We start from the raw sequence: 56436 nt of genomic DNA, 5'->3' as shown, positions 1-56436 counted from the left end.
GCGGCACGCCCGCGGCGACGAGCGCGTCGAGCAGCTCACGTGCGCCCGGCTGCCACGGGATCCCCGCCGCCACGCCGGCCGCGACGCGCGCGTTGAGGAACCCGCTGATCTCCTCGTCGGGCAGCGCCACGCCGCGCGACCGCAGGGTCCGCGCGCACACCGCCATCGAGCTGCCCACCATCGCGAGCGCGTCCTCACGGGTCCACACGCCGCCGTGAGCCTCGACGAGCTCGGTCTCCGCGCTCATCCAGTACGGCTCGGTGTCGATGAGGGTGCCGTCCATGTCCCAGAGCACCGCCGCGGGCAGCGGAGGCGCTGCTGAGGGGGTTCGACTCGCTGTCGCGCTGCCAGGCTGGGAGGTCAAGACGGGGCTCCGATCGACGCCGCGCACCACGGTGGTGCGCACCGATCGAGGCTAGCTGCCGCGCGCGGGGACGACCGGCTGGTGTGGTCGAGCGCACAGGAGCCCGTCGGCGGGCGGACGGTGCGCAGCGCCGAGGGCGACGCCGCGCCCCGGTCGCCGCACCGGACGGGCCCGGGCGGCGCGACGGGAGGAAGCGCGGGCGGGCGGCCGGTCAGGCGGCGACGAGGTCGAACGCGTTGCCCTCCGGGTCGGCGAGCGTCACGGAGCGACGCCCGCCCGCGGTCAGTCCGCCGAGCCGGCGGGCGCCGAGCCCCTGGAGCCGGCGGACCTCGCCGTCCAGGTCGCCGGTCGTGAGCTGCAGGTGCACGGGCGTGCGCAGCTCGCGGCCGTCCGTCACCTGGCGGAAGACGAGGCGGGGCAGCCCGACCGCGGAGCCGTCGACCAGCTCCGCGTGGAGCGCGCTCGCCCCCGGGGCGACCTCGGCCCGGAGGACCGCGGCCCAGAACTCGGCGGTAGCCCGCGCGTCGAACGCGTCGTAGGCGAGCCCGTGGAAGGCCGGGCCCGACGCGGTGCGCGCCGGTTCGCGTGTCGCGGAGCCGGCGGACGCGGGGGCGTACGTCGCGCGGGCGGCGGTCGCCGCGTCGGCAGCGGTGGCCGCGCGTCCGACGGCGTTCGTGGGGCGCGCGGCGGCCGCAGTGCGGGCGTTCGCCGCAGTGCCGGCGTTCGTCGCAGTGCGGGCGTTCGCCGCAGTGCGGGCGTTCGCCGCAGTAGTACGGGCGGTCTCCGCAGTGCGGCCGGTCGTCGCAGTGCGGGCGGTCCTCGTCGGGCGAGTCGTCGTGGTGGTCATCGTGCCTCCGTCGTCGGGGTGGGCGCACCATGTGGACGTGCGGCAGCGGGCTGCGTACCCTGGAACGGAGGAACCTCCGTTTCCACTGACGACACTAACCGGAGGCTCCTCCGATTAGCAAGAGGAGAGCTGTGCCGACCACTCCCGCCGCGGACCGACCGCTGCGCGCCGACGCCCGACGCAACCGCGAGCGCCTGCTCGGGGTCGCCGCCGAGGTCCTGACCAAGGACGTCGACGTCCCGCTCGAGGCGATCGCCGAGCGCGCCGGTGTCGGCATCGGCACGCTGTACCGACACTTCCCCAACCGCGACGCGCTCATCGAGGCCGTCTACCGGCACGAGGTCGAGGAGCTGTGCGACGCGGCTCCGCTCCTGGTCGGCGGCGACGGACCGGCACTGGACGGCTTCCGCGCGTGGGTCGCCAGGTTCGTCGGCTACGCGGCCACCAAGCGCGGCCTGGGCGGTGCGCTGCGCAACGCGGTCGGCTCGGACTCCCCGCTCTTCGACCAGACGCGCACCCGCCTGATCGGGGCGCTCACCGTGCTGCTCGACGCGTGCCGCGCCGAGGGCTCGGTCCGCTCGGACGTCGACGCGAAGGACGTCATGCTCGCGATGAGCGGGGTGTGGCTCGTGCCCGACGGCCCCGAGTGGGACACGCAGGTCCGGCGCCTGCTCGACCTCGTCGTCGACGGGCTGCGCTACGGCACCTGACCGTCCTGCGGGCCGGCGCCGGCTCGCGCCCGCCGGCGGTACGCACGCGCCTTCATCACGTCGCCGCACTCCCCCATCGCGCACCAGCGTCCCGAGCGGTTGGGCGAGGAGTCGCAGTACGCCCAGCGGCAGTCGGGGTTGCCGCACAGCCTGAGGCGGGACCACGCGCCCGAGACATGAGCCTCCGTGCACCGCCGCCAGGACGTCGGCGCACGCCGCCGCCGTCGCACCCGCACCCGCACCCGGCGCGGAGGCGGGTCGCGCGGCGCCGTCGGGCCGAGGCCGTGGTCGCGTTCTGGACCCGGACCGCCGCTCGTTGAGCGCCCTCCGGGCCGTCTCACGCGCCCGGCCAGGAGCGCCGGCGGGCCGGACGCCACGCCCGGGCGTCGCGAGCCCTCGCCGCGCACGCACCCTACGCTGGGCAGATGACCGAGCAGGAGCAGCAGCGTCCCCACGACCTCCCGCCCCGCGAGACCATCCTGCTCGCGGCCTTCGAGGGCTGGAACGACGCCGGCTCGGCCGCGACCCAGGCGCTCGAGCACGTGCACGAGTCGTGGGGTGCCGTGCAGGTCGACGAGCTCGACCCCGAGGAGTACCACGACTTCCAGGTGAACCGCCCCGTGGTCGGCACCGGCGCGGACGGGCGCCGCGAGATCACGTGGCCCACGACTGCGGTGGCCGTGGCGACCGCGCCGCGCACGGGCCGGAAGGTCGTGCTGGTGCACGGCATCGAGCCGTCGATGCGCTGGCGGCGCTACTGCACCGAGCTGCTCGACATCGCCGCGGGCCTCGGGGTGAAGACGGTCGTGACGGTCGGCGCGCTGCTCGCGGACGTCCCGCACACGCGTCCGATCCCCGTGACGACGACGAGCGACGACGCGGACGTGCGCGAGCTGCTGGGCATCGAGCCGAACAGCTACGAGGGCCCGACGGGCATCGTGGGCGTGCTCCAGCAGGAGGCCGCGGCGCGGGGCATGCGCGCGCTGTCGCTCTGGGCCGCCGTGCCGCACTACGTCGCCCACCCGCCGAGCCCCAAGGCCAGCCTCGCGCTGCTCACGCGCCTCGAGCAGCTGCTCGGCGAGCCCGTCCCGCTCGGCGAGCTGCCCGACGACGCCGCGGCGTGGCAGCACGGCGTCGACGAGCTCGCGCACGAGGACACCGAGATCGCCGAGTACGTGCGCCAGCTCGAGGAGGCCAAGGACACCGCGGAGCTGCCCGAGGCGAGCGGCGAGGCGATCGCGCAGGAGTTCGAGCGCTACCTGCGCCGGCGCGACCGCGGCACGGGCGGCTAGCGTCCCGGCGACCGCGGCACGGGCGGCCAGCGCCCCGGCGGCAACGGCACGGGCGGGCCGCTAGAGCCGGATGCCGAGCAGCGCGTTGACCGCGCGCGCGATCACGCCCGGGGCGCCCTCGACCGCGTCGTCGGTGCTCCCCTGGGCGATCGACAGGTCGGCCCACGCGTCGACGTACCGCAGCGCCGCCGGTGCGTCGAGGTCGTCGGCCAGAGCCGCACGGACCGCCGTGAGCGTCGCGTCCGCGGCGGGACCGCCGTTGCCCGAGACGGCGGAGCGCCAGCGCTCGAGCCGGGCCTGTGCCTGCTCGAGCCCGGCGTCGGTCCACTCCCAGTCCTCGGCGTAGTGGTGCGCGAGGAGCGCGAGGCGCACGGCCATGGGGTCGACGCCCTGCGCGAGCAGCCGGGAGACGAGGACGAGGTTGCCGCGCGACTTGCTCATCTTCTCGCCGTCGAGCCCGACCATCCCGGCGTGCACGTGGGTGCGCGCGCCGTGCCCGGAGTCGAGCAGGCGCGCGTGCGAGGTGCTCATCTCGTGGTGCGGGAACCGCAGGTCCGAGCCGCCGCCCTGCACGTCGAAGGGCAGCCCGAGGCTGTCGCGTGCGATCACCGCGCACTCGATGTGCCAGCCGGGCCGTCCCGGGCCGAGCACGCCCCCGTCCCAGGCGGGCTCCCCGGGGCGCGCGGAGCGCCACAGCAGCGGGTCGAGCGGGTCGCGCTTGCCGGGCCGGTCGGGGTCTCCCCCGCGCTCGGCGAACAGGGCGAGCATCTCGGGCCGCGGGAGTCCGGCGACGCCCCCGAGCGACGGGTCGGCCGTGAGGTCCGCGTAGACGTCGCCCGCACCCTCGCCCGACGCGTCCGGGACGCCGGCCCGGTAGGCGGCGCCGGCCGCGAGCAGCGCCTCGACGGCACCGGCGACGGCCGGGATCGACTCGACGGCACCCGTGTAGGCGTCGGGCGGGACGACGCCGAGAGCGGTCATGTCGTCCGCGAAGAGGGTCGTCTGCTCGACGGCGAGGTCGCGCCAGTCGACGCCCGTCGCCGCGGCGCGCTCGAGCAGGGGGTCGTCGACGTCCGTGACGTTGGACGCGTACCGCACGCGCTGCCCGGCGTCGCGCCACGCCCGGACGAGCAGGTCGAACGCCACGTACGTGGCGGCGTGACCGAGGTGGGTCGCGTCGTACGGCGTGATGCCGCACACGTACAGCGTCGCCGACTCCCCCGGCGCCGCGACCACGAGCTCGCCGCTCGACGTGTCACGCACGCGGACGGGGCCGCCTCGGCCGGGGAGCTGCGGGATCTGCGGGGCCGGCCAGGTGAGCACCACGGAAGCCTAACCGGCAGCGCGCGGGCCCACGCCCGTCGTCCGTGCCCGCACGCGCCTGGCGGTACGTGGCCGTTGCCCGACCGGCACGTCGCCGTGCGCTTCCCGCGCGGCGGTGCTCGCGCGGGCGAGGCGGTGGGCGGCCGACGAGCAGCCCGGTCCCGCGCGGCGACGGACCCGGTGTGCCACCCGGGACGAGAATGCGGGTCGTGGACACACTGTGGGTGCGGACGGCGGAGGCCTGGGCGCGGTCGGACCGACCCGCGACCGGAGACGGCCCGGCGCCCGGGCGCGGACGCGCGGTGGACGACGTCGAGCCGGAGGCCGACGCCGGTGAGCGCTGGGTCCGCGCGGACCGGCTCGACGACCTGGCCGGGGCCGCCCGGCGCTGGGGCGCGCCGCCCGAGGTCGTCCACGCCGTCGAGGCGACGCACGGGCTGTGGACGAGGCGGGCGCACGTCGAGCACCTGCCGGGGGGCGGGCTCCTGCTCGCCGCGCCGACGCTCACGTACGACCCCGCGACGCTCGCGGTGACCTCCGGGCGGGTCGTGTGCCTGGTCACGGGGTCGCTCGCGGTCACGGCGGAGACCGCGGGCGGGCACACGCTCGACGCCGTGGCGGACCGGCTCTGCAGCGGCGCCACGGCACCCGCATCGGGCGCCTGGCAGGTGCTCGCGGCGCTGCTCGGGTCGCTCGCGGCGCGGGCGGCCGCGGTCGAGACAGCGCTGGGCGAGGCCGTCGCCGAGACCGAGGCGGTCGTGTTCGCACGGACGCGGTCGAACCCGCTCGAGCGCGTCTACGGGCTCAAGCGTGAGATCGCGGAGGCGCGGCGCGCCCTCGTCCCGTTCTCCGCCGAGCTCTCCGAGCTCGCACCGGACGCCGGCGACGCGGCTGACGCTGCGGGGTGGGCGTGGCTGCGCCGGCTCGAGACCGCCGTCGAGCGCGTCGACCGCCGCCTGGACGCGCACGACGCGCTGCTCGGGGACCTCCTGTCGGTCCACCTCGCGCAGGTCACGCTCCGCCAGAACGAGGACCAGCGCCGCATCTCGGCGTGGGCCGCGATCGGTGCGCTGCCCACGCTCGTCGCGTCGGTGTACGGCATGAACTTCCAGCACATGCCCGAGCTCGCGTGGACCTACGGCTACGGGCTCGTGCTCGCGGTGCTCGCGACGTCCTGCTCGGTGCTGTACTGGCGCTTCCGGCGGTCCGGCTGGCTCTGAGCCGACCAGGAGCGCCCACGACGGCTCAGCCCGCCGACCGCCCGACGTGTGCCGCGCGGGCAGCGGCTCACTCGACCGGCGCGCCCGCGGTCGGCTCGAGCACCCCGGTGAGCAGGAGGACCACGACGAGCGCTGCGAGCGCGAGCCGGTAGATCACGAACGGCCGGTAGCTGTACGTCGAGACGATCTTGAGGAACGCGATGATCACGACGTACCCGACCGCGAACGCGACGATCGTCGCGAGCACGGTGGGCCCCAGGCCGGGCGTCCCCGCGGTGCCGAACTCGTCGGCGCTCTTGGCGAGCTGGAACACCCCCGACCCGAACACCGCCGGGATCGCCAGGAGGAACGAGTACCGGGCGGCCGCCTCGCGCGTGTAGCCCATGAGCAGGCCGCCGGTGATCGTCCCGCCCGAGCGCGACACGCCCGGGACCAGCGCGAGCGCCTGGGCGAAGCCGAACAGGACGGCGTGCTTGGGCGTGAGGTCCTCCAGCCGTCGCTGCTTCGCCCCCCGGGCGTCCGCCCAGCCGAGCACGAGCGCGAAGCCGGCGAGCGTCAGCGCGATGAGCCACAGGTTGCGGAACGGCGTCTCGATGGCGTCCTGGAACGCGAGCCCGAGGACGACGATCGGGACGCTGCCGAGCGCGATGAACCACGCCATGCGCGCGTCGGTGTCCACCGGCCCGCCGACGGGGCTGCCCAGCCGCGACCGCAGGTCCGTACCGAGGTCGCCGCGCACCGCACGCCACCAGGCGAGCAGGATCCGCTTGATGTCGCGCCGGAAGTACAGGAGCACCGCGGTCTCGGTGCCGATCTGCGTGATCGCCGTGAACGCCGCACCGGGGTCACCCGCGCCGATGAGCTCGCCGACGATGCGCAGGTGCGCGCTCGACGAGACCGGCAAGAACTCGGTGAGCCCCTGCACCAGGCCGAGGACGATCGCTTCCCATGTACTCATGCCTGATGCCACGAGGCGCAACCTTAACGGTGCCGGACCCCTGTCCGATTACCCTTGCGCCTCATGGAACAGCGGCAGCTCGGACGGACCGGACTTCGCGTCTCGCACCTGGGTCTGGGCACGCTGACCTGGAGCCGCGACACGGACGAGCACGAGGCGAGCGAGCAGCTGCGTGACTTCGCCGACGCAGGCGGCACGCTCGTCGACACCTCGGCCTCCTACGCGGAGGGCGGGGCCGAGGAGCTCCTCGGGTCGCTGCTGGACCGCGTGGTGCCCCGTGACGACGTCGTGCTGTGCACCAAGGCCGGCGTGCGGCGCACACCGTCGGGCGGCGTGGTCGACGCGTCACGCGGCGGGCTGCTGCGCACGCTCGACGCGTCCCTGCGCCGCCTCGGGACCGACCACGTCGACCTCTGGCTCGTCCAGACGCCCGACCCGCGCACCCCGCTCACCGAGACGGTCTCCGCGCTGCGGATCGCCGTGACGAGCGGGCGTGCGCAGTACGTCGGGCTGTCGAACCACGCCGGCTGGCAGGTGGCACGCGCGGCGACGCTGCTGGGTGAGGACGTCGGCCTCGCCGCGGTCGAGGCGGAGTACTCGCTGCTGCAGCGCGGCATCGAGCGGGAGGTGCTCCCCGCGGCGGCCGAGATGGGCGTGGGGGTCCTCGCGTGGTCCCCGCTGGGGCGCGGCGTGCTGACCGGCAAGTACCGGCGCACGATCCCCGCCGACTCGCGGGCCGCGTCGCCGCACCTCGCGGGCTTCGTCGAGCCCTACCTCGGGGCCGAGTCGCTCGCGGTCGTCGAGGCCGTCGCGACCGCCGCAGCCGGGCTCGACCGCACGCCCCTGGACGTCGCGCTCGCGTGGTTGCGCGTGCGCACGCAGGTCACGTCGGCGATCGTCGGCGCACGGACGGCCGCGCAGCTGCGCGGGTCGCTCGCGGCGGAGGACGTCGTCCTGCCGCCGGAGATCCTGCACGCGCTCGACGAGGTCAGCGCCCCCGAGCTGGGGTATCCCGAGCGCCGTTGAGGCCCGTCCCGCACCGCGGTCGCCGAGCCGCGGTCCTCACCTGCGGCGGGTCCTCACCTGCGGCCGGTCGTCACCGCTCGTCAGCGGGCACGCTCCCGGCGAGGGGCTCGAGGTCGTCGAAGTCGTCGTCGTGCTCGTCGTCGTCGTCGTGCTCGTCCTCGTCGTCGTCGTGCTCGTCGTCGTCGTGCTCGTCGTCCTCCTCGGCGAGGTAGAACGGCGTGGCCTCCCCGTGCACGGTCCCGAGCGCGTCGTCGTAGACCTCGAACGCGTCAGCCAGGATGTCGTACGCGTCGTCGACGGCGGGGTCGTCCTCGCCCCGCCGGGCTGCGACTGCGTGGTAATGGGCCTCGAGGGCGGCGATCAGGCGATCGAGTGCGGCACGCGGGTCGACGGTCATGCCATGACGGTAGCGCCGCGCCGTGCACAATGGCACGGGAATGGTCCGGGCGCCCCGGGCGTTGGACCGGTCTCTCGCGAGAACGGCGGTGACGATGGCAGGGACGACAGGACGGTCCGTGCGCGGCGACTGGGTCGCGCAGGGCGGTCAGTACGAGTACCGGGTGCTGACGATCCCGCGGACGACGAGCCGCGGCGACGCCCGGCGCCTGCTCACGGACGAGGCCGAGTACGGGCGCTGGGAGCTGGCCCGCACGCTGCTGTTCGCCGGGGGCGAACGCAAGGTGTGGCTGCGACGCAAGATCATCCGCGTGCGCAGCACCCTGGACTACACGCTGGAGTGAGCCGTCACACGGTGCGCAGCAGGCGGTCGAGCACCCGGACGCCGAACCGCAGCGCGTCCGTCGTGACGCGCTCGTCGACGCCGTGGAACATGCCCGCGAAGTCGAGGTCGGCGGGCAGGCGGAGCGGCGCGAAGCCGTAGCCGGTGATGCCGAGCCGGGCGAGCGACTTGTTGTCGGTGCCGCCCGAGAGCGTGTAGGGCAGCACGCGCGCGCCCGGGTCCTCCGCGAGCAGCGCACCCACCATCGCGTCGACGAGGTCGCCCTCGAACGGCACCTCGAGCGCGATGTCGCGGTGGATGTGCTCGACGCGCACGTGCGGACCGGCCAGCCCACGGATCGTGGCGAGGAAGTCCTCCTCGGTGCCGGGCACGAAGCGGCCGTCGACGACGCCCTCCGCCCGCCCGGGCACCACGTTCGCCTTGTAGCCGGCGATGAGCTGCGTCGGGTTGGTCGTGTTGCGGACGGTCGCGCCGACGAAGCGCGACGCGGGGCCGAGCGCGCGGATCAGCCGGTCGACCGTGCCCTCGTCCTCGGGGTCGAACGGCAGGCCCGTCAGGTCGGAGACGCCCTCGAGCAGCGCGCGGACCGTCGGCGTGAGCGCGAGCGGCCACGGGTGGGCCCCGATGCGCGCGATCGCGCCGGCGAGGTGCGTGACGGCGTTGTCCGGGGTGACCTGGCTGCCGTGCCCCGCGCGACCGTCCGCGACGAGCCGCAGCCACCCGATCCCCTTCTCGGCGGTCTGCAGCAGGTACGCGCGGCGCCCGTCGACGTCGACCGAGAAGCCCCCGACCTCGCTGATCGCGTCGGTCGCGCCCTCGAACAGCTCGGGTCGGTTGTCGACGGACCAGCGCGCCCCCCAGACGCCGCCGGCCTCCTCGTCGGCGAAGAACGCGACGACGACGTCACGTGCCGGGCGCCGACCCTCGCGAGCCATCTGGCGCACGACCGCGAGGATCATCGCGTCCATGTCCTTCATGTCGACCGCGCCGCGCCCCCACACGAGGCCGTCGTGGACCTCGCCCGCGAAGGGGTCGATCTTCCAGTCCTTCGCCTGCGCCGGGACCACGTCGAGGTGCCCGTGCAGGACGAGCGCGGGCCGCGTGCGGTCCTCGCCCTCGAGGCGCACGACGACGTTGGCGCGCCCCGGGGCCGACTCGTAGTACTCGGGCGCGAGGCCCACCTCGGTCAGCAGCGCCATGACGTGCTCGGCGGCGGCGCGCTCCCCCGGGCCCGAGCCGTCGCCGTAGTTCGACGTGTCGAACCTGATCAGCTCCTGGCAGATCCGGACGACCTCGTCCTCCGCGGTCGGGTGCCCGCCGCCCGTGTGCTCGCCGCTGCCCGGCGCCACCCCCGCCACGAGGCGGTCGGAGGGCTCGGACGACGCGGCGGAGGCAACCGTGGACATGGGCACCACGGTACCCGCGCGGCGTCGGAGTCAGCGGCCGCGCGGGCCGGCGAGGACGTCACCCCGCCGGCCCGCGCGACGCGCCGGACGATCAGGCGCCGGCGCCGGGCGGGACGGCGTCCAGCAGGCCGCGCCGGGCGAGCAGCGGCTCGATCTGCGGGTCACGCCCGCGCAGGTCCCGGAACGCGTCGAGCGGGTCGCACGAGCCGCCGCGCGAGAGCAGCGCCGCGCGGAACCGGTCACCGTTCGCGCGCGAGAGCCCGCCGTTCTCCCGGAACCACTCGACGGTGTCCGCGTCGAGCACCTCCGACCAGATGTAGGCGTAGTACCCGGCCGAGTAGCCGCCGCCGAACACGTGGTTGAAGTACGTCGTGCGGTAGCGCGGCGGCACCGGCGCGAACGCCACGCCGGCCCGCTCGAGCGCGGCCTCCTCGAACGGCACGACGTCCTCGACGTCGGTCGGGACCTCGTCGGGCGCGAGGCGGTACCACGCCTGGTCGAGCAGCGCGGCCGCGAGGTACTCCGTCGTCGCGAAGCCCTCGCCGTCCTGCTGCGAGGCGAGCAGGGTGTCGACCCACTCCTGCGGCATCGGCTCGCCGGTCACGTGGTGCACCGCGTAGCCCCGCAGGACCGCCGGGTCGAAGATCCACATCTCGTTGACCTGCGACGGGTACTCCACGAAGTCGCGCGGCACCGCGGTGCCCGACTGCGACGGCCAGCGCACCGCCGAGAACAGCCCGTGCAGCGCGTGCCCGAACTCGTGGAACAGCGTCACGACCTCGTCGGACGTCAGCAGCGTCGGCTGGCCCGCGGGGGGCTTCGGGATGTTCAGGTTGTTGACGACGACGGGCTGCTCGCCGAGCAGCGTGGACTGGTCGACGAGGTTGTTCATCCACGCGCCGCCGCGCTTGGACTCGCGCGTCCAGAAGTCGCCCAGGAACAGCCCGAGCCCCGTCCCGTCCGCCTCGAGCACCTCGAACACGCGCACGTCCGGGTGGTAGCCGACGAGGTCGGTGCGCTCGGTGAACGTGAGGCCGTAGAGCTTCCTGGCGGCACGGAAGACGCCGTCGTGCAGCACGCGCTCGAGCTCGAGGTACGGGCGCAGCAGGGCGTCGTCGAGCGCGCGCCGCTCCTTGCGGACCTGCTCGGCGTAGTACGCCCAGTCCCACGCCTCGAGGGTCGCGCCGGGGACGTCCCGCTCGAGCGCGGCCTGCAGGTCGGCGGCCTCGGCGCGGGCGTTCGCGACCGCGGCCGGCGCCAGGCGGGCGAGCATCGCCTCGACGGCCTCGGCCGTCTTCGCGGTCGCGTCCTGCGCGACGTACGCCGCGTGGTGCGCGTACCCGAGGAGCCGGGCGCGCTCGGCACGCAGCCGCGCGAGGGCGAGCAGCGTCGTGCGCGTGTCGTGCTCGTCGCCCGTCGCGCCGCGGCCGACCGACGCGCGGTGCAGGCGCTCGCGCAGCCCGCGGTCGCGGATCATCGCGAGCGGCGCCTGCTGCGTCGGCAGCTGGAGCTCGAGGAGCCAGCCGGCGTCGTGACCGCGGCCGCGTGCCGCCTGGGCCGCGGCGGCGCGCGCGTCCTCGGGCAGCCCGTCGAGCTCGGCCTCGTCGGTCACCAGCACCGCCGCCGCGTTCGTGCCCGCGAGCAGGATCCGGCCGAACGCCGTCTCGAGCGAGGTGATCTCGCCGTTGAGCGCGCGCAGGCGCTCCTGCGCGGCGTCGTCGAGCTCGATGCCCGAGCGCACGAACGCGACCGCCGTGCGGTGCAGGAGCCAGGCGGTGTCGGGGTCGAGCGTGAGCCCGCCCGCCTCGACCTGCTCCTGGAGGGCGCGCACCCGCGCGTACAGGCGCCGGTCGAGGTAGATGGCGTCGTGGTGCTGGGCGAGGAGCGGGGCGACCTGCTCCTCGATCACCTCCAGGCCGGGCGTCGAGTCGGAGCTCGACTGGTTGAAGAACACCGTCGCGGACACGTGCAGCAGGCGGCCCGCGCGCTCGAGCGCCTCGAGCGTGTTCTCGACCGTCGGGGCCGCAGGGTCGGTCGCGATGCGCTCGACCTCGGCCCGGTGCTCGGCCATGCCGGCCAGCATCGCCGGCAGAAGGTGCTCCTCGCGGATCGCGCGGAAGTCGGGCAGCCCGTACGGGAGGGTCGACGCCGACGCGAAGGGGTTGGTCGGGTCGAGGGTGGTGTCCGTCATGCCGTCCATCATGACCGACGGGTGCGACGCGGGACGGCCGCGCCGGACCCGGTCACGGCCGCGGGTCGCCCGCGAGCAGAGTCGCGACCCACCCGTCCCGACGGCTGCCCCGCTGAAGCACGAAGCCGCGGACCGTGCCCTCGACCCGGAAGCCCGCACGCTCGGCCAACCGCAGCGACGCCGTGTTCCCGACGACCGCGCTCCAGGTGAGCCGCTCCAGCCCCAGGCCGTCCGGCCGCAGCGCGTGGTCGACGACGAGCCGCACCGCGCGCGACATCACGCCGCGGCCGCGCGCGTCCGGGCCGAGCCAGTAGCCGAGCTCGGCCGAGCCGGCCGGGGCGAGGGACAGGCCGATCATCCCGTCGAGGCGGTCCGTCCCCGCGTCCCGGACCGCCCAGGTCAGCTCGGAGCCCGCGGCCCACCCGGCCTCGACCACGTGCTCGACGAAGCCCTCGGCGTCCGCGCGCGTGTAGGGCGACGGGACGACCGTCCACTCCTGCACGTCCGGGTCCTGGCACAGCTCGGTGATGCGGTCGACGTCCGCGGCCCCCGGTGCGCGCAGCACCACCACGTCGTCGGTCAGCTCGACTCGGTCCATGCGGCACCCTGGCACGCGCGCGGCGCGCCGTGCACGGTCATTGCGTGCCCGGGCCTCCGGCGCGTCCGGACGGCACGCGGTAGCGCAGCTCGAGGAAGCCGTCGGGGAACTGCGTGACGCCCATCACCTCGAGCCGGCCCGTGAGCCGTCGCGGCAGCACCGGCGTCCCGCCGCCGAGCACGACCGGGGCGACGCCGAGCCAGATCTCGTCCAGCAGCCCGTGCGCGGCGAACTGCCCCACGAGGTCCCCACCCCCGACGAGCCACACGTGGCGGCCCCCGGCCGCCTCGACCATGCGCGCGTGGACGTCCTCGACGGGGTCGCGCGTCAGCTCGACGCCGGTGCCGGGCGTCACGGGCAGGTCGCGGTGCGTGAAGACCCAGGTGCGCTGGTCCGGGTACGGCCACGGCCCGCCCTGGTCGAGCATGAACTCGTACGTCGCGGCGCCCATCGCGACGGCGCCGGTGCCCGCGACGAACGCGTCGACGTGGGCCATGAGCCCCTCGGTGTCGTTGAACTGGAACAGCCAGTCGAGCGACCCCTCGGGGTCGGCGATGTAGCCGTCGATGCTCGCGGCGACGAGGTACCGGGTCAGCGTCATCCGGTCAGCGTGCACCCCGGGACCCACGCGGGGCTACGGCGGGCGTGGCGCTGTCCTGCCCGGTCCGCAGGCCGGGACGACGGCCGGGCGTCCGGCGGGCCGGGTCAGCCCGCCGGGGCCGCCTCGACCGGCTGCACCGGGTACCCGTGCGCCGCGCCGACCGCCGCGTTGTGCAGCGTCCCGGCGTGCGTCGTCAGGCCTCGGGCGAGCGCGGGGTCGGCCGCGAGGGCGTCGCGCCAGCCACGGTCCGCGAGCGCCGTGAGGTAGGGCAGCGTCGCGTTCGTCAGGGCGCGCGTCGACGTCACCGGGACGGCGCCGGGCATGTTCGCGACGCAGTAGAAGACGCTGCGGTGCACGGGGAACGTCGGGTCGGCGTGCGTCGTCGGGCGTGTCGACTCGAAGCATCCGCCCTGGTCAACCGCGATGTCCACGAGCACCGACCCCGGGCGCATCGTCGCGACCATCTCGTCGGTCACGAGCTTCGGTGCGCGCGCCCCCGGTACGAGCACGGCACCGACGACGAGGTCCGCGCGGGCCACCTCGCGCGCGATCGCGTAGGTGCTCGAGGCCAGCGTCCGGACGCGCCCGCCGAACTCGGCGTCGAGCTCGCGCAGGCGCGGCAGGGAGACGTCGAGGACCGTCACCTCGGCGTGCATGCCGAGCGCGATCTCGGCGGCGTGCCGGCCGGCGACCCCGCCCCCGATCACGACGACGCTCGCGGGCGCGACCCCGGGGACGCCGCCGAGCAGCGTGCCCGAGCCGCCCTCGTTCTTCATCAGGTGGTAGGCGCCCACCTGCGTGGCGAGCCGGCCGGCGACCTCGCTCATCGGCGCCAGCAGCGGGAGCGTGCCGTCGGCGAGCTGGACCGTCTCGTACGCGATCGAGGTCGTCCCGGCGGCGAGGAGGGCGTCGGTCGCGGGCCGGTCCGCGGCCAGGTGCAGGTACGTGAACAGCACGAGCCCGGCGCGCAGGAGCGGGTACTCGGAGGCGACGGGCTCCTTGACCTTGCACACGAGGTCCGCGCTACCCCAGACCTCCTCGGCGCTCGCGCCGGTCCGCGCACCGGCGGCGCGGAACTCGTCGTCGTCGATCGCGGAGCCGGTCCCGGCACCCGCCTGCACGACGACCTCGTGCCCGGCCCGGACGAGCTGGTCGACGCCCGCGGGCGTCACCGCCACCCGGTACTCGTGGTTCTTGACCTCGGTGGGGACACCAATTCTCATCGACGGCTCCTCGTGGGTGCGCTCGACGTGCGGGGTTCGGTGCTCCGGACGTTACGGGACCGGGCCGGTGCGCGCGCGGGTCGCGCGCAGACGGCCCCGGACCCGGGCTGAGCCTCGGGTCCGGGGCCGTCGCCGCCGGTCAGCATCTGTACGTCACCGTCCGTCGCGCCCGCTTGTCCTCTTCACGCGCGACCTGAACCGCCCCGGGCCTGCTTGGGGGCCGTCGGTGACGAGCCACCCGGACCACGTCCGTCCACCCCTCACGAGGGGAGCGTTCTCCGTGTCCGGGCCGATCCTTCGCGGCGGGATGCTGACACCGCCGCGCAGACCGGGAGATCCGATCATGACACCCTCAGCGCTCGCGCTCCAGGCTTTATTCCGTCGCCCGCCGGCTGCGTCCGCTGCCCTGGTGCCGGGCGGGTGCCGGGCGCGTGCCGGGCACGCGGGGATCCGGTGCGGGACCCCGGCGCGGCGGTGCGCCCCGGTCCCCCACGGTCCGTGCTCGTGCGCCCGGGCGTGCCGCGGGCGGGTGGTCCGCCGCGGACCGGGCCCGTTCCCGGTCCGTCGACGGAGCGTGCGTCAGTCGCGCGAGGTGCCGGCGGTGGCCGGGTCACCCAGCTCGCCCACGAGCGCGTCGTAGATCGGCGATGCGCTCGATCCGGTCGACGTGCTCACGGCCGCGGGCTGCTGCTGGCGGTCGGTTCGAGACATGAGAGCTCCTGGTGCCGATGACATGTGCCGCAACATCTTCGCGGCAAACGGGTGACGGTGCCACACGAGGCCCGCCACTCGTCCCTCACCGGTCCGTCACCGGTCGGGCGCAGGTCCTCCACACTCGCCCTGACTCGGCCGCGCCCGGCGTCAGCGCCGCGCCCCTGCGCGGCTCTCCCGGACCGCGCGGCCGACGTCCTCGAGGACCAGGTCCGCGTTGAGCGCGATGCCCGCGGCGCTGCCTCCCGCCGCCGCACCGACCACCTGCGCGGTGGGGTCGACCACGTTCCCCGCGGCCCAGACGCCGGCGACCCCCGTACGGCCGTCCGCGTCCACGGCGACGACCCCGTCGGGACCCGCCTCGAGCCCGAGCGACGCGAGCAGCCCGTCGCGCGGCACGAGACGCGGGGCGACCACGAGAGCGTCGCACGGCACGAGCGTGCTGGCGTCGAGCCGCACGCCGGTGAGCCGGTCGCCCTCGACGACGAGCCCGGTCGCGCGGCCGCCCCGGACCTCGACGCCGCGCGCCGCGAGCTGCTCGGCGAGGACGTCGTCGGGCTCCGGGGCGCTGTGGCGCAGCAGCACCACGTCGGCGCTCCACTGGCCGAGCAGCAGCGCCTCACGCGCTCCCGACGCGTCGGTCGCGAGCACCGCGAGGCGCCGGCCCCGCAGCTCGAAGCCGTGGCAGTACGGGCAGTGCACGACGTCGCGCCCCCACCGCTCGGCGAGCCCCGGCACGTCGGGCAGCTCGTCGGCGAGCCCGGTCGTCACGAGCAGCCGCCGACCGCGCAGCACCCGGCCGTCGTCGAGGCGCACGACGACGCCCTCGGCCGCGGCGCCTGCGGTCACCGCGCGACCCGTCACGACGTCACCGCCGTAGGAGCGCACCTCGCGCCGGCCCGCGTCGAGGAGGTCGAGCGGGGCGATCCCCTCGTGGCCGAGGACGCCGTGGGCGCCGTGCGCGGCGGCGTTGCGGGGCTCCCCGGCATCGACCACGGCGACGCGGCGCAGCGAGCGGGCGAGCACGAGCGCGGCGCTCAGACCGGCCGGGCCGCCCCCGACCACGACGACGTCGTACGCGGGACCGTCGAGCGGCGCGGGCTCCGCCGTGTCCATCCTGACCACCTCCGCACCCACCCTGGCGTCCCGGCGAGACGCCCGCAAAGGCAGCCCGGAGGGGCCGCCCGGTGCGCGGGTGGGGCCCGGGCGCGCGCTGGTCACCGACGACGAGGGCAGTCCCTCTCCCGGCCTCGCGGCGCTCGTCCGCTCGAGCAGGAGGCCGGCGACGACGTGACCGTCGCGGCGCCGGCCGCCGAGGCGGCGGGCTCGAGGACGCCCCTGGCCGGCGTGAGCAGGGCGGCCCGCACGGTCGGACGTCTCAGGCGCCGGACCGGGCCGCGGCGATGAGCGACGTGAGCGAGTCGCGCAGGTGCTCGAGCTCGTCGAGCCCCATCCCGAGCCGGTCGACGACGGCCGGCGGGATGCGCTCGGCCGCGGTGCGCAGCGCGGCGCCCTGGGCGGTCAGCGTGACCGCGAGCGCCCGCTCGTCGCGCGGGTCGCGTGCCCGCGTGACGAGGCCCCGGGCCTCGAGCCGCTTGAGCAGCGGGGAGAGCGTCGCCGGCTCGAGGCTGAGCCGGCGCGCGAGGTCGCCCGCGCGGACGGGGCTCGCCTCCCACAGCGCGAGCATGACGAGGTACTGGGGGTGCGTGAGCCCGAGCGGCTCGAGCAGCGGCTTGTAGGCCGCGGTGACCTCGCGGGCCGCGACGGCGAGCGCGAAGCAGACCTGCCGGTCGAGCGCGAGCAGGTCCGGCGTCGCCGGGGCGGAGGTCGTCACGGTGCAGGAGTCTAGCCGCGTTCGCGGTTATGCTGAGTGCACTGATGGTTTGTGCACTCAGCGAATTTCGGCCGCACGACCCCGACCGCCCTCCCCCGACCCAGGAGACCACCGTGACCGAGGCCAGCCCGCGCCGCTCCTGGGGGATGCGGTTCACCGAGCGCTACCTGCTGCGCTTCTTCGGGCCGCCGGAGCTCGGCGCCGACCGGCCGGGCCGCCGGGCCAACGCCGACGAGGCCGCACGCGAGGCCCGGCTCAACGCCGAGCTGTCCCGCGTCGTCGGGCCGGACGGCCGCGTGTACCTCGTGCAGCGCGACGAGCAGGGCTGACCGGGCACACCACCACGCGGTCCCGGAGGCCGTGCAGACGGTCGTCGGGGTCGCACCCGGCCCCACCTGACGGCCCCGGCCCGTCGCGCGCCACGAGGGTGCACGCTGTCCCCGTGACCCCTGCGCCCGTGCCCCCGCTGCCCGTCTCGGTCGACGCCCCCGGCCTGCACGGCCGCGTGATCCTGTCGCAGCGCTGGGAGGACCTGACGTTCGTGCACTGGCGGGTCGACCCGGCGCAGGTCGCCCCGCTGCTGCCGCACGGCACCACGCCCGACGTCCACGACGGCGCCGCGTGGGTCGGCCTCGTGCCCTTCCGGCTCGCCGGCGCCGCGCTCGGCCGGGGTCCCGGCGTCCCGTGGTTCGGGACGTTCGCGGAGACGAACGTGCGGCTCTACTCGGTCGACGCCGAGGGGCGCCGGGGCGTCGTGTTCCGCTCGCTCGACGCGGCGCGGCTCGCGGTCGTGGTCGGCGCCCGGCTCGCGTTCGGGCTGCCGTACGTCTGGGCCCGCATGCGGATCCGGGCCGACGGCGACCGGCTCACCTACACGACGTCGCGGCTGGCCCCCGGGCCGCGCGGCGCGGGCGGCCGCGTGGTGGTGACCCCCGGAGCGCGGATCGCCGAGCCCGACGCGCTCGCGCAGTTCCTCACCGCGCGCTGGGGCCTGCACACCCGGCACCTGGGTCGGCTGCTGTACGTGCCGAACGAGCACGGCCCCTGGCCGCTGCACACCGCGACGCTGCACGAGCTCGACGACTCGCTCGTCGCCGCCGGCGGCCTGGACGGCCTCGCCGGCCGGACGCCCGACTCGGTGCTGTGGTCGCCCGGCGTGCGGACCGTGTTCGGCCGCCCGTTCGCGGTGCCGGGCGGTGCGAGGACCGCGACGCGGTAGCCGCCCCGGTCGCACGGCACGGCACCGCGCCGACGACGCGCCGACAGGACCTTGTCCGCGTCCGCGTGGGCGCAGGACGATACGACCGTGGACGCCGCGGCAGTCATGGAGTGGGTCGAGCAGTACGAGCGCGCGTGGCGGGACGACGACCCGACCGCCGTCGAGCGGCTGTTCACGCCCGAGGCGCACTACCTGCGCTCGCCGTACGAGCCGCCGCTCGTCGGCTGGCAGGCGATCCGGGACTTCTGGTCCGACGACACCCCGTTCACGATGCGGGCCGAGCCGGTCGCGGTGACGTGGCCGGTCGCCGTGGTGCGCGCCGAGGTGCACTACGGCGGGGACGAGCCGCAGGAGTACCGCGACCTGTGGGTGCTGCGCTTCGCCGACGACGGCCGCGCGGAGCACTTCGAGGAGTGGGCGTACTGGCCGGGGCGGGGGTACACCGCCTCGGCGTCCGGCGCGGGCACCGATGCGGCGCCACCGGACGCGGGCACGCCCTCCTGACGGCGCGCGAGGCCGCCCGGGCGGAGCCCGCTCCAGGGAGCGAGGACGCCGCGCACGACGACCCGACGTGCCGCGAGCCGTGCGGCCACGTCGCGGCGGCGGGCACCCGGCGAGGGGTCCCGCCGCCGCGGAGCAGCGTGGTCGCGGCGCAGGTCAGCCGGCGACGACGACGCGCTCGTCGGGCACGCAGTGCGTCATCTCCAGCCCCGTGACGTCGCGCGGGCCGTTCTTGCCGAGGTTCGCGAGCCGGTCCAGCTCGGCGTCCGAGAGCGTCTGGCTCTGGAGCGGCGGCAGGTGCCGGACGTCGTCCGCGGTGATGCCGAGGCCCTCCCCGACGCGCGCGCCGAGCTCGTCGTCGCACAGCAGGAAGTGCCACACCATGCGCTCCTGGACCTCGCGCGCCGCCTCGCCGATGTTCGTCACGAGGTTGTGCACCAGGTCGTCCTTCTCCCACTGCTCCATGAGCTGGTAGCGCTGGCCCGCCTGCGTGTAGTCGTTCGTGCGCGGGATGCGCTTGCGGGTCAGGCGCCCGGTGATCTCCGGGCCCTGCTCGTCATGCGTCGGGTAGGTGCCCTCCCGCAGCCCGCCCGTGATCGACGGCTCGTAGTTCACGTGCGGGTTCGCGCCCACGGGGTCGACGCGGTACGCCATCTGCCCGCCCTGCTGGTTCGTGCGGACCTCGGCGTGGCGCGCCTGGTTCACGGGCAGCTGCAGGTAGTTCGGGCCGACGCGGTAGCGCTGCGTGTCGCTGTAGGAGAACGTGCGCCCGACCAGCATCTTGTCGTCGGAGAAGTCGAGCCCGTCGACGAGGACGCCGGTGCCGAACGCGATCTGCTCGTTCTCGGTGAAGTGGTCGCGCATGTTGCGGTCGAGCACCATGCGGCCCACGACCTTCGGGGGGAACTCGTTCTCGGGCCACACCTTGGTGTCGTCGAGCGGGTCGAAGTCGAGCTCGGGGTGCTCGTCGTCGGACATGAGCTGCACCCGCAGCTCCCACTCGGGGAAGTCGCCCCGCTCGATGGCCTCGTAGAGGTCCTTCGAGGCGTGCCCCAGGTCGTTCGCCTGGATCGCCGCGGCGTCGGCCGCCGTGAGGCTCTTGACCCCCTCGCTCGGCATCCAGTGGTACTTCACGAGGTGCGTCTCCCCCTGGGCGTTGACCCACTTGTAGGTGTTCACCCCGAAGCCCTGCATCGTGCGGTAGCTCGCCGGGATCCCGCGCGGGCTGAACAGGTTGACGAGCATGTGCATCGCCTCGGGCGTCTGCGACATGAAGTCGAAGATGCGGGCCGGCTCCTGGCGGAACGTCACCGGGTCCGGCTTGAGCGAGTGGATGACGTCGGGGAACTTGATCGCGTCCCGGATGAAGAACACGCCGAGGTTGTTGCCGACGAGGTCCCAGTTGCCGTCCTCCGTGTAGAACTTCACGGCGAAGCCGCGCGGGTCGCGCGCCGCCTCGGAGGAGTCGCGGCCCCCGATCACGGACGAGAACCGGATCGCGAGGTCGGTGCGCTTCCCCTCCTCCTGGAACAGCTTCGCGCGCGTGTAGCGGGAGATCGGCTCGTCGCCCCACCGGCCGGTCGCCTCGAAGTACCCGTACGCGACGAAGCCGCGCGCGTGCACGACCCGCTCGGGGATGCGCTCGCGGTCGAAGTGGCTGATCTTCTCCAGGAAGTGGTAGTTCTCGAGCGTCGCGGGCCCGCGGGCGCCGACGGTCCGCTGGTTCTGGTTGTCGTAGACGGGATGGCCCTGACGCGTCGTCAGGACGGGACGGTCGTCGTCGGGCGCGGAGTGCTGCGAGGCGACATCGGTCATGGTCGTGCTCCTTCGGGTCTCAGCTGGGCGGATCAGCTGCGGACCGGCTGGGGGCGGACTCAGCCGGCTCCCACGCACGCAGGGCACAGTCCCCGGACGTCAGCGCGGCCTCGTCGACGACGAGTCCGCTCCAGCACCCGGCGCGGGCGTGACCCGCGTGCGTGAGCGCGTCCCGGCGGTCGAGGACCGCCCGGACCGAGAGGGCACCAGGTGCCCGTGGACGTCGAGCACCGCACGTCGAGAACGGTTCACGGCGGTCGGCGTCACCGATCCAGCATCAGGCGCGGACGGGCGTCGCTCAACCGGAGCGGGTCGCCGGACCGGACGGGACCTCGGGCGCGTCGGGCAGGGGCCGGCTCACGTCTGGCCCTGGCGCCGGAGCGGTGACAGGCTCGCCCGATGACGCTCCTCGCCCGTCGGGTGCAGCGGACCTACCTCGCGCTCGTCGTCGGCAACACGCTCGCGACGGCGTTCATCTGGGGCATCAACACGCTGTTCCTGCTCGACGCGGGCCTGAGCAACGTCGAGGCGTTCGCGGCCAACGCCTTCTTCACCGCGGGCATGGTGCTGTTCGAGGTCCCGACGGGCGTGGTCGCGGACTCCCGCGGTCGACGCGCGTCCTACCTGCTCGGGACCGTCACGCTCGCCGCGTCGACCCTCCTGTACTGGGCGCTGTGGCAGGTCGAGGGACCGTTCTGGGCGTGGGCCGTCGTGTCGGTGCTCCTCGGGCTCGGGTTCACGTTCTTCTCGGGGGCGGTCGAGGCGTGGCTCGTGGACGCGCTGCGCGCCACCGGGTACGCCGGCGCGCTCGAGCCGGTGTTCGCACGCGGGCAGGTGGCGGGCGGCGCCGCGATGCTGGTCGGCGCCGTCGCGGGCGGCGTGATCGCCCAGGTCACGAACCTCGGCGTGCCGTTCCTGCTGCGGGCCGGCGTCCTGCTCGTCATGCTCGTCGTCGCGGCCGTCTTCATGCGTGACCTCGGCTTCACCCCCGCTGCCCACGCCCGGCCCGGGGACGCGGTGCGCGCGATCCTCACGCAGTCGCTCCACCACGGCCTCGGCAACCCGCCCGTGCGCTGGCTCATGCTCGCGGCCCCGTTCGTCTCGGGCGTCGGCGTGTACGCCTTCTACGCGATGCAGCCGTTCCTGCTCGAGCTCTACGGCGACCCTGACGCGTACGCCGTCGCCGGTCTCGCCGCCGCCGTCATCGCGGGCTCGCAGATCCTCGGCGGCGCGCTCGCGCCCCGGGTGCGCCACCTCGTGCGGCGGCGCACCACGGTGCTGATCGGCGGCACGGCGGCGGGCGCCGCGACGCTGGCGCTCCTCGGGCTGGTCGACGGCTTCGCGCTCGCGCTCGGGCTGCTCGTGCTGTGGGGCGTCGCCGCGGCGGCCGTCACGCCCGTCCGGCAGGCGTACCTCAACGACCTCGTCCCGTCCGAGCAGCGCGCGACGGTGCTGTCGTTCGACTCGCTCGTCGGCAGCGTCGGCGGTGTCGTGGTGCAGCCCGCGCTCGGGCGCGCGGCCGACGTGTGGGGGTACGGCACGAGCTACCTGATCGGGGCGGGGATCAACCTGCTCGCGCTGCCGTTCCTCGTGGCCTCACGCCGCCGGCGCAGCCCCGCGGACGTGGGCAGCCGCTGACCGGGTGGCGCAGGTCGAGGTCCGGCGCACAGCCGTCCGGTCAGTCGCCCGTCCCGTCGGGCACACCCGCGACGAGCTTGGTCCTCGACCGGCCCGTGGCGTCCTTGAGCACCACGTACTTGAGGTCGACGTGCGGCTCGAGCGCACCGAACTTGTCGTTGGGGGCGCCGATCACGAGCTGGAAGCCGAGCCCGCGCCACGCGCCGATCGCCCGCCCGGTGAACCGCGCGTCGGCCTTGATGAGCGCCTCGTCGAGGAAGACCGGGGCGTAGCGGGGGCGGTCCGCGCCGGCGTCGCCGAGCTGGTAGCGCAGCGCGGCGCCGACGATGAACGCGACGAGCTCCTGGGACTCGCCGCCGGACTTCTCGCCGATGTGGTCGTAGAGAGCGACGTGCCGTCCCTCGAGGTCGACCTTCTCGGCGCTGAGCCGCACGTGGCGGCGCACATCGACGAGGTCGGCGAAGTCGGGCGACGTGCGCCGGACCCGGTCGATGACCTTCGCCATCCGCACGTACCGGCGCTCGCGCTCCGCGTCGGTCGCCTCGGTCTGCAGCACCTCGCGCAGGTCGCGGAGCTCCTTGCGGAACCGCGCGACGACCGTCGACTGGGTGTCGCGCGCGTCGATGCGCAGCCGGTGCTCGTCGTCCGCGAAGGGCAGGTCGGCGAGGATGTCGTTGACCGGACGGATGCGCTCCTTGATCTCCCGCACCGACCGGCTCAGCGCGTTGTGCAGGTCGGTCAGGTCGTTGCCCGAGAGCCGCAGGAGACTCGTGCGCCACTCCCCCTCGAGCTCGTGCAGGCCGTGCGTCTCGAGCTCGGCGAGCAGGCGCGCGAAGTCGGCGTACGACGCGTCGGGGTCCGTGCCCAGGTCGGGGTCGGGCCAGCGCTCGACGAACGTCTCGAACGTCCGCCGCAGCGCGTCCCGCGCCGTCCCGAGGACCTGCTGCGCCGCCTGCCGGTCCGAGCGCAGCAGCTCGCTCGCGCGCGCCACGACGGCGTCGAACGCGGCGAGCGCCCCGGCCGGGGTCGCCATCTCGGCGGCCGTCCCGGTGCCGTCCTCCCCGCCGAGCAGCGCGTCGAGGTACGCGCGCGCGTCCGCCGCGACCGTGGTGCCGCTCGTCCGGGCTTCGTCGAGGGCGCGCTGCGCGGCGTCGACCTCGTCGGTCGTCGTCGACCAGCGCTCGCCGAGCTCGTGCGCGGCGCCCTTGGTCCGGCCCAGCTCCTCGGTGAGCGCGCGGATCGCCGCCTCGAGCTCGGTCGCGCGCCGCTGCAGCCGCGTCACCTCGGGGTTGCCCGAGGTGACGTCGTCGATGACCTGCGACCACCGGTCCACCTCCGCCTGCGCGGAGGCGACGTCGACCTGGTCCCAGGTCACGTCGCGGAGCGCCTCGAACGCGCGGCGCTCGACCTCGTGCCGGTCGAGGCGCCCTTCGGCGGCGACGACCTGCGCCTCGGCGAGCTCGAGCCGCTGCTGCGCGCGCGTGATCTGCTGGTCGAGGTGGCTCAGCAGGCGGGTGTTCGTGAAGCCGAGCACGTTGGCGCGGCCCTGCCCGCCGTGCGCACCCTGCCGCCCGTCGGAGACCTGGCCGGCGCGCGTGAGCGCCCTGGCGTGCTGCGCGAGCTCGCCGGGGGTGTCGACGCACACGTAGGCGAACCGGCTCGCGAGCTCGCTGCGCAGCCACCCGGTGAACGGCGTCGCGCGCAGGTCGAGGCGACCGGGCAGCGTGCGGGGGTCGAGCGCGACGTCGGTCTCCAGCCCGGTCGGCACGCCCTCGAACCGGATCCGGCGCGCGGTGGGCACCGCGTCGATCGCCGTGCGGAAGGCGCGCAGGTGCGCCGCGTCGAGGAGCAGGAGCGTCGCGAAGCCGCCGAGCGCGAGGGTGAAGGCGTCCCGCCACGGCTCGTGCTCGGTCCGCACCTCGACGAGCTCGGCGACGAAGGGCAGGTCGTCGACCGTGAGGCCCGCCGCCTCCGCGAGCGCCGCCCGGGCCTGGTGGAGGTCGCCCGGGATGTTGCCCTGCCGGCGTGCGACCCGCGCACGCTCGGCCGTCAGGCCGGCGAGCTCGTCCTTCGCGTCCTTCTTCTCGGCCATCGCGTCGCCGAACGCGCTCCGGGCGGTGGCCTTGGAGCCGCCGTCCGCGAGCGCGTCGCCCGCACGGCGCACCACCGCGTCGAGCTCCGCCTGCGTGGCCGGCGCGGCGCCGAGGGCGGGGGTCACGACGTCGTCGAGCCGGGCCCGGGCGCGCACGACCCCGTCGAGGCGCTGCCGGGCGCCGGTGAGCTCGCGCTGCGCGGTCGCGAGACGGTCGCCGCCCGACGACCAGAGCGTCTCCTTGACCCCGTCGAGCTCGGCGCGCGACGCCTCGACGCGCCCCGACGTCTCGGCGGCGAGGCGCTGGGCGTCCTGGTGGCGGCGCTGGAGGTCCTGCTCGACCGCGCGCAGCAGGCCGAGCCGGCGCTCGTGGCGCCACAGCGCGGCGGGCGAGGTGCCGTCGTCGAACGACCCGGCCTGCTCGATGACCCGCAGCCGCTCGACGGCGGCCTCGATGTCGGCGCGGTGCGCGCGGATCGGCTCGAGCGCCTTGACCTGCTGGCGCGCGGTGATCATCTGGTCGCGCGTCCCCGTCAGCTTGTCGAACTGCTCGACGACGGCGTCGGCGGTCGCGAACGTGTCGGGCTCCTCGAGCACCATCGCCTTGTACAGCGCGTCGACCGTGGTGATCTGCTGACCGGCCTGGATGCGCCCGAGCAGCGCGACGGCCTTGTTCCCGTCCCCGGTCGCACCGATCCCGAGCGTCGAGTGCAGCCGGGCGGTGAGCTCGCGGTCGGTGTCGAACGGTGTGAGGCCCGCGGCGGTCACCGCCGCGCGGCCCAGCCGGTCCGCGGCGGCCGGCTCGAGGTCCCGCAGGTCGAACGGCCCGTCGCACGTGGCACGCACCGCGACGACGTCGTCGAGCGCGCGCGCTGCGGCGGGGACGTACCAGGCGCGCACGGCGGTGAGCTCGCGGCCCGCCTGGTCGGCCCACGTCATCGCGATCGCGGACCACGTGTCGCGCCCGTCGCCGCGCAGCACGCTCTCGCGCGTGCCGTCCTCGGTGCGCGACTCGTCGACCTTGCCGCGCGCGTAGGACAGCACGTTGCGCTGGTCCTTGCCGCGGGGGCGCCCGACGACGCCGCCGTTCGACGCCCCGTTGAACGGCGTCGTGTGCGGCATCAGCAGCGCGATGTAGGCGTCCATGAGCGTCGACTTGCCGGACCCGGACCCGCCCGAGAGCAGCGTCGCGGTGGACGCGAGCCGCACGCGGTGGTGCCCGTCGTACCCGCCCCAGTTGACGAGCTGGAGGTCGCGCGCGACCCACTGCTGGCCCGTCGAGGTCACCGGGACGAGCCCGAAGAGCGTGTCGACCATCGTCATGCCGCGTCGTCCTCACCCGTGTGCGCCGCCTGCGCGCGCAGCCAGTCGCGCAGCTCGGCGAGCCGCTCGTTGCTCAGCACGACCTCGACCAGCGGGGTCACCCGGTAGCGCCCCTCCGACTCCTCCTCGATCAGCCCGTCCTTCGCGAGGCGGGTGACCGCGGCGCGGATCTCGCGCTGGCGGGTCGCGACGTTCGTGTCGTCGGGGTCGAAGTACGTCAGGGCCGTCTGCTCGAGCTCCTCGACGTCGACGCGCACCGACGTCTCCCCCGCGCCGCGCTCGCGCTGGAACACCGTGCGCAGGTGCACCAGGACGAGGGTCTCGGCGCGGCTGTACGCGTCGTCGCGCAGCAGCACGGGGACGTCGAGCTCGGCGGAACGGACCTGCTTCTTGTAGGCGACGCCGCGCTCGTGGTCGACGACGAGGTGCACGAACAGGTCGTGCAGCCGCGACTCGATGACCTGCTGGTGGTCGAGGAGCGTCCGCCACTGCGCACGGTTCTTCTCCGCGGTGAGGAAGCGGCGCTGCAGGAGCCGGACGAGCACCGTGCGCACGTCGGCGTCGAGCGTGCCGGAGTCCCCCGCGAACAGCTCGGCCGGGTCCTCCTCCATGGGGACCGGGGCGATGAAGCCGTTCTCCGCGCCGGGGTCGTCCGCCGCGGGCGTCGCGTCGACCGCGACCGGCGCCTCGCGCGCCTCGTCCGTCGGGTCAGCCATGGGTCTCCTCCTTCGTGGGGCCGGTGCCCGCCGTCGTCGTCACGCCCTCGAACGCGAACCGCCGCCGGCTCCCGTCGGGCCGGACCGCGTCGACGTACGCGACCTCGCCGGTCTCCGTCATGCCGTGCCGGTGCGCGAGCTCCAGCAGCCCGAGCAGGTCGACGGGCCGGCGCATCGCCGTGGGCGCGGCGGAGAACGCCGCCGCGACGTCGACCGTGCCGACGCCGTCCGCGAGCGCCGCGAGGTGCGCGTCGAGCTCGGCGTAGCGCGGGCCGCCCCAGGCGCGCACCTCGTCCTGCGAGACGTCCGCGTCGTCGTCGTCCCAGTCGTCCAGCGGCGCGGGCGCCTGCGGCGGGCGCAGGTCGCCGGCGGTCTGGCGCAGGTGGTCGACCTCGGCGACGGGCAGGCGACGCAGCGGCTCGACGGACTGCCCGCGTCGCGCGTCGGGCACCCACGCCTGCAGCCCGGTCATGACGTCACGCAGCAGCTCGTCGACCTGCCGGTCGCGCAGCGGGTCGTGGTTGCGGACCTGCGTCGTGATGACGTACGACGCCTCGCGCTGCGCCGTGAAGACCTGGTCGAGGCCCTGCTCGATCCGCCGGCCGATCTCGCGCAGCTCGGTGCGCTGCGGCGCGGGCAGCCGCCGGGCGAACCGGTGCCGCAGGACGACGTCGAGGTGCGTCGCCAGCTCGTCGAGGCGCTGCGGGTCGCCGATGAGGCGCAGCGCGCCCGCGAACGCGCGACCCTCCGACGTGGACTCCATGACGTGCTCGCCGCGCGCCAGGTACTCGCGCAGCACGTCGCCCGTCGGCCGCTCGTCCTGGCGCAGCGCGGTCACGACGTCGCGCTGCATCGCCTTGATCGACTCCGCGACGCGCGCGAAGTCCGCGGGGAGCTCCCGCACGAGGTGCAGGACGTTCTCGGCCTCCTCGAGCAGCTGCTCCTCGTCGACCTCGTCGACCGTTCCGGTCCGCTCGATGCGGGCGACCTCGGCGCGCAGGCGCCGGATCTCGGAGTCGAGCCGCGCGAGGCGCACGAGCACGTCCGGGTCGGCGTCCTGCGCGAGGCGCTCGACGGCGTCGAGCAGCGTCCGCACGCGCGACTGCGAGACCCGCGCCCGCGTGCCGCCCGCGCGCCCGGCGACCTCGAGCGCCCCGACGGCGTGCGCGGAGAGCCGGTAGACCTCGACGTCGTCCTCGAGCACGTGGCGCACGAGCCAGCCCGCGTCGGACCACTGCCGGCACAGCTCGCGCGCGGTGCCCACGGGCAGCTCGTCGCGGTGACCCGCGGCACGCAGCTGGTCGAGCGCGTCGCCGATCTCGGTGTGCGCGTCGGCCACGGGGACGCTCGGGCGCTCCGCGGTGAAGACGACCGAGAGCAGGGACACGACGAGGGGTGCGTGCCGCTTGTGCAGCAGGTCGAGCATCGGGTTCTGGAACGCCCGGACGGCTCCGAGGTAGGCCGCTTCGGCACGAGTGGTCATCGCCGGACAGCGTAGGCGGCGCCGGCCGGGGCCCGTGACGCGACCCGCGCGCGCCACGGGTGAGGGCGACCGGTGCCCAGCTCACCACCGCACGCGCAGGCCGACCGCGAGCGAGGGCTCCGTCGGGTCGTCGGCGTCGACGGTCGCGAGCAGGCGCACGCCGTCGACCGTGTGCTCGACGACACCGAGCCCCTCGACCTTCGCGACCGCACCGTGCACGTGCGGCAGGTCGACGCGGTCGCGCACGACGCCGCCGTCGAGCACCGCGAGGACCGACCCGACGACCGGACCGTCGTCGCGCGGGTCAGGCGTGTCCTCGGCGGCGGCGCTGACCAGCACCGCACCGTCGGCGAGGAGGACCGCGTCGGTCACCGCGAGCCCGACCCCGCGCGCGCTGCCGAGGTCGTAGCGCCGCTCGCCGGTCACGGGGACGTCGGCCGGCCGGGCGTCGCCGGCGAGCGCCCCGAGCAGCGCCCGCAGGTCGACGTCGACGCTCGCCGTGGGCACCCCGGCGTCGGGCAGGCCGCGCTGGAACCAGCGCAGCACGTCACCGACGACGCAGGCACCCTCGAGGTTGAGCAGGTCGGCGTCGATCCCGAGCCGGCGCGCCACGGCGGCGTAGAGCGGCGCGAGGTCCGCGACGACCGGCCCGCCGTCGCCGTCCGCGCCCGGTGGCCGCAGCAGGGACCCCCGCACGCGCGCGGGCGAGGACCCCGACCCGAGCAGCATGACGGCGCCCGCACCACGGCGCAGGCCGTCGGGGACGACGAACGCCGCCTCCAGGTCGGGCTTGAGCGCCTTGGTGCCGCGCGCCTCCTCGAACGTGTCGAGCCCGCGGACCGGCGGCAGCGCGCGCACCGGCGTCACGCCGCCCGGCCGCACCCACGCGGCGTGCGTCGCGTCGTCCTGCGCGACGAGCCAGCCTCCCCCGAACGCCACGACCGCGGACGCGGCCCGCACCGGCGTGCCGTCGTCGAACCGCAGCGCGGTCACGTGCTCGACCTCGACCTGCACCCGGCACCTCCTCGGGCGGCCGGGCGCGGGCGGCCCGGCTCACGACCACGCTAGGACGGGCTGGGACCGGGCACCCGTCGAGGGGCGTCGGACGGCCGACGCCTCACCACACCCGGCGGTGGGATCGCTCCGCGAACCGGTCCATCGCCGCGAGCACCTCGCCCGCCTGCCACACGCGGTCACGCGCGCCGCGACCGATCTGCTCGAGCACCCCGTCCTCGACGAGCCGGTCGATCGCGAGCTGGGCGTTGACGGTGCTGACGCCGAGCGTCTCGGCGGCGAGCCGCACGTCGACCACGGGTCTCGTCATGACGAGGTCGGCGAGCGCCCAGGCGGCCGCGCCACGACGTGCGCGGATCTGCTCAACCCAGGTCGCGCGCGCGGCGGTCACGTCGGAGATCAGCCTGCGCGCGTTCGCGAGCGCCGGGAAGACCGCCTCCGCCACCTCCGTCACGATGGGCTCGACGTCACCCGTCCGGTAGACGTTCAGGGCGCCGAAGTACCGGTCCGTGTCGGTCAGCAGCCCGGCGGAGACGGGGACGATCGCTTGCCGCGCGAGCCCGCCGTGCCGCAGCTGGGCGTGCAGGAGCGCCCGCCCGGTGCGGCCGTTGCCGTCGGGGAACGGGTGGATCGACTCGAACTGCGCGTGGGCGAGCGCGGCCTGCGCGAGCACGGGGACGTCGTCCCGGGCGATGAAGCGCACGAGGTCGTCGATGCCGGCGGGGACGCGCTCGTGCACCGGCGCGACGTACGCGGCGCCGTGCGGGCTGCGGCTGCCGCCCCCGATCCACACCTGCTCGGTGCGCCAGCGCCCGGCGGCCGACGGCAGGTGCCCGATCATCAGCGCGCGGTGCATCTGCAGGATGGCGTCGGCGTCCAGGTGCGAGGCGTCGCGCAGCGCCTGCGTCATGGCGGTCACGTTCGCCACGATCTCGTCGGCGTTCGGGCGTCCCCTGCGACCCAGCTCCGCGAGTGCGATCGCCTTCGGTGTGGATGTGAGGTTCTCGATCTGCGACGAGCTCGCCGCCTCGGTGCGCAGCAGGAGCGACGCGAACGACGTCGTCGCGCCGAGCGTCTCCCCGTCGAACCGGGCGATCTCCGCCGATGCCTCGGTGACCAGCGCCGCCGTGCGCGAGGAGAGGCGGACGTCCGCGTCGGCGATGTCCGGCGCGAGCGCCGCGAGGTAGGCGCCCTGGTGCTGGCTCCGGCCGGTCCGCGGGCCGTAGGACGCGTCGGCGGCGTGCCACTCGACGCTCTCGGTGCCGAAGGCGGGCCACCAGGACGGACCGTCGAGGCGGTCCGTGCTCGCGCGCGGATCCCGTGCCATCCACCAAGGTTAGCATCGGATGTGCAAACTTCCATTGCCAACGGCGAGGGCTATGCACGGATAGGAAGGTCCGCAGCCGTACGGCGTCCGCGAATCACGTCATGACGGTTCCATGGCCAGAGCCTCAGCCGCGACCGCCCCGTCGTCGGTTCGGCTTCCGCGCGCCAGATGCCTCACCTGCATGACGCTCGACGACTTCTTGCCGCGCGACATCTGCCTCGGCCAGTCGTCGCACGCATGAGCCGATCGAGACGTGGTTGAAGAGGCTGAGGAACCCAGCGACGGCCGACAACCCCACCCGGCACCAAGGCGAGATCCCTTCAGGTCCAGCCGCGAGGATCCCGACGCTGGCGACCGCCAGAGCCGCACCCGGCATCACGGCCGGCTCACTCGTCCGCGGCGACGACTCCGCCCGTCGGACCGCCCGGCGCGCATGAACCAGCTCCTCACGTCGTACCGCGTTCACGACTCCCCCTCGTCTCCCGACGCCACCACTCCGAGGACACCGCGGCCGCCATCATGCCGACCCCGAGCGCCAGGGACGCCACAAGCAGACGATCGAAGGTCCTCGCGATGCCGTGGGTGCGCCGCGCTGCGACGAGCGCGTCCTCGAGCGTTCTCGGTCGCACCTCGTCATGGCGCCGCTGCCGCATCAGCCGCGACACGAGCCACCCAGGATGCGCCGTGGCTACACCGGGACGATGTTCCTAGGCGGCGATGTGCCATCCGCTCGACCATGTGCGCGTGCGCGAGCCCGCGTGTCGACAGGAGATCCTCCCTGCGGGAACGAAGAAGGCTCCGACCGCGTTGCCGCTGGTCAGAGCCTTGTCCGTCGCTGTCTCAACGAGTGTCCGGAGGGGGACTTGAACCCCCACGCCCGTTAGGGCACTAGCACCTCAAGCTAGCGCGTCTGCCATTCCGCCACCCGGACAGGTGGACCGTGAGAGGACGTCGGGCACTCCCGGCGCTCCCTCAGGTGCGGCAGAAAACATAGCACGGTGCGGCGGTCGAGCATGCATCGCCCCCGAGGGGCACACTGGCCCCGACAGGCGTTTCAGCAGCGTACGGGCGCATCGGGTGAGATCCCCGGGCACCGGCGGACCGGGAGGTCGGCATGGCCGAGGAGAGCACGTCGAGCGACCGCTCGCCGGTCCCGAGCCGTCTCCTCGCGGGGGCGAGCCCGGCGGCGCGCAGGGTCGCCGGCGCACGGCGCAACCCGTCGGTGATCGGCCTCGAGCAGACGGCCCCGCACTGGCTGCGCGTCCTGGCGGGTGTCGGGTGGCGGCTGCTCGTCGTCGTCGCGGCGATCGCGCTCGTCTTCTACGCGACCTCGCGCGTGCAGCTGGTGTTCGTCGCGGTGTTCATCGCGCTGGTCATGACGGCGGTGCTGCGTCCCGCGGTCGACGTGCTCTCCCGGATCCTCCCCCGCGGGCTCGCGACCGCGCTGTCCCTGCTCGGCGGCGTCCTCGTGCTGCTCGGGATGCTCACGTACGTCGGGGTCTCGGTCGCCGGGCAGTGGGAGAGCCTGTCGACCCAGTTCGCCGAGGGCATCGACGACATCATCGACTTCCTCGAGAACGGCCCGCTGCCGTTCTCCGTCACGACGGAGCAGCTCAACGAGTGGATCGACAACGGCCGGGCGTGGGTCGTCGAGCACGGCGGGGAGCTGGCCGGGCAGGCCGCCGCGGGCGCGGGCGGCGTGGTCGAGGTGTTCGGCGCGCTCGCGCTGGCGACCTTCTGCTCGGTGTTCTTCCTGGCCCGCGGCCAGGAGATGTGGGTGTGGTTCCTCAACCAGCTCCCCGCACGCGTGCGGGAGACGTGGAAGGTCGCGGCAGGCGCCGGCTGGTACACGTTCTCCGGCTACACGCGCGGCACGATGATCATCGCGGTGTCCGACGGGATCCTCGCGTTCCTCCTGCTGTCCATCGTCGGCGTCCCGCTCGCGGCCCCGCTCGCGGTGCTCGTGCTCATCGGCGCCTTCATCCCGCTCATCGGGGCGCCGGCGGCGATGGTCATCGCGATGATCGTGGCGCTCGCCGCGAACGGGCCGATCCAGGCGGCGGTCGTCGGCATCGGGATCGCGCTCATCGGGCAGTTCGAGGGGCACATCCTGCAGCCGCTCGTCATGGGCAAGCAGGTCTCGCTGCATCCCGTCGTCGTCGCGCTCTCCGTGACCGCGGGGACGCTGACCGCGGGCATCCTCGGCGCGGTGATCTCCGTGCCGCTCGTGGCGGTGTGCTGGGCGATCTTCTCGCGGCTGCGGCGCGTCGACCCGCCGATGGAGGAGCCGGTGGCGGACGAGGACGACGCACTGCCCGACGACGCGGAGCGCATCGCCGGGCAGTGAGCCCGCGCCGGGCGGGCGGCGTGCACCGCAGCGCCGCCCGCCCGCCCGCCCGCCCGCCCGCCCGCACCTGAGCGTCCGGCTCAGGGCCGGATCTCGTACACCGCGTTGAACGGCGTGCGGGCCGCGACGCGGAACCGCGTGAACCCGGCCTGCCGGGCGACGTCCTCGACGGCGCGCGGCCCGGCCTGGGCGCCGAGCGCGTGGCCGCCGTGCTGCGCGAGCGCGTTCGGGACGCACAGGAACGTCGAGCCCGCGTAGTACAGGCGGCCGACCGTCGTGAACGTCTCCTCGACGTCGTCGCTCGCGAGCGGCTCGACGACCATCCAGGTGCCGTCCGGCGAGAGCGACCGGAGCACCTGGCGGGCCGCACCGACCGGGTCGCCCATGTCGTGCAGGCAGTCGAACATCGTGACCAGGTCGTAGCCGGCGCCGCCGAAGTCCTGCGCGCTCGCCACCTCGACGCCGACCCGGTCGGCCACACCCGCCTCCGCCACGCGCTTGCGGGCGAGGTCGACGGACGCCGCGTGGGGGTCCGACGCGGTGAAGGTCGACGCCGGGAACGCCTGCGCCATCAGCACGGTCGACGTCGCCAGGCCGCAGCCGACGTCGGCGACCCGGCCGCCCGCAGCGAGCCGGTCGACGACGCCGTCGAGCGCCGGGAGCCAGCCCGGGACGAGCGCCGCGACGTACCCGGCGCGGTAGAACGCGTCCGTCCCGACGTGCACGTCGGCGTCGTGCTCGCCCCACGCGACGCCCTCCCCGGTGCGGAACGCCTCGGCGAGGCGCGGCTCGGCCCGCAGGTACCCGAGCACCGCCACGGACGCAGCGGGCAGGTTCGGGCCGTCGGGGTCGGCGAGGCAGAACGCCTGCTCCGGCGTCAGCGAGAAGGTCGCGTCGGCCCGGTGGTACTCGACGTACCCGCCGGCGGCCTGGCCGCGCAGCCACTCGGCGAGGTAGCGCGGGTCGCAGCCGGTGCGCTCGGCGAGGTCGTCGGGCGTCGCGGGGCCCTCCGCGAGCGCCCGGTAGAGGCCGAGCCGGTGGCCGAGCGCAACCTGGCCCGCGGCGCCCGTGGCGGCGAGGTCGGCGGTGAACCGGCCGAGGAAGGCGAGGACGGCGTCCTGTTCCATGAGGTGTCTCCTTGCTGTGGTCGTGCTGCGGTGGTCCGGCCACCGGGCCGTCGTCGGCGTGGTCGCCGGCGTGGTCCCACCGTCGCGGGGTGCGCTGTCACGGGCCTCGCACGCGCGCGCACGCCGCTGTCACGACCCCCGCGCCCGCTCCGCACCGGGCACGGGGCGCGGCGTCACCGCAGGTCCCACGCGCGCCGCCCCGGGGGCCGGTCGACCCTCGGCGCGGCGAGCCGTTCCCCGGCAGCCCGCACGACGGCATGCTGGGCACGGGAGGTGCGGCATGCACGCGGTCGACGCGGTGCCCGAGGTGCGGGTCGACGTGCTGGGACCGCTGCGGCTCACCGTCGGCGGCACCGAGGTCGCCGTCGTCGGGATGCGGCGGCGCGCGGTCCTGGCGCTGCTCGCGCTCGCGGGGGGACGCACGGCCACCGTCGCGACGCTGGTCGACGCGCTGTGGCCCGACAGCGCCCCCGCCTCCGGTCGCCAGGCCCTCCAGTCGCACGTGTCGCGGCTGCGCGCCCACCTCGGTCCGGGCGCGGCGCGGCTCGCGACGGCGCCCGACGGGTACCGGCTCGACGTCCCGCCCGACGCCGTCGACCTGGCGCGCGTCCGGGCGCTCCTGCGCGACGCCCGGACGACGGCGGACCCGGAGCAGGCCCTGGCGCTCCTGCGTGAGGCCTCCTCGCTGTGGCGCGGGCCCGTGCTGGCGGACCTGACGGACGTGGCGCCCGTGCGCGACGCGGTCGTCGCGTGCGAGCGGCTCCGCCGGGAGACCACGGAAGCCGTCGTCGCTGCGGCGCTCGCCGCCGGGCGCCCGGGCGAGGTGCTCGAGCTCGCCGCCGCGGTGGCGGCGCAGGACCCGCTCGCGGAACCCTCGACGGTGCTGCACATGCGCGTGCTCGCGGCGACGGGACGCGCCCCTGACGCCCTGCGCGTCGGGCGGGCCTTCCGGCGCAGGCTCACCGAGCGCACCGGGCTCGACCCGACCCCTGCGCTCGCCGCGGTCGAGCGCGAGGTCGCGAGCGGCGGTGCCGGTGCCGGGACCACCACCGCCGCGCGGCCGGGCGTCCCGCACCGGGCGGATCCGCTGGTGGGCAGGACCGAGCAGGTGACGCTGCTGCGGGGTCTCCTCGGGCGTGAGCGGCTCGTGACGGTCGCGGGACCCGGCGGGGTCGGGAAGACGAGCGTCGCCCTCGAGGTCGTCCGGAGCGCGGACGACGCGGTGGTGCTCGCGCTCGCGCCCGTGGACGACCCCGGCGCCGTCCCGCACGCGCTCGCCTCGGTGCTCGGCCTGGCCGCGGTGCGGGGAGACGTGCTCACGGCCTGCGCCGCGCTCCTGGGCGACCGGCCCGCGCTGCTGCTCGTGGACAACGCCGAGCACCTGCTCGCAGCCGTGCGCGACGCCGTGGCGACGCTCCTGGGCTCGTGCCCGCGGCTGCGCGTGCTCGTCACGAGCCGTGAGCCGCTCGGCCTGGCCGCGGAGCGCACGGTGCGTCTCGCGCCGCTCGACGTGCCCGAGGCGGGGACCGACCCCGGGCGCGTGCGCGACTCCCCCGCCGTGACGCTGTTCCTCGCGCGCGCGGACCGGGTCCGCCCCGGCGTGGTGAGGACGCCGCAGGACCTCGTGGTGGTCGCCGAGGTCGTGCGGCGGCTCGACGGCATCCCGCTGGCCCTCGAGCTCGCCGCGGGGCGGCTGTCGACGCTCGGGCTGCGGGACCTGCGCGACCGGCTCGACCGCGCGCTGGAGCTGCTCGGCGACGGGCGCCCCACCGCCGACGCCCGGCACCGCACGCTGCGCGCGACGATCGCGTGGTCCGACGCCCTGTTGTCGCCCGACGAGCGCCTGCTGCTCCAGCACCTCGCGGCGTTCCCCGACGGGCTCGACCTCGCGGCCGCGGAGCGCCTGGCGGGGGCGGTCGGCGCGCACGGGGACCCGGCGACGCTGCTCGCGCGGCTCGTCGACGCGTCGGTGCTGCACGTCGACTTCGACGGCACGACCCGGTACCGGCTGCTCGAGACGGTCCGGGCATACGCGGCAGGGACGGCAGGCACGGGAGGCACCGCGGACGGTCACGCCGGGCCGGAGCACCTCCTGCGGTGGGCCCGGGAGCTCGTGGCGGACGTCGCGGCGGGGATGGAGACCGAGCGCGAGCCGGAGGCCGACGCGACGCTGCGTCGTGAGCTCGCCAACCTCCGCGCAGCCTGGCACGTTGCTCGCACGCGCGGGTCCGTCGACGACGCGGCGGAGCTCGTCATCGGGCTGTTCGCGGCCGTCGGCTACCGGGACCTGCTCGAGATCCGGGCGTGGGCGCTCGACCTCGCACAGGACCCGTCGCTCGTCGGGCACGCGCACGAGGCCGCGGTCCTGGGTGTGGCGGCGGAGGCGGCGTACCAGGGCGGCGACCCGGCACGGGCGGACGCGCTCGCCCGCGCCGGGCTCGCCCGCGCCCGGGACGACGAGGACCGGTGGTTCTGCCTCGTGCCGCTCGCGGTCGTCGCGCTCGCGCGCGGTGCGCACGCGCAGGCCGTGGAGCACGCGCTCGCCGCCGCGCCCCTGCGCCCCTCTCCGCGCGAGACCTACGGCATCGCCGCGCTCGCGAGCGCCTACGCGGGTGAGCTCGCGACGGCCCGCTCGCTCGCCGACCGTGGGCGCCCCGCCGCCACGTCGCCGACGCTGCGGGCCTGGGCCGCCTACGTGGACGGTGAGATCGCGCAGCTCGAGGGCGAGCTCGACTCCGCCGAGGGCCACTACGACGACGCGGTCGAGGCCGCCCGCGCGTCCGGCGCCGGCTTCCTGCTCGGCGTCGCCCGCGTCGGCCTGCTCTCGGTGCAGTCGGCCCGCGGGCGGGTGCGCGAGGCGCTCACCGGGTACCTGGAGGTGGTCGACCACTTCGCGGCCACGGGCAACTGGACGCACCTGTGGCCCGCACTGCGGGACCTCGCGGACGTCCTCGAGCGGCTCGGCGACCCCACGGCGGCCCGGTTGCTGCACGCTGCGGCCGACGCCGCCCCCGACGCGCCCGCGGACGAGCGGCGACCGCGAGGACCCGTCGTCGCGGCCGGACCGAGGGACCGTGCCGCCGTCCTGACGGTGGCACGGGAGGCGGTCGGACGCGCGCTCGACCGGCTGCCGGACCGCGCCTCGTCCGTCGCCCCGGCGGGCGCCGGCGGAACCGGGCCCCTTGCTCCCCCGGCCATCTCGCCCTGACCGCGCGTGCTTCCGTTATCGACATGGCTCGCTCGGCGTCGCGTCTCCGCAGCGCAGCCGCGCCGTCGGCCGCAGCCGCAACCGCAGCCCTCGAGCCACGTCCGGCCGTTCGGCGTTCGGCCGAGTGGATGGTCCCGGTCACGCTGCGCCTCCCGACCGCACGCGTGCCGCTACGGTGTCCGGCGTCGTCCCCGGAGGTGAGCCGTGCGTCGCACGCGTGGTCGACGTCGTGCCCGCGACGTCGTGAAGAAGGGTGTCGAGGGTGTCGCGGACGCCGTCGAGGCGGTCGAGGTCGTCGGGCTCGTGGTGCGGCTCCTGACCTTCCCGTTCCGCCTCCTGGCGCGGGCGTTCAGCTTCTTCGACTGAGCCGGCTCAGCGGGACGACGCGGCGTCCGCGTCCATGGCAGCGAAGCGGTCGAGCACGAGCGCCAGCGCACCCTCGAGCTCCGCGCGCACCTCCGGCGCGGGCATCCGCAGCGGCGCCGGGACGTCGCCGACCGGGAGGCCCAGCAGCTGACCCACGGCGTGCACCGCGCGCGGCCCGCCGGACCGCATGACGAGCTCGACGAGCGGCGCCAGGTGGGCGAGGAGCGCGAGCGTCCCCGCCTCGTCCCGCTGCGCCGCGAGCCGCGCGACGGCGGCGTACGGGCCGGGCAGGACGCCCGCGAGCGCCGAGTGCCAGCTGCGGGCGCCCGCGAGCAGCCCGTGCACGCCGAGCAGGTCCCCGCTGTAACCGACCTCGAGGCCGGCCGGGGCGCCGGCGAGGACCGCAGCCGCCCGGGTACGCACGGCGTCGGCGTCCGGCGCCCGGTCCTTGACCCCGCCCACCCCGGGCAGCGCGGCGGCCCGCAGGAGCGCCTCGACGCTGAAGTCGTACCTCGTGGTGACGGGGTTGTGGTAGATCCACACCGGCCGGTCGGCGGTCTCGGTCACGTCGCGCACGAGGCCGAGGACCTCGTCGTCGGTGAGCGGCAGGTACGCGGTCGTCGGCAGCAGGAGCGCGTCGGCCCCCGCGTCCTGCGCGTCGCGGGCCAGGCTCAGGACCTCGCGCGTCGCGAGGGCGCCGACACCGGCCAGGACGGGCACCCGCCCTGCGGCGGCCTCGACCGCCGCAGCGACGACCGCGCGTCGCGTCGCGGGCTCGAGGTAGGCGAACGAGCCGACGCTGCCGAGCACGCACACCCCGCTCGCGCCGGCCGCCACGACGCGTTCGACGAGCTGCCCGAGGACGTCGGGGGCCAGCGCACCGTCGGCGCTGCGCGGGGTGGGGACGTAGGCGACGAGCGGGCCGAGGAGCGACATCGGGGCAGCGTAGCGACGAGGTCGGTCCGCACCGGACCTGAATACGCCGGTCCCGGCGGACGTCCGCGCCGGGGCGGCGGGTGGTCTGCCAGGATCCGGGCATGGGAAAGCTGTTCGACGCCATCGACGAGTCGTTGCACCGCTGGATCGAGGCGCAGCCGATGTGGTTCGTCGCCACCGCCCCGCTCGCCGCGGACGGGCGCGTCAACGTCTCGCCCCGGGGCAGCGACTCGTTCTCCGTGCTGGGCCCGCACCGCGTCGGCTGGGTCGACCTCACCGGCAGCGGCGTGGAGACGATCGCGCACCTGCGGGAGAACGGCCGGATCTGCGTGATGTTCGCCGCGTTCGACGCGCGCCCCCGCATCGTGCGCCTGCACGGGCGCGGGCAGGTGCACCTGCCGGGCACCGCGGCGTTCGACGAGGTGACGGCCCTCCACCCGGACCACCCGAGCACGCGTGCGGTGATCACGGTCGACGTCGAGCGCATCAGCGACTCGTGCGGGTGGGGTGTGCCCGTGATGGAGGTCGTGACCGAGGAGCGCGAGCTGATGCGCCTGTTCGCCGAGAAGAAGGGCCCGGACGGGATGGACGAGTACCGCGCGGAGCGGAACGCCGCGAGCATCGACGGCCTGCTCGGCATCTGACGGGCGGCCCCGAGCGGGGGGCACCGTGCAGCGACGCCGCTCAGGCGCACCCGGGCGAGACGTGAGCCGACCCGTCTGCGCTCGGCAGGGTGGCCACGTCCGGCGAGCGGGCACCGGCGCCACGCGGAAGGATCGGCGGCATGCTTCGTCGCCACGGACCGCTGCTGCTGCTCGCCCTCCTCGGCGGAGCGGTGATCGCCGCCGTGGCGCACTGGGGCCTGGGCTGGGAGGCCGACAGGAGCCTCGTGCGCGGCGTCGTGATGGTGCCCGTCCTCCTGCTGGGGTCCTGGTTCGCCGGGCGGCGGCTCGCGGCCCGCACCGAGGATGCCGACGGCGCTGCGGGGCCGGGCGGCACGGCGCACCGGGCGACGGACCGGGCGACCTGATCCCGGGCGGGCGCGGACCGCTCGCTCAGGGCGGAGAGGCCCCGGAGCCGGTCGCGACGCGCGGTGCTCCGTTCCCGGCGCTGCGGTCCGGCCTCAGTGGAAGTCGCGCGACGAGGACCGCACCCGCAGCGACAGCGGCGCGAGGTGCTCGGCGAGGAGGTTCGTCGCACCGTCGGCCCGTTCGAGCCGGCCGCGCACGACGAGTGCCGGTGACGTGCGCGCGACCTTGCGGAACCGCTGCCAGAGGCCCGCGGAGCAGATGACGTTGAGCAGCCCCGTCTCGTCCTCGAGCGACAGGAACGTCACGCCCCCGGCCGTCCCGGGTCGCTGGCGGTGCGTGATGACGCCCGCGACCGCGACGCGGCGCCCGGTCTCGTGGCGGAACGCCTGCTCGACGCGCAGGACCCCCGCGGAGTCGAGCCCGTCGCGCACGAACTGCGTCGGGAACGAGTCGGTCGAGACCCCGGTCGCCCACACGTCCGCGACGGCGAGCTCGACGTCGCTCATCCCGGGCAGCGTCGGGGCGCTCACGCCGACGCTGACGCCGGGCAGAGTGTCCGGGCTCTCCTGCGCGAGCGCACCCGCGGCCCACAGCGCCTCGCGCCGCGTCGCCCCGAGGCTGCCGAGCGCGCCGCCCGTCGCGAGCGCCTCGAGCTGTGCGGTCGTCAGGCGCACGCGCCGCGCGAGGTCGCGCAGGTCCGCGAACGGCCCGTGCTCGCGCCGCTCCGCGACGAGCCGCTCCGCGACGTCCTCCCCCACGCCCCGCACCGACGCGAGCCCCATGCGCACGACGAGCGTGCGCCCGGCCGGCGTGCGCGCCCCGAGGGCGGCGGTGCCCGACGGCGTCGGGACGAGCGGCGGCTCCCCGCCCGGCGGTGGCGGGGCCGTGCGCTCGACGCACGCCTGGACGTCCGAGTGCTGCACGTCGGGCCGCAGCACCTCCACGCCGTGCCGGCGCGCGTCGGCGACGAGCGACTGCGGGGAGTAGAAGCCCATCGGCTGCGCGGCCAGCAGCCCCGCGTAGAACGCCGCGGGGTGGTGCACCTTGAGCCACGAGCTCGCGTACACGAGGAACGCGAACGAGTACGAGTGCGACTCGGGGAAGCCGAAGTCGGCGAACGCCTTGAGCTTGTCGTAGATCTGCTCCCGGGTGCCCGGCGGGATGCCGTTGGCCTCCATCCCGGCCATGAGCCGCGCCCGCATCGCCTCCATGCGCTCGATCGACCGCTTCGAGCCCATCGCCCGGCGCAGCTGGTCGGCCTCGGCGGGCGTGAAGTCGGCGACGTCGATCGCCATCTGCATGAGCTGCTCCTGGAACAGCGGGACGCCGAGGGTCTTGGACAGCGACTTCTCGAGCAGCGGGTGCAGGTACGTGACCTTCTCGCGGCCGTTGTAGCGGTTGATGTACGGGTGCACCGAGCCGCCCTGGATGGGCCCGGGGCGGATCAGCGCGACCTCGATGACGATGTCGTAGAACTTCCGGGGCTTGAGCCGCGGCAGGGTGCCCATCTGCGCGCGCGACTCCACCTGGAACACCCCGACGGTGTCCGCGGCGCACAGCAGGTCGTAGACGGCGGGGTCCTCGTGCGGGAGCCCGTGCAGCTCGACCTGCACGCCCTCGTGCTCGCGCACCTGGTCGAAGCCGATGCGCAGCGCGGTCAGCATCCCGAGGCCGAGCAGGTCGAACTTGACCAGCCCGGCGTCGGCGCAGTCGTCCTTGTCCCACTGCAGCACCGTGCGCCCGGGCATGCGCGCCCACTCGACGGGGCACACCTCGATGACCGGCCGGTCGCACATCACCATGCCGCCCGAGTGGATGCCGAGGTGGCGCGGGAGCCGCAGGAACCGCTCCGCGAGGTCGACGACGTGCTCGGGGATCTCGTCGAGGTCGCTCGCGGCGGGCGGCAGGTGGGCGGGGACGACGTCGTGGCGGTCCTTGGTCGGCTCCCCGACGGCGCGGTCGGTGTCGTGCACGCGGTGGTCGGGGACGACGGGGCGGGGCACCTGGCCGGGCACCTGACCGGAAGCAGCCGCCGGGCCGTGGTCGGGCGTCGCGGCCACCGGCGCCGCGCCCTGCCACCACGGGAGCCCGCGGTCCGGGCCCCGCAGGCTCCCCCACCGCTCGATGCTCTTGCTCCACGCGTCCTGCTGCCCGACGTCGTACCCGAGCGCACGGGCGGCGTCGCGCACCGCCGAGCGCGGGCGGTAGCCGATGACGTTGGCGACCTGCGCGGCGTGCGTGCGCCCGTGCGTCGCGTAGACGTACTGGATGACCTCCTCGCGGCGGCCCGACTCGATGTCGACGTCGATGTCGGGCGGACCGTCGCGCTCGGGGGCCAGGAAGCGCTCGAACAGCAGCCCGTGCCTGACCGCGTCGACGGCGGTGACGCGCAGCGCGTAGCAGACCGCCGAGTTCGCGGCCGAGCCGCGGCCCTGCGCGAGGATCCCGTTGCGGCGGCAGAAGTCGACGAGGTCGTACACGACGAGGAAGTAGCCCGGGAAGCCGAGGTCCTCGATGACGCGCAGCTCGTGCTCGAGCTGCGCGTAGGCACCCGGCACCGTCTCGGCCTCGGGCGGCCCGTAGAGCTCGCGCGCGCCGCGCCGGACGAGCTCGCGCAGCCACGTCGCCTCGGTGTGCCCCGCCGGCACCGGGTACGGCGGCAGGTTCGGGGCGACGAGCGACAGGTCGAACGCGCACTCGAGGCCGAGGTCCGCGGCCGTGCGCACGGCGTCCGGGTGGCGCCGGTGGCGCATGAGCATCTCGCGCGCCGAGCGCAGGTGCGCGGTCGGGGCGCCCGGCAGCCAGCCGTCGAGGTCCTCCATCGACGAGCGTGCGCGCACCGCGGCGAGCGCGGCGGCCAGGTCGGCGTCGTGCGGGGTCGCGTAGTGCACGTTCCCGGTCGCGACGAGCGGCAGGTCGCCCGCGGCGGCGAGGGCCGCGAGCGCGTCCGCGAGCTCGGAGTCGAACGGGTCGCCCGTGTCGGTGACCTCGACCGCGACGTTGTCGTGGCCGAACAGCGCGACGAGCCGGTCGACCTCGGCGCGCGCGGCGACGAAGCCCTCGGGCGTCACGGGCCCGGCTCCCGCGCGCCCGGTCAGCGCGCGCCGCACCGCGCCCTTGCGGCACCCGGTGAGCACGAGCCACTGCCCGGCGGCCTGCTCGGCGAGCCCCTCGAGCGTGTAGTGCGCGGCGCCCTTGGTCCCGGTCGCGAGGTGCGCGGTCGCGATCGCCCGGGACAGCGCGCGGTAGCCGTCGGCCCCGCGCGCGAGCACGGGCAGGTGCGTCGCGCGCGGGTCGGGGACGCCGGTCGGGGGGTCGAGCACGTCGGGTCCGGGGCGGGGACGCCCCGTGGTGCCGGGTCCCGCCCCGGGGGTCCCGCCGGGCACGGGCAGGTGCAGCTCGGCGCCGAACACCGTGGGGAGCCCGACGAGCCGGGCCGCCTGCGCGAACCGCACGACGCCGTAGAGCCCGTCGTGGTCCGTCAGCGCGAGCGCCGACAGGCCGAGGCGCGCGGCCTCGTACGCGAGCTCCTCGGGCTGGCTCGCGCCGTCGAGGAAGCTGAACGCGGAGTGCGCGTGCAGCTCGGCATAGCGCGCGGCCCGTCCCGTCCCCGTCATCGTGCGTCACTCCCCCGTGTCTTCCCGCTCGTCGCGTCCTGCCGGTGCCGCTCAGTCGTACGTCGCCTCGCACGTCCACACCCCGTCCGTGCACGCGAGCAGCACCGCGCGCCCGTCGTCGAGCGTCGCCTGCACGTGCGAGCGCACCCGGACCGCCCCGGTCCACCACCGGTCCGCGAGCGGCCACGGCCCGGCCCAGCCCGCGACGGCCCGCGGGTCCTCCCCGGGCCAGCGCACCGTCGCGGGCTCCCCGCTGAGGACCGCGCGCTCGTCGAGCCGCACCCGCGTGCCCGCCGAGTCGCGCACGTCGACGGGCTGCGGCTCGGTCAGCACGGTCGCCGGCGCGGGCTCGGGCAGCCGCCCGGGCCACGGGCGGTCCGCCGGGCGCGGGGCGGCGGTCTGGTCGCCCCACGGGCGCAGGTGCACCTGGTCGCGCAGGTCGCGCCCGCCCTGGAGGGCCGCCGTGAGCACGCCGTCGCCGCCGATGAGCCCCTGCACGCGGTCCAGCGCCCGGTGCGCGCGCAGGTCGCCGCCGGACGGTCCGCCCCACAGCCGGCCCTGCTCGGCGCCCGCGGGGGCGACGTCCTGCGCCGCGATCGTCAGGTGCACGAGGGCGGCCGGCGCCGGGTCGTCCGCGGTCAGGTCGCGCGCGCGCCGGCTCGGCCGTCCCGCGAGCGCCCCGGTCGTGAGCCAGCCCTCGAGCTGCCAGCGCACGCGGTCGGTGATGCGCGCGGCGGTGAGCCCGCCCAGCCCGCCGAGGTCGGTGCGCCACGTGCGCGCGAGCTCCTCGCCGGCGTCGGTGCGGGCCACGATCTGCAGCCGCCCGCACGTCACGGAGTGCTCGAGCAGCAGCGCGTGGAGCTCCTCGGCGAGCCGGCGCCCCGCGAACGTCGCGGCGTCGACGCGCTCGGCGGGCGGGTCGAGCTCGCACGCCACCTCGAGGTCCGTCTCGGGCCGACGACGCGCGGGCGGGCGGTCGTCGGCCCCGCGCGCGAGCGTGTGCGCCCAGACCCCGGTCCGCCCGAACCGCGCGTGCACGTCCGCCGACGGCAGGGTCGCGAGGTCCCCGAGCGTGCGCAGGCCGAGCCGCAGCAGCAGGTCGACGAACGCGGCGACCTCCTCGGCGGCGCCGTCCTGCACGGCGGCGTGCACGAGCTCACCGACGCCGAGCGGCCCGAGGAACGCACGCGACCCCCCGGGCGCGACGGTGCTCCCGCTGCGGGCGGCGAGCACCGCGGCGAGCAGACCGTCGGCGGTGCCCACGTGCGCCTCGTGCCCGGTGCGCTCGGCGACCGCCGTGACGAGCCGCTCCGCGAGCGCGTCCTCGGAGCCGTGGTAGCGGCTCGCGCCACCGGCGGGCAGCAGCAGGAGCCCCGCGCGGGCGACCTCGAGCCCGGCGACGACCGTCTCGGCGGCGGCCACGACCGGCTCGAACAGCCGCACGTCGCGGCCCTCGTCGACGGGGAGCAGCACGAGCTCGGGGCAGCAGCCCTGCGCCTGGCGCCGGCGCATGCCGCGGCGCACGCCCTGCGACCGGGCGAGCGCCGAGACCGCCGTGACGCGGCGCGCGTCGTGCACCGCGGCGGGCAGGTGCGGCGGGACCTGACCGGCCCGGACCGCGGCGAGCACGGGCCAGTCGGGCACCCACAGGACGGTCGTGCGGGTGCTCATCCGACAAGCCTCAGCGTCGCGGCGGGCTGGTCCTGCGCGCCCGGCTCCGCCTCGGGTGCCGGCGCGGCGACGGGGGCAGGGGCCAGCGAGGCGGCGGTGACGCTCGCGCGCGGCTCGACGAGGGCCGGCGTGGGGCGGCCCAGCGGGAGCGCGAGGTCGACGGTCGTGGGGACCGCTGCCGAGCCGCGCCCGGTCCGCACGACGCGCAGCTCGTGCGTGCGCAGCCGCCCGTCACCCGCCCCGACCCCGCTCCACCGGCCCTGCTCGGCGGTCAGGACGACGTTCGCACCGGGCCACGGCGCGCTCGTGAGCAGCACCGACCCGCGCTCGCGCGCCCGGGCGGCGAGCCGGCGCCGGTCGGCGTCGGTGAGCGCGGCCTCGGGGCCCACGAGGACGACGTCGACGCCGTCGAGCAGCGCGGCGACGACCGTGGGCGCGTCGAGGCCGGGTGCGGGGACGACCGCGAGCCGATCGAGCGCGACCCCGGCCTCGGCGGCGGCGAGCAGGCCCGCGGTCGGCTGCCCGACGAGCGCGGCCCACGCCCCGCCCGCGCAGGCCGAGGCGAGCAGCGCGAGGAGCAGCGACGTCGAGCCGAGCACCGTGACCGTCCCGCCGCGGCGCAGGCCGTCGGGCAGCAGCGCGGTCAGCTCGGCGGGGACCGGGAGCGCGGGGCGCTCGGTCGTCAGGAGCGAGGTGCGGCGGGCGACGGGGACGTGGGCACCGGTGCCGGGCACCGTGCTCGGCACGGCGTGCGGCAGCGCGTCGGGCACGGCGTGCGGCCGCGGGTCCGACGGGACACCGAGCAGCGCGTCCGGCCCTGTGCCCGGTGCGTCGTCGGGCACCGCGGCCGGCCCGTCGGCGGGCACCGCGAGGGGACCGTGCGGCGCACCCGCGGTGCCCGGCGTCCGCGCGGAGGTCCGCACGTCGTCGGGCACCGCGGCCACGCCGCCTCGGGTGACGGGGGCACCGGGCCCGGACGGCGCCGAGGCGCTCGTTCCCCCTGCCGGGCGTGATGCCCCCGTCACTCCCCCGCCACGACCGGGCCCCCACCCGGTCGTGCTGCCCCCCGCCCACCCGGCAGCCCCCTGCCCTGCACCTGCACCCCGGTCGGCACCGTCGGCCCCGCCCGTCGCGCCTCCCCCTCGCGGCACGACGTCGGCGACCGTCCCTGCGCCGCCTCCCCCGTCGACCCGGCTGACCCCGCGCACCACGCTGCGGGCACCCGTGCGCTGCTCGGCGTGAGCCAGCACGGCACGCGCCAGCGCGGCCTTCTCCTCACGCGTCCCCACGCCCGGCACGTTCCCTCCCCGTCTCGGTGCTCTGGGGCACAGCCGGCCCATCTCGCCCTGCGAGCCACCCCCAGGACGTTCGAACATGTGTTCGATACCGCTAGTACACGCTGGCGCGACGGGCGTGTCAATCCGGTCCCCCGGGAGACGGACAAACCTCACCCGGACGGCGATCTTGCGCCGGGGTCGGCATCATGAGTCGGGTCCGAGCACCGTCCCGACGCCCCAGGAGCACCCGTGGCCGTCTCGCTGACCCGTCCCGTCGCCCCCGACCCGTACGCGCTGCTGCCCCCCGTGCCGTCGTTCGAGCTGCGCAGCGACGACCTGGTGCACGGTGAGCCGCTGCCGGACGACCACGCCGCCCCGCCGCACGCGAACGTCTCGCCGCACCTCGCGTGGTCCGGCTTCCCGGAGGCGACGAGGTCGTTCGTCGTGAGCGTGTTCGACCCCGACGCGCCAGGCCCGGCGGGCTGGTGGCACTGGACCGTCGTCGACCTGCCCGCGTCCACGACGTCGCTCGCGCGCGGTGCGGGTGCCGCCGACGCCGGGCTGCTGCCCGCTCCCGCGTTCGCGCTGCGCGGCGACGACGGCGTCCCCGGCTACGTCGGCGCCGCGCCGCCGCCCGGCGACCAGGTGCACCGGTACTTCCACGTCGTGCACGCGCTGGGCGTCGAGAGCCTCGACGTGGGTCCCGACGCGATGCCTGGTGCGGTCGGCGCGATGGTCGTGTTCCACACGCTCGCGCGGGCGGTGCTCGTCGCGACCTGCCGTCGCTGAGCCCGAGCGGGCGGCGCGGTCCCGACCGGCGCGGCCCCGGGCGCGCCGCCCGACGGCGTCGGTCAGCCGAGCTGCCAGCCGATCAGGTTCCAGCGCGCGAAGAACCACGCGAGCGCGCCGAGACCGCCGAGCAGCACGACCTGGTGGACCCGCACGCCGAGCCCGGCACCGGAGCCGCGCCAGGCGGCGACGGTGAGCACGCCGGCGGCGAGGGCCGCCGTCAGCACCGCGACGCCGCCGCCGAGCAGCAGCCGAAAGCTCGTGGGGACGCCGTAGAGGAACTCGCTCGTGTCGCCTGCCACGACCACCGCGAGCGCGACCAGGAAGGCCGCCCCTCCCAGGCTCGCCCCGCACGTGAGCGCCCGCGCCGCACGCCACCGCCGCGAGACGTCCGCCGAGCGGCGCCGCCGCAGCCGCTGCCACGCGCCGCCCCCGAGGGCGACTCCCGCGGTCACCGACGTCAGCACCGACGCGGCCACGACCGCGAGGTTGACGGGCGCCGAATCGGCGGCGGGGAGCAGCACCCAGTCGGCGCCGTCCGTCGCGACGTAGTGCCGCCCGCCCGCGCCGTCGAGCCCCACGAGCGCACCCCCGTCGGGTGACCGGTAAAGGCCGTCGCCCCGCGGTGCCCACGTGGCCCCGGCGAACCGCAGCCCGCCGTCGCCCTGCGTGCGCAGCCGGGCCTGGTCGAGCAGCACGAGCAGCCGCTCGACGGTCGACTCGTTGTGCCGGGTGCGCGTGTAGAAGCCCTCACGCGGACGGTCCGCGAGGTCCGCGCCCCGGGCGTCGACCGGCGTGCTGTCCCCAGCGTGGGGCCCGGGTGCCACGACGGGGTCCGCGGCGGGGTCGTCGCTGCCCGCAGGCGGCACGACCAGCCCGGCGAACCGGTCGACCACCTCGCCGAGGGTCGCCGCACCCGCCGTGGCGTTGACCGAGACGAACATCCCCACGCCGCACCCAGGCACGAGCACGAGCGCCGACTGGAACCCCTCCCAGCTCCCGTCGTGCACGAGCGCGCGCCGCCCGTGCAGCGCCCGCTCCTGGAAGCCGTGGGCGGAACCGGGGAGCCGCGGGTCCGCGGTGAACGACTGCGTGTGCATCCGCGTGGTCGTGGCCGGGCCGAGCACCCGGGGACCGGAGCCGAGGTGCGCGAGCACGAACCTCGCCATGTCGGTCGCGGTCGTGCTCACCGACCCGTCGGGCACCAGGCGGTCGAACGTGAACGGAACGGGCGCGGGCGGTCGGGCGTCGGAGTCGTAGCTGCGGGCCAGGTCCGGGGCGAGCGCCGCGGGGACGGGCTCGACGGCGGTCGTGCGCGTCATGCCGAGCGGGTCCAGGACGTGACGCTGCAGGTACTGCGCGTAGGACTCTCCGCTCACCTGCTCGACGAGGTGGCCCGCGAGCGCGGCACCGTAGTTCGAGTAGGCGGCGACCTCCCCCGGCGGGTAGATGCGGGCGGGCATGTCGCGCGCGAGGGTCTGCGCGAGCGGGGGGACGTCAGCGGCGGCGTGCGCACCGATCCCGACGCCGCGCTCCTCGAAGCCGGCGGTGTGGTCGAGCAGGTCACGGACCGTCACGGGCTCCGCGTACGTCGGCGGGACCCGGAACGCCGTGAGGTACCGGTTGACGTCGGCGTCGAGGTCGAGACGGCCCGCCTCGACCTGCTGCATCACGGCGGTCGCGGTCAGGAGCTTCGTGACGGACGCGATGCGCACGAGCGAGCGGTCCGGGTCGAACGGTGCGCCGGTCGCGAGGTCGGCGACCCCGTACCCCGCCGCGTGCGCGACCGCCCCGTCCGCGACGACGGTCAGGACGGCGCCGGGCACCCCGTCGCGCTCGAGGAGGTCCGGCAGGTCGGCGAACGCGGCGCGGGCAGCCTCCGGGGAGACCGGCGTGCACGCCGCGCCGGACGCGGCGGCGGAGGTCGGCAGGGCGGGTCCGAGCACGAGCGCCGCGGCGGCGGCGAGGACGAGGGTCACGGGACGAGGTCGCATGCCGCCCAGCGTGCTGACCGGGCCGCTGGCCCCGCATCGGAGCGGCGGCGGTCCCACGGCCCGACGAAAGTCGCACGGTGCACCGCCCCGGACGCGACCTCCGGACGGTCCACCCGCCGGGTCCGCGTCCCTACGCTCGGGTCATGCCACCGGCCCGGACCCGCGCCCTCGACGCCGCGCTCGTGGCCGCGTCGCTCGTCGTGACCGCGATGGCGGCCCGCGGCGGGTGGTCCGCCGTGCCCGCGGGCGTGATCGTCGCGGCCGGGGTGCTCGGCAGCGCCGCGCTCGTCGTGCGCCGGGCCCACCCCGTCCTGGTGGCGACGCTCGGCGCCGCCGCGTACGCGCTCTCGGGTAACCCCGTGCCGCTGGCCGTGGGGCTCTGGTCGGGCGGCGCGTACGCCCCGCGCCGGGCGCTCGCGCTCGTGGCCGCGGCCGGCTGGTCGGGCCTGGCCGGCTGGTGGTGGCTCGACGAGGGGCGGCTCGACGCGCAGGACGCCGCGTGGGCCGCCCTGCTGACCGCCGCACTCGTCGGCGCAGGCGTGCACGCGGCGACGCGCCGGGAGCTGCGGGCGGCGCAGGAGGCGGAGTCGCGGCAGGCCGTCGTGGAGCGTCGGCTCCGCGAGGAGCAGGCCCGGGCCGCCGAGCGCGCCCGTATCGCCCGCGAGATGCACGACGTGCTCGCGCACAAGGTCACGCTCGTCGCGCTCCACGCGGGCGCGCTCGAGGTCGGCCCCGGAGCCGAGGACGCGGGGGTGCGCGACGCAGCCGCGCTGATCCGGGGCACGGCACGGGAGGCCCTGCAGGAGCTGCGGGACGTGCTGGGCGTGCTGCGCGCGCCGGACGAGCCGCCCGCCGACCCCGGCGGCCCGCTCGACCTCGCCGGGCTCGTCGAGGACGCGGAGCGCGCGGGCGAACGCGTCGAGCTCGACCTCGACACCGGCGCGGGTGCGCTGCCCGGGCGGACGGCCGCCGTCGTGCACCGCGTCGTGCAGGAGGCGCTCACGAACGCACGGCGGCATGCGCCCGGCGCACCGGTCGCCGTGCGCGTGCGCCGCACGCCAGGCGGCGTCACCGTGACGGTGAGCAACCCGGCCGGCGCACCCACCGGCCTGGACCTGCCGGGGTCGGGCTCGGGTCTCGTCGGGCTCGCGGAGCGCGTCCGGCTCACCGGGGGCACGTTCGCCGCAGGCCGTGAGCCGGACGGCGGGTGGCGCGTGGACGCCGTCGTGCCGTGCGCCGACGACACCGCTGAGGCCGGGCGGTGACCGCGGTCCTGCTCGTGGACGACGAGCAGCTCGTGCGCGCGGGCCTGCGCCTCATCCTCGAGACGGCCGGCGACCTCACGGTGGTCGGCGAGGCGCCCGACGGCCGGGCTGCTCTCGACGCGGTGCGCCGGCACCGGCCCGACGTCGTGCTCATGGACCTGCGCATGCCGCGGCTCGACGGGCTCGCGGCGACCGTGGCGCTGCACGCGACCACCGACCCGCCGGCCGTCGTGGTGCTCACGACGTTCGACACCGACGAGGACGTCTTCCGCGCGCTCGAGGCCGGCGCCGCCGGCTTCCTCCTCAAGGACACGCCCCCGCGCGACCTCATCGACGCGGTCCGCCGCGCCGCCGCGGGGGACGCGGTGCTCTCGCCGGTCGTGACGCGCCGGGTCGTCGAGCGCGTCGTGACGCACCAGCGCAGCGGCCGCCGGCGGGACGCCCTCGCGGCGCTCGAGGTGCTGACGGCACGCGAGCGGGAGGTCGTCGTCGAGATCGGTCGCGGCCGCTCGAACGCCGAGGTCGCGGCGCTGCTGCACGTCACGGAGGCCACCGTGAAGAGCCACGTGACGCACCTGTTCGAGAAGCTCGGCGTCACGAACCGCGTGCAGATCGCGATCACCGCGTTCCGGGCGGGCCTCGTGGACTGAGGGCCCCGTCCGTTCCCGTGGGCGGCCCGCGAGCGGTCGTTACCCTGACGCCATGCCCGTGCTGACCCTCGGAACCCTGACCTGGCGGCCGGTCGTCGACCACCCCGACCTCGTCGCCCCCAGCACCGCCGCCGCGATCACCGCCTGGGCCACGCAGGACGAACGCGTCGCCGAGCAGGTCGTCGTCGCGCAGATCGACCCCGACCTCGCGGACACCGCCGCCATGACGCAGGCGTACGACGTCCCGCTCGCCGTCTCGGCCAACTGCGTGCTCGTCGCCGGCCGCCGCGCGGGCGACGAGCGGGTCGCCGCAGCCGTCGTGCGGGCGACGACCCGCGCCGACGTCAACAACGCGGTCAAGCGCCTGCTCGACGTGCGCAAGGCGTCGTTCCTGCCGATGGACCGCGCGACCGCCGAGTCCGGGATGGAGTACGGCGGGATCACCCCGCTGGGCCTGCCCGAGGGCTACCGCGTGCTCGTCGACGCCCGGGTCGCCGCCGAGGACCCCGACGCGGGGCCGTACGTGGTCGTCGGCAGCGGCGTGCGCGGCTCCAAGATCGCCCTGCCGGGCGCCCTGCTCGGGAGCGCCCCGGGCGTCGAGGTCGTCGACGGCCTGGCGCTCGCGTGAGGCGTGCCGCCGACCGCGCGCGGGGGCTGTGGGAGGTGCTCGCCGGGTCGGTGACGGCGTTCCCGACCGACGGCGGGGTGGCCGTGGCCGTCGCCCCGGACTCGCTGCTGTGCCCGCCGGGCTGGGTCGGCGTCGTCGAGCTCGAGGGTTCCGCGCTCGTCACGGCCCCCGACGCCGCGACCGCGGAGCGGGTCCGGGTCCTCACCGGGCTCGCCCCGGGCTCGCGCACCGACACCGGCGTCGTCCGCGCGCACCTGCCCGTGGCGGACGCGCTCGGCCCCGCACGGCTCGCGTACCTCGACGCCGCGAGCCTCACGACCGTCGAGCTGCGGACGGCCCCGCCGCGGGACGACCGTACCGACGACGTGCGCCCCGACCTCCGGGACGTCGTCGCGCTCGACGCCGCGGGTCCCGAGCTCCGCGCGCTCCTGGACCGTGTGGCGCCGGACGACGCCGACGAGAGCGGTGTCGCCGAGCTCACCTCGCCGGCGTTCGCCCTGCGCCGCGCCGGGGTCGTCGTCGCCGCCGCGGGGTTCCGCGCGTGGCCGGGCGACGTCGCCCACCTCTCGGTGCTCAGCGCGCCCGAGGTCCGCGGCCTGGGGTACGGCCGGCTCGTGGCCCGCGCCGCGACGACGGCCGCGCTCGACGCCGGGCTCCTGCCGCAGTGGCGCGCCCGCGTCGAGCCCTCGCAGCGCATCGCCCGGTCGCTCGGCTACCGCGACCTCGGCTCGCAGCTGAGCGTGCGGCTGGGCTGAGCGGCCGACGTGGCGCGCGTCCGGGCGGGGCGTGCGGCGAGGAGGGTGCTCAGCCTGGTGGGGTGCTCAGCCTGGAGGGTGCTCAGCCTGGTGGCGCGCGCCCGGACTGCGCGTCCCCCGCCTACCCAGCACGCGAGCGCGCACCTCGGCCGACCGGCCCGAACGTGCGCGCCGAGCCCGGTCGGCGGGAGTCCCCGTCGCCGTAGCATCGGCAGATGGACGTCGGGGTGCTCGGCCCCCTCGAGGTGCGCACGGACGACGGGACCGTGGCGGTCGCCGGCGCCCGTCAGCGAGCGCTGCTCGCCGCCCTCGTCGCGCACCGCGGCCGGACCGTGGGCGTGGACCTGCTCGTCGACACCCTGTGGCCCGACGACCCGCCCCCGAGCGCCGCGCACACGCTGCACACCCACGTCTCGCGGCTGCGCCGCACGCTCGACGTGCCGGTGCGCGCGCACGACGGCGGCTACGTCCTCGACCTCGGGGACGGCCGGGTCGACTCCGCGCAGTTCGAGGCGTGGCTCGCCGAGTCGGAGCACGCCGACGCGGCGACGGCCGTGACGCTGACCGAGCGCGCGCTCGGGCTCTGGCGCGGCCCCGCGTTCGGCGGTGCCGCCGACCTCCCGGGTGTCCGCGGCGAGGCGCGCCGGCTCGAGGAACGGCGCACGGCGGCGCGCCGGGGGCTCGTGGACCACCTCGTGACGGCCGGGCGGGGCGTCGACGCCGTGCCGCTCGCCGAGGCGCTCGTGGCCGACGTCCCGACCGACGAGCGTGCGTGGGCCGGCCTCGTCCGGGCGCTCGTCGCCGCCGGGCGGCCCGCCGACGGCACGACCGCGTTCCACCGGGCCGTGGACGCGCTCGACGAGCTTGGCCTGGCGCCCTCCGCCGGGCTGCGGGCGGCCCACGACGAGGCGCTGGGCGTGCGGACCACGCCGCCGACGCCGACGGACTCCTCGCGGACCGCCGCCCGCGTCCACCCGACCGGCGGACCCCGCGGTCCCGCCGCCGCGACGGTGCCCGTGCCGCCGACGTCCCTGGTCGGCCGCGACCACGACCTCGCCGCGCTCCGGCTGCTGCTCGCGGACGCGCGGCTCGTCACCCTCGCCGGGCCGGGCGGCGTCGGCAAGACCCGGCTCGCGCTCGAGCTCGCCCGCCGGGTCGCCGACGGGTTCGGGTCCGGGGTGCGGGTCGTCGAGCTCGGCACGGTGCGCGACGCGGCCGCGCTCCCGTCCGCGGCGCTCGCGCCGCTCGGGCTCGGCGCCGAGGCCGGCCCGGCGACGACCGCCCTGCGCCGGCTCGGGGACCTCGACGTCCTGGTGCTCGTCGACAACGGTGAGCACCTGCTCGACGCCGCGGCCGCGCTCGTCGAGGGCGTGCTCGCGGGCTCGCGCGCCCGGGTCCTCGTGACCAGCCGCGAGCGCCTCAGGGTGCCGGGCGAGCACGTGCACGTCGTCGCACCGCTGACGACGACGGTGACGCCGTCAGGACCGGCGGCGCGGCGGCTGTTCCTCGACCGGGCCCGCGCGGCCGGTCCGGTCGACGCGACGTTCGACGTCGCGCTCGTGGACCGCGTCGTGCAGGCGCTCGACGGGCTGCCGCTCGCGATCGAGATGGCGGCGGCGCGCACCGCGAGCGTGAGCCTCGCGGAGCTCGCGTCGATGCTCGCGGACGACCCGCACGCGCCCGGGGCCGCGGTCGCGGACGGAGGTGCGGACGGCGGTGCGGGCGCGGCTCGCGCACCGGGCGACGGCGCGGCGACGCTGCGGCACCCGCACCGCGCCGGACCGGACCGTCACCGCTCCCTGGGCGCCGTCATCGCGTGGTCCGAGGCGCTGCTCGACCCGGCCGAGCGCGAGGCCCTCCACCGGTGGCCGGTCTTTGCCGGACCGGTCGAGGCGTCGGACGCCGCGGCGGTGGTCGGCGCCGGGCGCGAGACGGTCGAGGCGCTCGTGCGGCGCTCGCTGCTGCTGCCGCAGCCCGGCGACCCGCGACCCGGCGACCCGCAGCCCGGCGACGCGCGCCCCGGCGACCCGCGGCACCCGGCCCCCGGGACGCGGTACCGGATGCTGCACACCGTCCGGTCGGCGGTCCTCGCCGGACCGGACCGCCGCCCCCTCCCGCACGAGGCGCACGCCCGCCACGTCGCGGAGGTCGCCCGCGGGTGCGACGCCGCGCTCCGCGGACCGGGTGAGGCCGCCGCCGTCGCCCGGCTCAGGTCGGTCGTCGCCGAGCTGCGCGCGGCCCACGCGTGGGCCCGCGAGCACGCCCCGGACGTCGCGAGCGGGCTGTCGGCCTCGCTGCACGTGTTCGCGGTGGGGACCCTCGACGACGAGGTGCTCGGCTGGGCTCAGCGGCTCGTGCCGCACCTCGCCGCTGACGACCCCGCGGTCGCCGCCGCGCACGCCGGTGTCGCGGCGCGGCTGCTCCAGGCCGGCGAGCTCCCCGCCGCCGAGGCGCGCGCCGAGCAGGCCCTCGCCCTCGCGGTCGACGACCGCGTCCGGATGCAGGCGTACGAGGTCCTCTCGGACGCGGCGATCTACGACGGCCGGCTGGCGGGGTGCCGTGAGCAGGCGGCACGGCTGTGGGAGCTCGCGCTCGCCGCCGGGGACGGGCACTACGCGGCGATCGCCGCCGCGTCGACGAGCCTCGCGCTCGCCTACGAGGGCGACCGGCCGGCCGCCCACGCCACGCTCACGCGGCACCGGGCGCTGCTCGACGCCGTGGTGCCGGCGCTCTCGCCCACGGCGCTCGGGTGGTTCGCCTACGCGGAGGGGGAGGTCGACCTCGACGTGGACCCCGACCACGCCGCACGGTCCCTGGGCCGGGCGGTCGCGCTCGCCGACGCGGTGGGCAACCGGTACCTCGGCGGCGTCGCGCGCGTGTCCGCCACGAGCGTCCGGGGCCGCCACGGCGAGGCCCGGGAGGCGCTCGTCGCGTTCGAGGACGTCGTCGTGCGGTGGCTCGAGCGCGGCGACCGCACCCACCTGCTCACGACCCTGCGCAACCTCGTGGACCTGCTGCTCCGGCTCGACGCCCCGGACGCGGCGGCCGAGCTGCTCGGCGCGGTCGCCCGGGCGGACGTCTCCCCCACCTTCGGAGCCGAGGGCGAGCGGCTCGCACGCGCGCACGAGCAGCTCGTCGGTGCACTAGGCGACGCCCGGCTCTCGGACCGCCTGCGGACGGGCGCCGCGCGCGACGTCGAGTCCGCCGCCCGCGCGGCCCTCGACGCCGCGCGCCGGCTGCGCGGTGGGTGATTCCGGCGTGCCGGACGACCTCAGAGGTGCAGGCGGTAGAACCGGAACAGGTCGTGCTCGACGGGCAGCACCTCGACGCCGGAGAACCCCGCCCGCGTCGCGTACCGCGCGAGCACCGAGGGGCGCATGACCGTGCCGGTACCGGCTCCGCCGTCGGTGCTCAGCCCGTCGGGCAGGCAGCACACCAGGGAGAACCCGTAGAGCAGCCGCTCGACCGGACCGGCCGGGGCGCCGAACTCCTCCGCGGCGTTCTCGTCGACCACGAGCACGTACCCGTCGTCCGCCACCATGCGCCGCATCGCCGCGAGGACGGCGACGGGGTCCGCCATGTCGTGCACGCACTCGTACGCGGTCACGACGTCGTACCGGCCGACCGTCCCGTCACCGGCCGCCGCGGCGTCGACGTGCGTGAACGTCACGCGGTCGGTGACGCCCGCGGTCGACGCGTGCCGGCGCGCCGCGGCGACGGACGGTGCGTCGACGTCGTACCCGTCGACCCGCACGCCCGGGTACCCGAGGGCGAGCCCGATCGCGGACCACCCCTCGCCGCACCCGACGTCGGCGACGGTCGCGCCGCCCGTCAGGCGTCCGTGCAGCGCCGGCACCGCGGGCAGCAGCTCCTGGGCGAGCTGGTGCAGGAACATCGGCCGGTTCAGCGCCGCCTGCGCCTCGCGCGCGTCCGCGCCGAGCTCCTCCCAGCCGACGCCGCCGCCCGTGCGGTACACCTCGACGAGACGGTCCACGACGCGACCCGTGCCCGCGAGCAGCCGCGCCAGCGGGGCGACGTGCGCGAGGCTGTCGACGTCGGTGAGCACCTCGGCGGCGCCCGCGTGCAGGCGGAACCGGCGGTGCGACGCGTCGACGTGCCCGCCGTCGAGCGCCTCGAGGTACCCGTTCACCGCCTGCTGCTCGAGCCACTCGCGGGCGTACCGCTCGACGGTCCCGGTCAGGACCGCGAGCTCGGTCGACGTCAGCGGGCCGTCGTCGGCGAGCGCCCGATACCACCCGAGGCGCTCGCCGAGGTGGATCGCGGTGATCTCGAGGCTGCCGAGCGCGGCGGCCAGGACCCGGTCGGCGACCACCGCGGCGGGGGCGTCCGCGGGGACGGGGGCCATGAGGTCGGTCGAGGGGGCGATCGCGGAGGCGAGGGCGGGACCCGCGGCGTCGGCCGGCGCAGCGGAGGCGGCCGTCGGCCCGGGCGAGGTGGTCGTCGTGGTGGCAGTCATCGCGGTGGCAGTCATCGTGGTGCTCTCGTGACGGGCCCTCGTGCGGGGCCGTGCCCGTCGAGCGTCGCGGCCCGCGCTCGCACGCGGCTCGCAGGGGGCTCGCAGCCGGCTCGGGCGCCTGCGAGCC

Annotated in this window: 47 protein-coding genes and 1 tRNA gene (1 of these 48 only partly in view); 20 read left to right on the top strand and 28 right to left on the bottom strand. The window is 76.2% G+C overall.

The genetic code is table 11. The features are described from left to right. Nucleotides 1–295 carry the 5' end (the start) of an HAD family hydrolase gene (locus tag AB6N24_RS04830; protein ID WP_412868290.1) on the bottom strand. 380 nt of this gene lie to the left of the window's left edge, so the window shows 295 of its 675 coding nt (coding positions 1–295); its start codon is at nucleotides 293–295; its stop codon lies off the left edge, out of view. A 280-nt stretch (nucleotides 296–575) separates the two neighbouring features. Then, nucleotides 576–1211, bottom strand: coding sequence for a VOC family protein (locus tag AB6N24_RS04825; RefSeq protein ID WP_412868289.1), 636 nt, complete (start codon nucleotides 1209–1211; stop codon nucleotides 576–578). 131 nt (nucleotides 1212–1342) lie between these two features. Between AB6N24_RS04825 and AB6N24_RS04820 the strand changes: the two genes are divergently transcribed. Continuing rightward, complete coding sequence (locus AB6N24_RS04820; protein ID WP_412868288.1) at nucleotides 1343–1921, top strand: TetR/AcrR family transcriptional regulator; 579 nt, start codon at nucleotides 1343–1345, stop codon at nucleotides 1919–1921. On the opposite strand, the gene AB6N24_RS04815 is transcribed toward AB6N24_RS04820, so the two are convergent. Beyond that, on the bottom strand, nucleotides 1909–2151 hold the full coding sequence (locus tag AB6N24_RS04815; RefSeq protein WP_412868295.1) for a CGNR zinc finger domain-containing protein: 243 nt from the start codon (nucleotides 2149–2151) through the stop codon (nucleotides 1909–1911). The genes AB6N24_RS04820 and AB6N24_RS04815 overlap by 13 nt on opposite strands. A gap of 195 nt (nucleotides 2152–2346) precedes the next feature. Between AB6N24_RS04815 and AB6N24_RS04810 the strand changes: the two genes are divergently transcribed. Continuing rightward, on the top strand, nucleotides 2347–3213 hold the full coding sequence (locus tag AB6N24_RS04810; RefSeq protein ID WP_412868287.1) for a PAC2 family protein: 867 nt from the start codon (nucleotides 2347–2349) through the stop codon (nucleotides 3211–3213). 60 nt (nucleotides 3214–3273) lie between these two features. Here the strand turns inward: AB6N24_RS04810 and mshC are convergent, their stop codons facing one another. After that, nucleotides 3274–4536, bottom strand: a complete 1263-nt coding sequence (mshC, locus tag AB6N24_RS04805) for a cysteine--1-D-myo-inosityl 2-amino-2-deoxy-alpha-D-glucopyranoside ligase (RefSeq protein ID WP_412868286.1) — start codon at nucleotides 4534–4536, stop codon at nucleotides 3274–3276. A gap of 302 nt (nucleotides 4537–4838) precedes the next feature. Between mshC and AB6N24_RS04800 the strand changes: the two genes are divergently transcribed. Next, entirely contained in the window at nucleotides 4839–5756 is a 918-nt protein-coding gene (locus tag AB6N24_RS04800) for a CorA family divalent cation transporter (RefSeq protein ID WP_412868285.1), read from the top strand. Nucleotides 5757–5823: 67 nt separating this feature from the next. On the opposite strand, the gene AB6N24_RS04795 is transcribed toward AB6N24_RS04800, so the two are convergent. Next, nucleotides 5824–6714 (bottom strand): undecaprenyl-diphosphate phosphatase, encoded by an 891-nt coding sequence (locus AB6N24_RS04795; protein WP_412868284.1) that lies wholly within the window; start codon nucleotides 6712–6714, stop codon nucleotides 5824–5826. Between the two features lie 63 nt (nucleotides 6715–6777). Between AB6N24_RS04795 and AB6N24_RS04790 the strand changes: the two genes are divergently transcribed. After that, nucleotides 6778–7740, top strand: coding sequence for an aldo/keto reductase (locus AB6N24_RS04790; RefSeq protein WP_412868283.1), 963 nt, complete (start codon nucleotides 6778–6780; stop codon nucleotides 7738–7740). 70 nt (nucleotides 7741–7810) lie between these two features. Here AB6N24_RS04790 and AB6N24_RS04785 read toward each other — a convergent pair whose 3' ends face one another. Next, a complete protein-coding gene (locus tag AB6N24_RS04785) occupies nucleotides 7811–8137 on the bottom strand; it encodes a primosomal protein (RefSeq protein WP_412868282.1) in 327 nt (108 codons plus the stop codon). A gap of 94 nt (nucleotides 8138–8231) precedes the next feature. Between AB6N24_RS04785 and AB6N24_RS04780 the strand changes: the two genes are divergently transcribed. Further along, on the top strand, nucleotides 8232–8480 hold the full coding sequence (locus AB6N24_RS04780; protein ID WP_258726905.1) for a DUF5703 family protein: 249 nt from the start codon (nucleotides 8232–8234) through the stop codon (nucleotides 8478–8480). A gap of 4 nt (nucleotides 8481–8484) precedes the next feature. Here AB6N24_RS04780 and AB6N24_RS04775 read toward each other — a convergent pair whose 3' ends face one another. From AB6N24_RS04775 to AB6N24_RS04740, 8 genes are all read right to left on the bottom strand, one after another. Continuing rightward, complete coding sequence (locus AB6N24_RS04775; RefSeq protein WP_412868281.1) at nucleotides 8485–9885, bottom strand: M20/M25/M40 family metallo-hydrolase; 1401 nt, start codon at nucleotides 9883–9885, stop codon at nucleotides 8485–8487. Nucleotides 9886–9976: 91 nt separating this feature from the next. Continuing rightward, on the bottom strand, nucleotides 9977–12076 hold the full coding sequence (locus tag AB6N24_RS04770) for a M3 family metallopeptidase (protein ID WP_412868280.1): 2100 nt from the start codon (nucleotides 12074–12076) through the stop codon (nucleotides 9977–9979). A 52-nt stretch (nucleotides 12077–12128) separates the two neighbouring features. After that, the gene (locus tag AB6N24_RS04765; protein ID WP_412868279.1) at nucleotides 12129–12674 is read right to left on the bottom strand and encodes a GNAT family N-acetyltransferase; all 546 of its coding nucleotides are present in this window, start codon (nucleotides 12672–12674) and stop codon (nucleotides 12129–12131) included. Nucleotides 12675–12711: 37 nt separating this feature from the next. Beyond that, the gene (locus tag AB6N24_RS04760) at nucleotides 12712–13275 is read right to left on the bottom strand and encodes a dihydrofolate reductase family protein (RefSeq protein WP_412868278.1); all 564 of its coding nucleotides are present in this window, start codon (nucleotides 13273–13275) and stop codon (nucleotides 12712–12714) included. Between the two features lie 104 nt (nucleotides 13276–13379). Beyond that, nucleotides 13380–14498, bottom strand: a complete 1119-nt coding sequence (gene ald, locus AB6N24_RS04755; protein WP_412868277.1) for an alanine dehydrogenase — start codon at nucleotides 14496–14498, stop codon at nucleotides 13380–13382. Between the two features lie 579 nt (nucleotides 14499–15077). Beyond that, complete coding sequence (locus AB6N24_RS04750) at nucleotides 15078–15209, bottom strand: hypothetical protein (protein WP_258726899.1); 132 nt, start codon at nucleotides 15207–15209, stop codon at nucleotides 15078–15080. A 150-nt stretch (nucleotides 15210–15359) separates the two neighbouring features. Beyond that, entirely contained in the window at nucleotides 15360–16325 is a 966-nt protein-coding gene (locus AB6N24_RS04745; RefSeq protein ID WP_412868276.1) for an NAD(P)/FAD-dependent oxidoreductase, read from the bottom strand. 262 nt (nucleotides 16326–16587) lie between these two features. Further along, nucleotides 16588–17043 (bottom strand): MarR family winged helix-turn-helix transcriptional regulator, encoded by a 456-nt coding sequence (locus AB6N24_RS04740; protein ID WP_412868275.1) that lies wholly within the window; start codon nucleotides 17041–17043, stop codon nucleotides 16588–16590. A 113-nt stretch (nucleotides 17044–17156) separates the two neighbouring features. On the opposite strand from AB6N24_RS04740, the gene AB6N24_RS04735 reads away from it, so the two are divergent. The 3 genes from AB6N24_RS04735 to AB6N24_RS04725 all read left to right on the top strand — a co-directional run bounded on the left by AB6N24_RS04735 (nucleotide 17157) and on the right by AB6N24_RS04725 (nucleotide 18766). After that, nucleotides 17157–17372 (top strand): hypothetical protein, encoded by a 216-nt coding sequence (locus AB6N24_RS04735; protein ID WP_412868274.1) that lies wholly within the window; start codon nucleotides 17157–17159, stop codon nucleotides 17370–17372. Between the two features lie 113 nt (nucleotides 17373–17485). Beyond that, on the top strand, nucleotides 17486–18262 hold the full coding sequence (locus AB6N24_RS04730) for a YqjF family protein (protein ID WP_412868273.1): 777 nt from the start codon (nucleotides 17486–17488) through the stop codon (nucleotides 18260–18262). Nucleotides 18263–18349: 87 nt separating this feature from the next. Further along, the gene (locus AB6N24_RS04725; RefSeq protein WP_412868272.1) at nucleotides 18350–18766 is read left to right on the top strand and encodes a YybH family protein; all 417 of its coding nucleotides are present in this window, start codon (nucleotides 18350–18352) and stop codon (nucleotides 18764–18766) included. A gap of 153 nt (nucleotides 18767–18919) precedes the next feature. Here the strand turns inward: AB6N24_RS04725 and AB6N24_RS04720 are convergent, their stop codons facing one another. Beyond that, the gene (locus tag AB6N24_RS04720; RefSeq protein ID WP_412868271.1) at nucleotides 18920–20578 is read right to left on the bottom strand and encodes a catalase; all 1659 of its coding nucleotides are present in this window, start codon (nucleotides 20576–20578) and stop codon (nucleotides 18920–18922) included. A 399-nt stretch (nucleotides 20579–20977) separates the two neighbouring features. On the opposite strand from AB6N24_RS04720, the gene AB6N24_RS04715 reads away from it, so the two are divergent. Next, the gene (locus AB6N24_RS04715; RefSeq protein ID WP_412868270.1) at nucleotides 20978–22216 is read left to right on the top strand and encodes an MFS transporter; all 1239 of its coding nucleotides are present in this window, start codon (nucleotides 20978–20980) and stop codon (nucleotides 22214–22216) included. A 40-nt stretch (nucleotides 22217–22256) separates the two neighbouring features. Here AB6N24_RS04715 and AB6N24_RS04710 read toward each other — a convergent pair whose 3' ends face one another. The 6 genes from AB6N24_RS04710 to AB6N24_RS04685 form a co-directional block, all read right to left on the bottom strand. After that, nucleotides 22257–25631 carry an ATP-binding protein gene (locus AB6N24_RS04710; RefSeq protein ID WP_412868269.1) on the bottom strand — a complete coding sequence of 1125 codons (3375 nt, stop codon included), beginning with the start codon at nucleotides 25629–25631 and terminating at the stop codon, nucleotides 22257–22259. Next, the gene (locus AB6N24_RS04705) at nucleotides 25628–26347 is read right to left on the bottom strand and encodes a DUF4194 domain-containing protein (protein WP_412868268.1); all 720 of its coding nucleotides are present in this window, start codon (nucleotides 26345–26347) and stop codon (nucleotides 25628–25630) included. The genes AB6N24_RS04710 and AB6N24_RS04705 overlap by 4 nt, the downstream gene beginning before the upstream one ends. Beyond that, entirely contained in the window at nucleotides 26340–27830 is a 1491-nt protein-coding gene (locus AB6N24_RS04700) for a DUF3375 domain-containing protein (RefSeq protein ID WP_412868267.1), read from the bottom strand. Before AB6N24_RS04700 ends, AB6N24_RS04705 begins: the two co-directional genes overlap by 8 nt. 81 nt (nucleotides 27831–27911) lie before the next feature. Next, entirely contained in the window at nucleotides 27912–28844 is a 933-nt protein-coding gene (locus AB6N24_RS04695; protein WP_412868266.1) for a DUF6910 family protein, read from the bottom strand. Nucleotides 28845–28947: 103 nt separating this feature from the next. Continuing rightward, on the bottom strand, nucleotides 28948–30171 hold the full coding sequence (locus AB6N24_RS04690) for a Fic family protein (protein WP_412868265.1): 1224 nt from the start codon (nucleotides 30169–30171) through the stop codon (nucleotides 28948–28950). 848 nt (nucleotides 30172–31019) lie between these two features. Further along, nucleotides 31020–31102 (bottom strand) — tRNA-Leu (locus AB6N24_RS04685). 183 nt (nucleotides 31103–31285) lie between these two features. Between AB6N24_RS04685 and AB6N24_RS04680 the strand changes: the two genes are divergently transcribed. After that, a complete protein-coding gene (locus AB6N24_RS04680; protein WP_412868264.1) occupies nucleotides 31286–32518 on the top strand; it encodes an AI-2E family transporter in 1233 nt (410 codons plus the stop codon). A gap of 80 nt (nucleotides 32519–32598) precedes the next feature. Here the strand turns inward: AB6N24_RS04680 and AB6N24_RS04675 are convergent, their stop codons facing one another. Beyond that, nucleotides 32599–33645, bottom strand: coding sequence for a class I SAM-dependent methyltransferase (locus tag AB6N24_RS04675; protein ID WP_412868263.1), 1047 nt, complete (start codon nucleotides 33643–33645; stop codon nucleotides 32599–32601). 280 nt (nucleotides 33646–33925) lie between these two features. Here AB6N24_RS04675 and AB6N24_RS04670 point away from each other — a divergent pair, with 280 nt between their 5' ends. Together AB6N24_RS04670 and AB6N24_RS04665 are read left to right on the top strand one after the other, a co-directional pair. Then, nucleotides 33926–36853 (top strand): ATP-binding protein, encoded by a 2928-nt coding sequence (locus AB6N24_RS04670; RefSeq protein ID WP_412868262.1) that lies wholly within the window; start codon nucleotides 33926–33928, stop codon nucleotides 36851–36853. 204 nt (nucleotides 36854–37057) lie between these two features. After that, nucleotides 37058–37219, top strand: coding sequence for a hypothetical protein (locus AB6N24_RS04665; protein WP_412868261.1), 162 nt, complete (start codon nucleotides 37058–37060; stop codon nucleotides 37217–37219). Between the two features lie 6 nt (nucleotides 37220–37225). Here the strand turns inward: AB6N24_RS04665 and AB6N24_RS04660 are convergent, their stop codons facing one another. Next, nucleotides 37226–38155 carry a dihydrodipicolinate synthase family protein gene (locus tag AB6N24_RS04660; protein ID WP_412868260.1) on the bottom strand — a complete coding sequence of 310 codons (930 nt, stop codon included), beginning with the start codon at nucleotides 38153–38155 and terminating at the stop codon, nucleotides 37226–37228. A gap of 101 nt (nucleotides 38156–38256) precedes the next feature. Between AB6N24_RS04660 and AB6N24_RS04655 the strand changes: the two genes are divergently transcribed. Both AB6N24_RS04655 and AB6N24_RS04650 read left to right on the top strand, forming a co-directional pair. Further along, nucleotides 38257–38799, top strand: a complete 543-nt coding sequence (locus AB6N24_RS04655) for a pyridoxamine 5'-phosphate oxidase family protein (protein WP_412868259.1) — start codon at nucleotides 38257–38259, stop codon at nucleotides 38797–38799. 140 nt (nucleotides 38800–38939) lie between these two features. Further along, nucleotides 38940–39185, top strand: coding sequence for a hypothetical protein (locus AB6N24_RS04650; RefSeq protein WP_412868258.1), 246 nt, complete (start codon nucleotides 38940–38942; stop codon nucleotides 39183–39185). A 93-nt stretch (nucleotides 39186–39278) separates the two neighbouring features. Here AB6N24_RS04650 and AB6N24_RS04645 read toward each other — a convergent pair whose 3' ends face one another. From AB6N24_RS04645 to AB6N24_RS04635, 3 genes are read right to left on the bottom strand one after another with little or no spacing between them, the layout of a single operon-like run. Then, complete coding sequence (locus tag AB6N24_RS04645) at nucleotides 39279–42803, bottom strand: error-prone DNA polymerase (protein ID WP_412868257.1); 3525 nt, start codon at nucleotides 42801–42803, stop codon at nucleotides 39279–39281. A gap of 51 nt (nucleotides 42804–42854) precedes the next feature. Continuing rightward, nucleotides 42855–44474: a Y-family DNA polymerase gene (locus AB6N24_RS04640; RefSeq protein ID WP_412868256.1), complete on the bottom strand. Its 1620-nt coding sequence runs from the start codon at nucleotides 44472–44474 to the stop codon at nucleotides 42855–42857. Beyond that, entirely contained in the window at nucleotides 44471–45409 is a 939-nt protein-coding gene (locus AB6N24_RS04635) for a hypothetical protein (protein WP_412868255.1), read from the bottom strand. The genes AB6N24_RS04640 and AB6N24_RS04635 overlap by 4 nt, the downstream gene beginning before the upstream one ends. Nucleotides 45410–46000: 591 nt before the next feature. On the opposite strand from AB6N24_RS04635, the gene AB6N24_RS04630 reads away from it, so the two are divergent. Further along, nucleotides 46001–46540, top strand: coding sequence for a YbhB/YbcL family Raf kinase inhibitor-like protein (locus tag AB6N24_RS04630; RefSeq protein WP_412868254.1), 540 nt, complete (start codon nucleotides 46001–46003; stop codon nucleotides 46538–46540). Nucleotides 46541–46602: 62 nt separating this feature from the next. Here AB6N24_RS04630 and AB6N24_RS04625 read toward each other — a convergent pair whose 3' ends face one another. Then, on the bottom strand, nucleotides 46603–48534 hold the full coding sequence (locus tag AB6N24_RS04625; RefSeq protein ID WP_412868253.1) for a serine hydrolase domain-containing protein: 1932 nt from the start codon (nucleotides 48532–48534) through the stop codon (nucleotides 46603–46605). Between the two features lie 143 nt (nucleotides 48535–48677). Between AB6N24_RS04625 and AB6N24_RS04620 the strand changes: the two genes are divergently transcribed. The 5 genes from AB6N24_RS04620 to AB6N24_RS04600 all read left to right on the top strand — a co-directional run bounded on the left by AB6N24_RS04620 (nucleotide 48678) and on the right by AB6N24_RS04600 (nucleotide 55083). Then, nucleotides 48678–49799 carry a sensor histidine kinase gene (locus AB6N24_RS04620; RefSeq protein ID WP_412868252.1) on the top strand — a complete coding sequence of 374 codons (1122 nt, stop codon included), beginning with the start codon at nucleotides 48678–48680 and terminating at the stop codon, nucleotides 49797–49799. Further along, nucleotides 49796–50449: a response regulator gene (locus tag AB6N24_RS04615; protein ID WP_412868251.1), complete on the top strand. Its 654-nt coding sequence runs from the start codon at nucleotides 49796–49798 to the stop codon at nucleotides 50447–50449. The genes AB6N24_RS04620 and AB6N24_RS04615 overlap by 4 nt, the downstream gene beginning before the upstream one ends. A 52-nt stretch (nucleotides 50450–50501) precedes the next feature. Next, nucleotides 50502–51077, top strand: a complete 576-nt coding sequence (locus AB6N24_RS04610) for a YbaK/EbsC family protein (RefSeq protein WP_412868250.1) — start codon at nucleotides 50502–50504, stop codon at nucleotides 51075–51077. Continuing rightward, the gene (locus AB6N24_RS04605; protein ID WP_412868249.1) at nucleotides 51074–51832 is read left to right on the top strand and encodes a GNAT family N-acetyltransferase; all 759 of its coding nucleotides are present in this window, start codon (nucleotides 51074–51076) and stop codon (nucleotides 51830–51832) included. The genes AB6N24_RS04610 and AB6N24_RS04605 overlap by 4 nt, the downstream gene beginning before the upstream one ends. A gap of 215 nt (nucleotides 51833–52047) precedes the next feature. Further along, nucleotides 52048–55083, top strand: a complete 3036-nt coding sequence (locus AB6N24_RS04600; RefSeq protein WP_412868248.1) for an AfsR/SARP family transcriptional regulator — start codon at nucleotides 52048–52050, stop codon at nucleotides 55081–55083. A gap of 20 nt (nucleotides 55084–55103) precedes the next feature. Here the strand turns inward: AB6N24_RS04600 and AB6N24_RS04595 are convergent, their stop codons facing one another. Next, nucleotides 55104–56309 (bottom strand): class I SAM-dependent methyltransferase, encoded by a 1206-nt coding sequence (locus tag AB6N24_RS04595; RefSeq protein ID WP_412868247.1) that lies wholly within the window; start codon nucleotides 56307–56309, stop codon nucleotides 55104–55106. Nucleotides 56310–56436: the final 127 nt, after the last annotated feature.

It is taken from the genome of Cellulomonas jepli, from assembly GCF_047229345.1.
GTDB lineage: Bacteria > Actinomycetota > Actinomycetes > Actinomycetales > Cellulomonadaceae > Cellulomonas_A.
Note: the sequence above shows the minus strand (reverse complement) of the source record. Positions and strands in the feature narration are given on the sequence as shown.

Excerpts from the sequence above, each read along its gene's own strand:
- AB6N24_RS04710 (WP_412868269.1), bottom strand. The coding sequence starts at position 25,631 with ATGACGATGGTCGACACGCTCTTCGGGCTCGTCCCGGTGACCTCGACG.
- AB6N24_RS04600 (WP_412868248.1), top strand. The coding sequence starts at position 52,048 with ATGGACGTCGGGGTGCTCGGCCCCCTCGAGGTGCGCACGGACGACGGG.
- AB6N24_RS04795 (WP_412868284.1), bottom strand. The coding sequence starts at position 6,714 with ATGAGTACATGGGAAGCGATCGTCCTCGGCCTGGTGCAGGGGCTCACC.
- AB6N24_RS04670 (WP_412868262.1), top strand. The coding sequence starts at position 33,926 with ATGCACGCGGTCGACGCGGTGCCCGAGGTGCGGGTCGACGTGCTGGGA.
- AB6N24_RS04750 (WP_258726899.1), bottom strand. The coding sequence starts at position 15,209 with ATGTCTCGAACCGACCGCCAGCAGCAGCCCGCGGCCGTGAGCACGTCG.
- AB6N24_RS04770 (WP_412868280.1), bottom strand. The coding sequence starts at position 12,076 with ATGACGGACACCACCCTCGACCCGACCAACCCCTTCGCGTCGGCGTCG.
- AB6N24_RS04785 (WP_412868282.1), bottom strand. The coding sequence starts at position 8,137 with ATGACCGTCGACCCGCGTGCCGCACTCGATCGCCTGATCGCCGCCCTC.
- AB6N24_RS04745 (WP_412868276.1), bottom strand. The coding sequence starts at position 16,325 with ATGGACACGGCGGAGCCCGCGCCGCTCGACGGTCCCGCGTACGACGTC.
- AB6N24_RS04825 (WP_412868289.1), bottom strand. The coding sequence starts at position 1,211 with ATGACCACCACGACGACTCGCCCGACGAGGACCGCCCGCACTGCGACG.
- AB6N24_RS04690 (WP_412868265.1), bottom strand. The coding sequence starts at position 30,171 with ATGGCACGGGATCCGCGCGCGAGCACGGACCGCCTCGACGGTCCGTCC.
- AB6N24_RS04720 (WP_412868271.1), bottom strand. The coding sequence starts at position 20,578 with ATGACCGATGTCGCCTCGCAGCACTCCGCGCCCGACGACGACCGTCCC.
- AB6N24_RS04640 (WP_412868256.1), bottom strand. The coding sequence starts at position 44,474 with ATGAGCACCCGCACGACCGTCCTGTGGGTGCCCGACTGGCCCGTGCTC.
- AB6N24_RS04775 (WP_412868281.1), bottom strand. The coding sequence starts at position 9,885 with ATGTCCACGGTTGCCTCCGCCGCGTCGTCCGAGCCCTCCGACCGCCTC.
- AB6N24_RS04645 (WP_412868257.1), bottom strand. The coding sequence starts at position 42,803 with ATGACGGGGACGGGACGGGCCGCGCGCTATGCCGAGCTGCACGCGCAC.
- AB6N24_RS04625 (WP_412868253.1), bottom strand. The coding sequence starts at position 48,534 with ATGCGACCTCGTCCCGTGACCCTCGTCCTCGCCGCCGCCGCGGCGCTC.
- AB6N24_RS04660 (WP_412868260.1), bottom strand. The coding sequence starts at position 38,155 with ATGTCGCTCCTCGGCCCGCTCGTCGCCTACGTCCCCACCCCGCGCAGC.
- AB6N24_RS04780 (WP_258726905.1), top strand. The coding sequence starts at position 8,232 with ATGGCAGGGACGACAGGACGGTCCGTGCGCGGCGACTGGGTCGCGCAG.
- AB6N24_RS04760 (WP_412868278.1), bottom strand. The coding sequence starts at position 13,275 with ATGACGCTGACCCGGTACCTCGTCGCCGCGAGCATCGACGGCTACATC.
- AB6N24_RS04650 (WP_412868258.1), top strand. The coding sequence starts at position 38,940 with ATGCTTCGTCGCCACGGACCGCTGCTGCTGCTCGCCCTCCTCGGCGGA.
- ald (WP_412868277.1), bottom strand. The coding sequence starts at position 14,498 with ATGAGAATTGGTGTCCCCACCGAGGTCAAGAACCACGAGTACCGGGTG.
- AB6N24_RS04765 (WP_412868279.1), bottom strand. The coding sequence starts at position 12,674 with ATGGACCGAGTCGAGCTGACCGACGACGTGGTGGTGCTGCGCGCACCG.
- AB6N24_RS04655 (WP_412868259.1), top strand. The coding sequence starts at position 38,257 with ATGGGAAAGCTGTTCGACGCCATCGACGAGTCGTTGCACCGCTGGATC.
- AB6N24_RS04620 (WP_412868252.1), top strand. The coding sequence starts at position 48,678 with ATGCCACCGGCCCGGACCCGCGCCCTCGACGCCGCGCTCGTGGCCGCG.
- AB6N24_RS04705 (WP_412868268.1), bottom strand. The coding sequence starts at position 26,347 with ATGGCTGACCCGACGGACGAGGCGCGCGAGGCGCCGGTCGCGGTCGAC.
- AB6N24_RS04675 (WP_412868263.1), bottom strand. The coding sequence starts at position 33,645 with ATGGAACAGGACGCCGTCCTCGCCTTCCTCGGCCGGTTCACCGCCGAC.
- AB6N24_RS04610 (WP_412868250.1), top strand. The coding sequence starts at position 50,502 with ATGCCCGTGCTGACCCTCGGAACCCTGACCTGGCGGCCGGTCGTCGAC.
- AB6N24_RS04595 (WP_412868247.1), bottom strand. The coding sequence starts at position 56,309 with ATGACTGCCACCACGACGACCACCTCGCCCGGGCCGACGGCCGCCTCC.
- AB6N24_RS04810 (WP_412868287.1), top strand. The coding sequence starts at position 2,347 with ATGACCGAGCAGGAGCAGCAGCGTCCCCACGACCTCCCGCCCCGCGAG.
- AB6N24_RS04715 (WP_412868270.1), top strand. The coding sequence starts at position 20,978 with ATGACGCTCCTCGCCCGTCGGGTGCAGCGGACCTACCTCGCGCTCGTC.
- AB6N24_RS04680 (WP_412868264.1), top strand. The coding sequence starts at position 31,286 with ATGGCCGAGGAGAGCACGTCGAGCGACCGCTCGCCGGTCCCGAGCCGT.
- AB6N24_RS04790 (WP_412868283.1), top strand. The coding sequence starts at position 6,778 with ATGGAACAGCGGCAGCTCGGACGGACCGGACTTCGCGTCTCGCACCTG.
- AB6N24_RS04700 (WP_412868267.1), bottom strand. The coding sequence starts at position 27,830 with ATGACCACTCGTGCCGAAGCGGCCTACCTCGGAGCCGTCCGGGCGTTC.